55 protein-coding genes (2 of these 55 cut by a window edge) are annotated in these 57,671 nt (G+C 54.2%); 30 read left to right on the top strand and 25 right to left on the bottom strand.

What is annotated here, in order from left to right; all coding sequences use genetic code 11:
• The 3 genes from HVE01_RS03545 to HVE01_RS03535 form a co-directional block, all read right to left on the bottom strand.
• On the bottom strand, positions 1 to 429 hold the 5' end (the start) of the coding sequence (locus HVE01_RS03545; protein WP_186808797.1) for a PepSY-associated TM helix domain-containing protein. Its footprint begins 1,086 nt before the window's first position; only the first 429 of its 1,515 coding nucleotides appear in the window; the start codon lies at positions 427 to 429; its stop codon lies off the left edge, out of view.
• A 19-nt stretch (positions 430 to 448) separates the two neighbouring features.
• Positions 449 to 730 (bottom strand): DUF3649 domain-containing protein, encoded by a 282-nt coding sequence (locus HVE01_RS03540; protein WP_146942404.1) that lies wholly within the window; start codon positions 728 to 730, stop codon positions 449 to 451.
• 97 nt (positions 731 to 827) lie between these two features.
• Positions 828 to 1,712 carry an urease accessory protein UreD gene (locus HVE01_RS03535; protein ID WP_146942402.1) on the bottom strand — a complete coding sequence of 295 codons (885 nt, stop codon included), beginning with the start codon at positions 1,710 to 1,712 and terminating at the stop codon, positions 828 to 830.
• Positions 1,713 to 2,030: 318 nt separating this feature from the next.
• On the opposite strand from HVE01_RS03535, the gene HVE01_RS03530 reads away from it, so the two are divergent.
• The 13 genes from HVE01_RS03530 (at position 2,031) to HVE01_RS03470 (ending at position 14,513) form a co-directional block, all read left to right on the top strand.
• Positions 2,031 to 2,417: a winged helix-turn-helix domain-containing protein gene (locus HVE01_RS03530; protein ID WP_146942400.1), complete on the top strand. Its 387-nt coding sequence runs from the start codon at positions 2,031 to 2,033 to the stop codon at positions 2,415 to 2,417.
• Positions 2,418 to 2,509: 92 nt separating this feature from the next.
• The gene (modA, locus tag HVE01_RS03525) at positions 2,510 to 3,298 is read left to right on the top strand and encodes a molybdate ABC transporter substrate-binding protein (protein ID WP_146942398.1); all 789 of its coding nucleotides are present in this window, start codon (positions 2,510 to 2,512) and stop codon (positions 3,296 to 3,298) included.
• Entirely contained in the window at positions 3,295 to 3,996 is a 702-nt protein-coding gene (gene modB / locus HVE01_RS03520) for a molybdate ABC transporter permease subunit (RefSeq protein ID WP_146942396.1), read from the top strand. Before modA ends, modB begins: the two co-directional genes overlap by 4 nt.
• Positions 3,986 to 5,101: a molybdenum ABC transporter ATP-binding protein gene (gene modC, locus HVE01_RS03515; RefSeq protein WP_125752726.1), complete on the top strand. Its 1,116-nt coding sequence runs from the start codon at positions 3,986 to 3,988 to the stop codon at positions 5,099 to 5,101. The genes modB and modC overlap by 11 nt, the downstream gene beginning before the upstream one ends.
• Positions 5,102 to 5,273: 172 nt before the next feature.
• The gene (locus HVE01_RS03510; protein ID WP_146942394.1) at positions 5,274 to 5,729 is read left to right on the top strand and encodes a DUF2946 domain-containing protein; all 456 of its coding nucleotides are present in this window, start codon (positions 5,274 to 5,276) and stop codon (positions 5,727 to 5,729) included.
• Positions 5,730 to 5,804: 75 nt separating this feature from the next.
• Positions 5,805 to 7,958, top strand: a complete 2,154-nt coding sequence (locus HVE01_RS03505) for a TonB-dependent receptor domain-containing protein (RefSeq protein WP_146942392.1) — start codon at positions 5,805 to 5,807, stop codon at positions 7,956 to 7,958.
• 84 nt (positions 7,959 to 8,042) lie between these two features.
• A complete protein-coding gene (locus HVE01_RS03500; protein ID WP_146942390.1) occupies positions 8,043 to 9,413 on the top strand; it encodes a PepSY-associated TM helix domain-containing protein in 1,371 nt (456 codons plus the stop codon).
• 292 nt (positions 9,414 to 9,705) lie between these two features.
• A complete protein-coding gene (locus HVE01_RS03495; protein WP_146942389.1) occupies positions 9,706 to 10,674 on the top strand; it encodes a metal ABC transporter solute-binding protein, Zn/Mn family in 969 nt (322 codons plus the stop codon).
• A gap of 23 nt (positions 10,675 to 10,697) precedes the next feature.
• A complete protein-coding gene (locus HVE01_RS03490) occupies positions 10,698 to 11,480 on the top strand; it encodes a metal ABC transporter ATP-binding protein (RefSeq protein WP_125752743.1) in 783 nt (260 codons plus the stop codon).
• 3 nt (positions 11,481 to 11,483) lie between these two features.
• Positions 11,484 to 12,578, top strand: coding sequence for a metal ABC transporter permease (locus tag HVE01_RS03485; protein ID WP_146942387.1), 1,095 nt, complete (start codon positions 11,484 to 11,486; stop codon positions 12,576 to 12,578).
• Positions 12,575 to 13,495 carry a metal ABC transporter permease gene (locus HVE01_RS03480; protein WP_146942385.1) on the top strand — a complete coding sequence of 307 codons (921 nt, stop codon included), beginning with the start codon at positions 12,575 to 12,577 and terminating at the stop codon, positions 13,493 to 13,495. Before HVE01_RS03485 ends, HVE01_RS03480 begins: the two co-directional genes overlap by 4 nt.
• Positions 13,496 to 13,602: 107 nt before the next feature.
• Positions 13,603 to 14,052, top strand: coding sequence for a type II RES/Xre toxin-antitoxin system antitoxin (gene parS, locus HVE01_RS03475; RefSeq protein WP_146942383.1), 450 nt, complete (start codon positions 13,603 to 13,605; stop codon positions 14,050 to 14,052).
• On the top strand, positions 14,049 to 14,513 hold the full coding sequence (locus HVE01_RS03470) for an RES family NAD+ phosphorylase (protein WP_146942381.1): 465 nt from the start codon (positions 14,049 to 14,051) through the stop codon (positions 14,511 to 14,513). Before parS ends, HVE01_RS03470 begins: the two co-directional genes overlap by 4 nt.
• 16 nt (positions 14,514 to 14,529) lie before the next feature.
• Here the strand turns inward: HVE01_RS03470 and urtE are convergent, their stop codons facing one another.
• From urtE to HVE01_RS03420, 10 genes are all read right to left on the bottom strand, one after another.
• Positions 14,530 to 15,237, bottom strand: a complete 708-nt coding sequence (gene urtE / locus HVE01_RS03465; RefSeq protein ID WP_125752753.1) for an urea ABC transporter ATP-binding subunit UrtE — start codon at positions 15,235 to 15,237, stop codon at positions 14,530 to 14,532.
• Positions 15,237 to 16,073 (bottom strand): urea ABC transporter ATP-binding protein UrtD, encoded by an 837-nt coding sequence (gene urtD, locus HVE01_RS03460; RefSeq protein ID WP_146942379.1) that lies wholly within the window; start codon positions 16,071 to 16,073, stop codon positions 15,237 to 15,239. Before urtD ends, urtE begins: the two co-directional genes overlap by 1 nt.
• Entirely contained in the window at positions 16,070 to 17,233 is a 1,164-nt protein-coding gene (gene urtC, locus HVE01_RS03455; protein WP_171880209.1) for an urea ABC transporter permease subunit UrtC, read from the bottom strand. The genes urtD and urtC overlap by 4 nt, the downstream gene beginning before the upstream one ends.
• A 3-nt stretch (positions 17,234 to 17,236) precedes the next feature.
• The gene (gene urtB / locus HVE01_RS03450; protein WP_146942377.1) at positions 17,237 to 18,850 is read right to left on the bottom strand and encodes an urea ABC transporter permease subunit UrtB; all 1,614 of its coding nucleotides are present in this window, start codon (positions 18,848 to 18,850) and stop codon (positions 17,237 to 17,239) included.
• A gap of 241 nt (positions 18,851 to 19,091) precedes the next feature.
• Positions 19,092 to 20,444 (bottom strand): urea ABC transporter substrate-binding protein, encoded by a 1,353-nt coding sequence (gene urtA, locus HVE01_RS03445; protein WP_146942375.1) that lies wholly within the window; start codon positions 20,442 to 20,444, stop codon positions 19,092 to 19,094.
• 386 nt (positions 20,445 to 20,830) lie between these two features.
• A complete protein-coding gene (locus HVE01_RS03440) occupies positions 20,831 to 22,330 on the bottom strand; it encodes a tripartite tricarboxylate transporter permease (RefSeq protein WP_146942373.1) in 1,500 nt (499 codons plus the stop codon).
• 49 nt (positions 22,331 to 22,379) lie between these two features.
• Positions 22,380 to 22,862 carry a tripartite tricarboxylate transporter TctB family protein gene (locus HVE01_RS03435; protein WP_125752768.1) on the bottom strand — a complete coding sequence of 161 codons (483 nt, stop codon included), beginning with the start codon at positions 22,860 to 22,862 and terminating at the stop codon, positions 22,380 to 22,382.
• Positions 22,863 to 22,968: 106 nt separating this feature from the next.
• The gene (locus tag HVE01_RS03430; RefSeq protein ID WP_146942371.1) at positions 22,969 to 23,964 is read right to left on the bottom strand and encodes a Bug family tripartite tricarboxylate transporter substrate binding protein; all 996 of its coding nucleotides are present in this window, start codon (positions 23,962 to 23,964) and stop codon (positions 22,969 to 22,971) included.
• A 193-nt stretch (positions 23,965 to 24,157) separates the two neighbouring features.
• A complete protein-coding gene (locus HVE01_RS03425; protein ID WP_146942369.1) occupies positions 24,158 to 24,889 on the bottom strand; it encodes a response regulator in 732 nt (243 codons plus the stop codon).
• A gap of 33 nt (positions 24,890 to 24,922) precedes the next feature.
• A complete protein-coding gene (locus HVE01_RS03420) occupies positions 24,923 to 26,608 on the bottom strand; it encodes an ATP-binding protein (RefSeq protein ID WP_125752778.1) in 1,686 nt (561 codons plus the stop codon).
• A gap of 207 nt (positions 26,609 to 26,815) precedes the next feature.
• On the opposite strand from HVE01_RS03420, the gene HVE01_RS03415 reads away from it, so the two are divergent.
• Together HVE01_RS03415 and HVE01_RS03410 are read left to right on the top strand one after the other, a co-directional pair.
• Positions 26,816 to 27,559, top strand: a complete 744-nt coding sequence (locus HVE01_RS03415; protein WP_146942367.1) for a DUF481 domain-containing protein — start codon at positions 26,816 to 26,818, stop codon at positions 27,557 to 27,559.
• A gap of 349 nt (positions 27,560 to 27,908) precedes the next feature.
• Complete coding sequence (locus tag HVE01_RS03410) at positions 27,909 to 29,462, top strand: BCCT family transporter (protein WP_146942365.1); 1,554 nt, start codon at positions 27,909 to 27,911, stop codon at positions 29,460 to 29,462.
• A gap of 17 nt (positions 29,463 to 29,479) precedes the next feature.
• On the opposite strand, the gene HVE01_RS03405 is transcribed toward HVE01_RS03410, so the two are convergent.
• Entirely contained in the window at positions 29,480 to 30,301 is an 822-nt protein-coding gene (locus HVE01_RS03405; RefSeq protein ID WP_146942363.1) for a flagellin N-terminal helical domain-containing protein, read from the bottom strand.
• Between the two features lie 74 nt (positions 30,302 to 30,375).
• Positions 30,376 to 30,822 (bottom strand): 2-amino-4-hydroxy-6-hydroxymethyldihydropteridine diphosphokinase, encoded by a 447-nt coding sequence (gene folK / locus HVE01_RS03400; RefSeq protein ID WP_125752787.1) that lies wholly within the window; start codon positions 30,820 to 30,822, stop codon positions 30,376 to 30,378.
• A 207-nt stretch (positions 30,823 to 31,029) separates the two neighbouring features.
• On the opposite strand from folK, the gene HVE01_RS03395 reads away from it, so the two are divergent.
• Together HVE01_RS03395 and HVE01_RS03390 are read left to right on the top strand one after the other, a co-directional pair.
• Positions 31,030 to 31,776, top strand: coding sequence for an SDR family oxidoreductase (locus tag HVE01_RS03395; protein WP_146942361.1), 747 nt, complete (start codon positions 31,030 to 31,032; stop codon positions 31,774 to 31,776).
• 311 nt (positions 31,777 to 32,087) lie between these two features.
• Positions 32,088 to 33,698 carry a BCCT family transporter gene (locus tag HVE01_RS03390; RefSeq protein ID WP_146942359.1) on the top strand — a complete coding sequence of 537 codons (1,611 nt, stop codon included), beginning with the start codon at positions 32,088 to 32,090 and terminating at the stop codon, positions 33,696 to 33,698.
• Between the two features lie 110 nt (positions 33,699 to 33,808).
• On the opposite strand, the gene ybiO is transcribed toward HVE01_RS03390, so the two are convergent.
• The 5 genes from ybiO to trhO all read right to left on the bottom strand — a co-directional run bounded on the left by ybiO (position 33,809) and on the right by trhO (position 39,707).
• Positions 33,809 to 36,190, bottom strand: a complete 2,382-nt coding sequence (gene ybiO / locus HVE01_RS03385) for a mechanosensitive channel protein (RefSeq protein ID WP_146942357.1) — start codon at positions 36,188 to 36,190, stop codon at positions 33,809 to 33,811.
• Positions 36,191 to 36,417: 227 nt separating this feature from the next.
• Complete coding sequence (locus HVE01_RS03380; protein WP_125752799.1) at positions 36,418 to 36,849, bottom strand: YqaA family protein; 432 nt, start codon at positions 36,847 to 36,849, stop codon at positions 36,418 to 36,420.
• Positions 36,850 to 36,895: 46 nt separating this feature from the next.
• Positions 36,896 to 37,717 carry an IclR family transcriptional regulator gene (locus HVE01_RS03375; RefSeq protein WP_146942355.1) on the bottom strand — a complete coding sequence of 274 codons (822 nt, stop codon included), beginning with the start codon at positions 37,715 to 37,717 and terminating at the stop codon, positions 36,896 to 36,898.
• 117 nt (positions 37,718 to 37,834) lie between these two features.
• Positions 37,835 to 38,641 (bottom strand): enoyl-CoA hydratase, encoded by an 807-nt coding sequence (locus HVE01_RS03370; RefSeq protein WP_146942353.1) that lies wholly within the window; start codon positions 38,639 to 38,641, stop codon positions 37,835 to 37,837.
• A 106-nt stretch (positions 38,642 to 38,747) separates the two neighbouring features.
• On the bottom strand, positions 38,748 to 39,707 hold the full coding sequence (gene trhO / locus HVE01_RS03365) for an oxygen-dependent tRNA uridine(34) hydroxylase TrhO (protein ID WP_146942351.1): 960 nt from the start codon (positions 39,705 to 39,707) through the stop codon (positions 38,748 to 38,750).
• A gap of 223 nt (positions 39,708 to 39,930) precedes the next feature.
• Here trhO and HVE01_RS03360 point away from each other — a divergent pair, with 223 nt between their 5' ends.
• Complete coding sequence (locus HVE01_RS03360; RefSeq protein ID WP_146942349.1) at positions 39,931 to 40,620, top strand: pirin family protein; 690 nt, start codon at positions 39,931 to 39,933, stop codon at positions 40,618 to 40,620.
• Between the two features lie 73 nt (positions 40,621 to 40,693).
• On the opposite strand, the gene serA is transcribed toward HVE01_RS03360, so the two are convergent.
• Positions 40,694 to 41,938 (bottom strand): phosphoglycerate dehydrogenase, encoded by a 1,245-nt coding sequence (serA, locus tag HVE01_RS03355; RefSeq protein WP_125752810.1) that lies wholly within the window; start codon positions 41,936 to 41,938, stop codon positions 40,694 to 40,696.
• A gap of 283 nt (positions 41,939 to 42,221) precedes the next feature.
• On the opposite strand from serA, the gene HVE01_RS03350 reads away from it, so the two are divergent.
• The 5 genes from HVE01_RS03350 (at position 42,222) to HVE01_RS03330 (ending at position 46,837) form a co-directional block, all read left to right on the top strand.
• The gene (locus HVE01_RS03350) at positions 42,222 to 42,518 is read left to right on the top strand and encodes an exodeoxyribonuclease VII small subunit (protein ID WP_146942347.1); all 297 of its coding nucleotides are present in this window, start codon (positions 42,222 to 42,224) and stop codon (positions 42,516 to 42,518) included.
• On the top strand, positions 42,512 to 43,408 hold the full coding sequence (ispA, locus tag HVE01_RS03345) for a (2E,6E)-farnesyl diphosphate synthase (protein WP_146942345.1): 897 nt from the start codon (positions 42,512 to 42,514) through the stop codon (positions 43,406 to 43,408). The genes HVE01_RS03350 and ispA overlap by 7 nt, the downstream gene beginning before the upstream one ends.
• 29 nt (positions 43,409 to 43,437) lie before the next feature.
• The gene (gene dxs / locus HVE01_RS03340) at positions 43,438 to 45,363 is read left to right on the top strand and encodes a 1-deoxy-D-xylulose-5-phosphate synthase (protein ID WP_125752820.1); all 1,926 of its coding nucleotides are present in this window, start codon (positions 43,438 to 43,440) and stop codon (positions 45,361 to 45,363) included.
• Between the two features lie 29 nt (positions 45,364 to 45,392).
• Entirely contained in the window at positions 45,393 to 46,154 is a 762-nt protein-coding gene (gene djlA / locus HVE01_RS03335) for a co-chaperone DjlA (protein ID WP_146942343.1), read from the top strand.
• 62 nt (positions 46,155 to 46,216) lie between these two features.
• Complete coding sequence (locus tag HVE01_RS03330) at positions 46,217 to 46,837, top strand: glutathione S-transferase family protein (RefSeq protein WP_146942341.1); 621 nt, start codon at positions 46,217 to 46,219, stop codon at positions 46,835 to 46,837.
• 83 nt (positions 46,838 to 46,920) lie between these two features.
• Here HVE01_RS03330 and HVE01_RS03325 read toward each other — a convergent pair whose 3' ends face one another.
• From HVE01_RS03325 to ribA, 3 genes are all read right to left on the bottom strand, one after another.
• Entirely contained in the window at positions 46,921 to 47,253 is a 333-nt protein-coding gene (locus tag HVE01_RS03325; protein ID WP_146942339.1) for an FmdB family zinc ribbon protein, read from the bottom strand.
• A 90-nt stretch (positions 47,254 to 47,343) separates the two neighbouring features.
• Positions 47,344 to 48,573, bottom strand: coding sequence for a formamidase (gene fmdA, locus HVE01_RS03320; RefSeq protein WP_089040306.1), 1,230 nt, complete (start codon positions 48,571 to 48,573; stop codon positions 47,344 to 47,346).
• A 226-nt stretch (positions 48,574 to 48,799) separates the two neighbouring features.
• A complete protein-coding gene (gene ribA, locus HVE01_RS03315; RefSeq protein ID WP_030071109.1) occupies positions 48,800 to 49,435 on the bottom strand; it encodes a GTP cyclohydrolase II in 636 nt (211 codons plus the stop codon).
• Between the two features lie 230 nt (positions 49,436 to 49,665).
• Between ribA and hemE the strand changes: the two genes are divergently transcribed.
• From hemE to HVE01_RS03280, 7 genes are all read left to right on the top strand, one after another.
• Positions 49,666 to 50,778, top strand: coding sequence for a uroporphyrinogen decarboxylase (gene hemE, locus HVE01_RS03310; RefSeq protein ID WP_146942337.1), 1,113 nt, complete (start codon positions 49,666 to 49,668; stop codon positions 50,776 to 50,778).
• A complete protein-coding gene (gene speE / locus HVE01_RS03305; protein ID WP_125752837.1) occupies positions 50,778 to 51,638 on the top strand; it encodes a polyamine aminopropyltransferase in 861 nt (286 codons plus the stop codon). The genes hemE and speE overlap by 1 nt, the downstream gene beginning before the upstream one ends.
• A gap of 90 nt (positions 51,639 to 51,728) precedes the next feature.
• Positions 51,729 to 52,739, top strand: coding sequence for an amino acid ABC transporter substrate-binding protein (locus HVE01_RS03300; protein ID WP_125752840.1), 1,011 nt, complete (start codon positions 51,729 to 51,731; stop codon positions 52,737 to 52,739).
• A gap of 265 nt (positions 52,740 to 53,004) precedes the next feature.
• Complete coding sequence (locus HVE01_RS03295) at positions 53,005 to 54,030, top strand: amino acid ABC transporter substrate-binding protein (protein WP_125752843.1); 1,026 nt, start codon at positions 53,005 to 53,007, stop codon at positions 54,028 to 54,030.
• A 91-nt stretch (positions 54,031 to 54,121) separates the two neighbouring features.
• Positions 54,122 to 55,312, top strand: coding sequence for an amino acid ABC transporter permease (locus HVE01_RS03290; RefSeq protein ID WP_125752846.1), 1,191 nt, complete (start codon positions 54,122 to 54,124; stop codon positions 55,310 to 55,312).
• Positions 55,313 to 55,333: 21 nt separating this feature from the next.
• On the top strand, positions 55,334 to 56,434 hold the full coding sequence (locus HVE01_RS03285) for an amino acid ABC transporter permease (RefSeq protein WP_125752849.1): 1,101 nt from the start codon (positions 55,334 to 55,336) through the stop codon (positions 56,432 to 56,434).
• Positions 56,435 to 56,520: 86 nt separating this feature from the next.
• On the top strand, positions 56,521 to 57,249 hold the full coding sequence (locus tag HVE01_RS03280) for an amino acid ABC transporter ATP-binding protein (protein ID WP_009723183.1): 729 nt from the start codon (positions 56,521 to 56,523) through the stop codon (positions 57,247 to 57,249).
• A gap of 124 nt (positions 57,250 to 57,373) precedes the next feature.
• Here HVE01_RS03280 and HVE01_RS03275 read toward each other — a convergent pair whose 3' ends face one another.
• On the bottom strand, positions 57,374 to 57,671 hold the 3' portion of the coding sequence (locus HVE01_RS03275; RefSeq protein WP_146942335.1) for a histidine phosphatase family protein. 296 nt of this gene lie beyond the right edge of the window; only the last 298 of its 594 coding nucleotides appear in the window; the start codon falls outside the window, past its right edge — the gene reads right to left on this strand; its stop codon occupies positions 57,374 to 57,376.

The following is a 57,671-nucleotide window of genomic DNA, read 5'->3' as shown; positions in this document are numbered from 1 at the left end:
CATCATGGTGGCGATACCAACGATCCAGCGGCCATAGATGGCGGGCAGATGATGTAATTGGAAATGGAATCGATAGAAAAAATCCCCCCCACGCGTTTCTCGCGGGGTAACCAACGTCAGAGTGGTTGGGTCAAGTATTGATCGCTCTCTCCCATCCTGCCCAAACCAGACAGCTGTCGAAACAGCCTCGCGCTCATTAGGGAAGGTGATCTGCCAGCTTCTCGCTGAGGAAGCATGTTCAGTAAGATAGTGCTGCCAGTAATCCGCCAGGCGTCGATTGTCCCACTCAGCATTCGCGGCGGCACTCGGAAGTTCGGGCTGCATCCACAACGAGATACTCTCTTTGAAGTAACTCAGAGTGCCCGTCAGAAAAACGGCGAATAGCAGCCAAGCAGCCAACAAGCCGCACCATGTGTGCAGCTGAGCCATATTACGCCTCACGCTGCGCTTAGTGGACGCCATAGTTAGCCACCACTAGAAGGCCGCCAATGGCTAGACCGATAGCCCCCCAAAGACGTATCAAACTCGGCGTGATAAACGACCAGATCGCCACGCCCGCCCAAATAATGAAGCTTCCCATCATGCCGATACGCAGAGACATCATTGTATCTAGCGGTAAGCCAAGCGCTGCCACCGAGAACAGTGCAGCAACGATATAGCCGCCAAGCGTCGCGGCCAGGATGCGTAAGATCAGCAGCCAATAGGAAGAGGATAAGACGTTGAGCAGCATGGTGCATCTCGGTGCAGGTCACAGACCACCACTTTAATGCAAAAGGTTTTCATTTGCATTAGTGCAAATAACTTATTTAGCACCTGCTGCACAACGTTTAGGTTAACCAAATGCGCGGTGTGTGGGCGACACGCGCGATCCAGTGCGGGCGCAGTACATGCCACGCCTGCTCACACAGCGCCCAGGCTTCATTGCGTGAGTTTCCGAGATAACGTAATAACAGCACGCCCTGGCGAAGGGTAACCGCCCAGCGCGGGTTATCCGGCAGCGCTTCGCGTAGCTCATCAATCGCCACACCGGCATTTTCTAAGCCCACCGCCCATAGCGTGGCTTGCACCGTGGCGCCCCCCTGCCCCCAGCGCCCGTTAAAACGCGGATGTGCAGGATCCAACGGTTGGCGTTCAAGCCACAGCGGCTTGCCATCTAGGGTTAAACGAAAGTGCTGCTCAATACGGCCTGTTACATAGGGAAGTTCACTGGCGGGGCGACCCAGCGCCATGATTTCCCAGCCCAGGCAACGGGCACTGCCATGCAACGCAATATGCGTTCGCTGAGCGCCTTTGGAGCCATCAAAGGCGATCGTTTCTTGAGGAAGCCACTCAAGGATGCCGCCATCTTCCACGTTAAGCTCAGTCTGTTGGTTCCAGGCAACGCCCTGACTGTCAGCTTTATAAAGCTTGTTAGCCGCAGGCGTGGTGAGCAGCGCATGGGCATCACGCTCGATGTGGGCGCGAATCGTCAGGGCATCGCCACTGACTAAACCACCGGGTGGATGCAGCACGTACACATGGCAAGCTTCCGTGCTGCCTTCTGGGTAAAACGGCCGCTGTACTCGTAGCGGCCCTTGGTGACGAGCCTGCACCAATCGGGTTGTGCCCTCACGGTTAGCAAAACGTAGCGCCAGCGATGCCGCCCAGTGGCGTTCGCCATCAAAGCGATGGCCTGAGCTAACGGCAGGTGTCGCAAGTTCACACAGAGTCATGGCGCTATCGCTTCCAGTTGGTCAATATTTCAACTTGAAATGCAAGGAGTGCGCCAAAATGGTGAAAAACCACGTTTCTTTGTCGACACAATAACTTAAGCCTTGAGATTGTTAGCCAATAACGGTCTTGAGCACCAAAAAAGAGCGTCAAAATGGATAAGCGCACCACGTTGGAGCAACCTTCAACGCTGTTAGAAGAAGGCCAAAGCCTTGTTAACCTTGGCTGGGACCGCTTCTTCGCCAACCACTAAATGGTAAGCGCTGGGGACTGTATCGTTGCTAAACTGATACGCACATAGTCATCAGCAGAGTTCAATAATGACACGCACCCATCACCCTTCCCCTACCTTCCAGTTGCGCTTAGCGTTAAACCACGACGTGGTAATTGGCCCTGGTAAGGCTGACCTGTTGGAAATGATTGATCAAACCGGCTCAATTTCTGCGGCGGGCCGCGCGCTGAACATGAGTTATAAAAAAGCCTGGCAACTGCTCGAAACTATGAACGGCTACTTTTTATCACCGCTGGTAGTCACAAGTTCCGGTGGAAATGCACGAGGTGGAGCACACCTAACAGAGATTGGAAAACAAGTACTTACCCACTATCGAGCACTGGAAAAGCAATTTGTGATGGCAACGCCTGACGATGCCAAAGCACTGCTAGCGCTTCTGTCACCTTTTGATGATGCCGAGCGCGACAATGATTGATCGCCATCCAGCCACGCGTTATTTGTCATTGAACACGCGCTAAGTATTCGCTAATCTCCGCTATATCCATGTGGAAATAGCGGAATAAAACGATGCTTAACTTCGGTGTGAACAATCGCCTGCTTGCCAGCGTTATTCTATTTAGCCTTCCGACGGCATCAGCGCTCGCGAGCGACAATGTGCACGTTGCAGCCGCTGCGTCGCTGACCGATGCGCTAAACGATGCCATTGCGGTTTATGAAACACATAATGACGTTGATGTGACCGCGATTTATGCTTCGTCGTCTACCCTTGCTCGACAAATCGCCAGCGGCAGTCCCGCGCAGCTATTTCTTTCCGCAAATGTGACGTGGATGGATTGGCTTGAAGATCAGCATATCAATGTGCAGCAACGTAGGGATTTACTGCAAAATCGATTGGCGCTTGTTAGTGCCAGCGATAGCGTGCCAATGCAGTTCACCCCGGGGGAAGGCATCGCTATTGAAACGCTATTAGGCGAGCGCGACCGACTGTCCGTGGGAGACCCAGACCATGTACCGGCCGGTATCTATACCCAGCAAGCACTGGAGACACTGGGCGAATGGGAAGCTCTAGCGCCGCGCCTAGCCCGTGGCAGTGATGTGCGCGCTGCATTAGCGCTGGTAGAGCGTGAAGAAACACCCATCGGTGTGGTGTATCAAACGGATGCTTTTGCCAGCAAGGCCGTCAGGGTACTTGGGTTATTCCCAGCCGCCAGCCACGACCCCATTACGTACCCCATCGCCCTGATTGATGCCGAGCAAAACGCTGCTGCCGTGGCGCTACGAGAGTGGCTAGCCAGTGAAGAAGCCCTCGCTATCTTTGCCGAGCACGGCTTTGACACAAGCATCAGTGCACCGTGACGCTTTCTCCAGCGGAGTGGGAGGCTATTCGCCTAAGCTTACTGATCGGCTTAGCGGCGGTTGCATGGATATTGCCCCCAGGCATTGCCGTCGCTTGGTGGCTAGCCCGCTATCATTTTCGCGGGAAAGCATTGGTCAATGGTTTGATACACTTGCCACTGGTTCTGCCGCCCGTGGTTGTGGGATATCTACTGTTAATTGGCTTGGGCAGGCAAGGGATGTTTGGTCAATGGCTTTACAGCAACTTAGGCGTATCATTGCCATTTACTTGGCAAGGGGCAGCCGTTGCTAGCGGCGTAATGGCGTTTCCGTTACTGGTGAGGGCTCTGCGTTTATCCCTTGAGGCTGTTGACCCCAAACTCGAAGCGGCTGCCAGCACGCTAGGCGCTAGTCGCTGGCGGGTATTCACTACCATCACATTGCCGCTGGCGATCCCCGGCCTGCTAACAGGTACCGTGCTGGCTTTTGCTCGCGCGCTTTCCGAGTTCGGTGCCACTATCACTTTCGCCTCTAATATCCCTGGTGAAACGCGCACCTTACCCCTAGCACTCTATACGCTAATTCAGACACCCGGTCAGGAAGCCGCTGCGGCACGGCTATGTTTTCTCGCCATCATTATTGCCCTGCTCTCGTTAATTGCCTCTGAATGGCTAGCGCGCCGCACCCAACAGCGTTTACAGGAACGTGATGCCTACTAACCCAACGTCCCCCGACGCCTCTTCCCATTCATCGCTATCGCTCTCTGTTGAACAGCGTCTTGGTAACTTCCAGCTGCAAGCATCGCTCACGCTGCCCGCTAGCGGTGTGACCGGTATTTTTGGCAGATCAGGAAGCGGCAAAACCAGCCTACTGCGCATTATTGCAGGCTTGGACAAACCCGACGTAGGCAAACTGCAGCTCGGCGACCAGGTGCTACTAGACACCCAACAGCGCCAGAATGTACCCGCCCATCAACGGCGCATTGGCGTTGTGTTCCAGGAGGCGCGTCTTTTTCCTCATTACCGAGTGCGAGGCAACCTCACCTACGGCATGCCTAAACGAGCAACTCACCGCTTCGATGAGATTGTCGAATTGCTTGGCATCGGGCATTTACTTGAGCGGATACCAGGCACGCTTTCGGGCGGCGAAGCTCGCCGAGTCGCCATAGGCAGGGCACTACTGAGCGATCCTCAGCTACTGCTAATGGATGAACCACTCTCCGGATTGGATGGGCCACGTAAGCAAGAGCTGTTGCGCTTCATTGCGCGACTGACTCGCCAAGTTCAAATCCCGGTGATTTACGTCAGCCACGACCCCGAAGAGATCTCTGCAATTGCTGATCATCTCGTACTGATGAAAGCTGGGCGCGTTATCGCTAGCGATCCATTGCATGATCTTTTGCAGCGCTTTGATTTAACCGAGGAGCTGGGAGGGTTCGATGCCGCCTCGATTATCGAAGGTCGAGTTGTCGAACATGACGATGTATACCAGCTAACCCATCTTGCGCTTGATAAGTGTCACCAATTAATAATACCGGGTATATCAGCGCCTATCGGCAGCCGTTTGCGCGTACGTATCTTTGCACGGGATATTGCCTTGGCACTCTCACCGACAAAGGACACCAGCTACCGTAATCAACTCGCGGCTACTATTAAAAAAATGGAAACGTTGCCCACCAGCCCACACTCGGTGGAGCTGCTGTTGAGCCTTGGTTCTATTCACCTTAGATCACGCTTAACTCGCAAGTCCTCAGATGAAATGAAACTCGCTGTAGGTAAGCAGGTGACAGCGCTAGTGCGCAGTGTATCGATCTTGCATTACTAATACACAACGTCGGAGCTATGAATTGATTTAGCACTCGTTTTATCCGACGCCAATAGCCCCTACGTGTCAATTGACCGCACCGCCCTCACATTTTCATAAGGAAATTTCAGCTAAAATTGCCAAGCACTCTATATGAAACAACATAACACGGCCCAAATAGCGTATCGAGTAAATGCACTTATCACGTTCAGTAGGGACTCTTTGGTATCGCATAGCGCTTTATATGGCGTTTGTGGCGATGCATTTCCTACTGGGCGGGCCGCTAATTTCGCAGTATCAAGCAGGTGGGCAACATCACGCTAACCACGGCACTGACCACTCCTCTAGCCATTCATCAAGTCATCAGAACGGAAACCATCATCAGCACGCGGCCCCGCAAGCAAGTCAACATCACCACTCTTCAGGCCATGCTGAAGCGGTAGAGCCGATATTCAACTGGTTTCACCAATGTGGCTACTGCACCGTCTGGCAACAGTTTCCAACGACACCAACCGTTCTTCCCGCGATCAGCCAGCAAGCGTTTATCACGCATGGGCAACTGCTGACGCAACCGACACAGGCGATGCGCTCCTGTGATAACTACCCCCACGCGCTAACGCGAGCTCCGCCCTTTTTGCGACGTGTATAACGCCACATCGTCAGCCCTTTCAGCCTGAAGCTCGCTTCAGGCGAGTGGCTGTCTACATCAAAAAAAGGGATCATCATGTCGCATCTAGCTACTGGGCATGGCGTCGTTACGCCTGCCCGTTTAAAAAACCGTTTTCAACGACACGCACTAACATTAAGCATCGCCGCGGCATCGAGCGTGGCTGTTCAAAGCACATGGGCACAGTCGCCTGCCGCTCACCACGACCATCATCATGCGCTCAACACCATGGTCGTCACCGCTGTACCGCTAAGCTCGCCACTTACGGTGGAAACTGACCCACGCATACCGCGCCAACCGGCCCCTGCCAGCGACGGTGCCGACTACCTTCAGACCATTCCGGGGTTCTCTGCCATTCGTAACGGCGGCACCAACGGTGACCCGGTTTTCCGTGGCATGTTTGGCTCGCGTCTACGGGTGCTGACCAATGGCAGCCAAATGCTAGGCGCCTGCCCGGCGCGCATGGATGCGCCGACGTCTTATATTTCACCTGAAAATTACGACAGCCTCACCGTCACCAAAGGGCCACAGTCGGTGCTATGGGGGCCAGGTGCCTCAGCGGCAACGGTGCGCTTTGACCGCGGCCCAGAAGAGTTCCATGAACCGGGCGCACGTGTAGATGGCAGCGTCATGCTGGGCACCTATGGTCGCTTTGATCGCCGCATTGATGCCGCAGTGGGTAATCAAACAGGCTATCTGCGCATTACTGGCAACCAATCAGAGGCCAACGACTATAAAGATGGCGACGGCAACGCTGTGCCCTCTCAGTGGGATAAATGGAACGGCGACGTGGCCATAGGCTGGACACCCGACGACGACACTTGGCTTGAAGTCACCGCTGGCCGAGGAGACGGCGAAGCGCGCTATGCCGGACGGGGCATGGATGGCAGTAAGTTTCTGCGCGAAACCGTGGGCATACGTTTTCAGCGCGAGAATTTAGGCGAGCACTGGAAACGTCTTGAAATGCAGGCCAACTATGCCTACGCCGACCATATTATGGATAACTTTACCCTTCGTTCACCGGGCAGCATGAGCATGGGTGGCGGTATGGATATGGGCGGCGGCATGGACATGGGCGGCGGCATGGACATGGACGATGGCATGGACATGGGCGGCGGCATGGATATGAGTAACGGCATGGCCATGCGGGTTGATCGCCGTACTCGAAGTGCGCGCGCTGCGTCCACCTGGGAGTGGGAAAACACCACCTGGATCGCTGGCGTCGACGTTGAACATCAGGTACACCGCAACCTGGATGGAGAGCGCTGGCAACCCGATTACGAGCAGACCCAGTTCGGCGCCTTCAGCGAGGTCACCCGGTATATAGGTGAACGTGACCGCCTGATTGGTGGTGCCCGGGTAGACCGCTATCGCGTCAGTGACGAGAGCCTGGATACGGCTACCGCAGGCCTTACCCGCCGTGACACTCTGCCCAGTGCCTTTGTCCGCTACGAGCAAGATTTAGCCTCAGCACCAATCACTTGGTATGCCGGTGTTGGGCATGTGGAACGCTTTCCTGACTATTGGGAGCTAAGCTCCAACAAAGCAGGCCCGGCCGGCAGCTTGAATGCCTTCGATGGCGTTCAAGCCGAAAAAACCACCCAGTTGGATATCGGTGCTCAGTACAACGACCAGCGCTTGAGCGCGTGGGTGTCCGGATATGCAGGATATGTAAACGATTTTATTCTGTTTGATTACAACACAGCGGGCATGGGCACTACTCAAATCGATAACATTGATGCCCAGATTGCAGGTGCCGAAGTGGGCGCCAGCTATCAAATAACCGACAACTGGGTGGGCAATGCATCCCTGGCCTATGCCTGGGGACGTAATGCCGACGACAATGAAGCCTTACCTCAAATCCCACCGCTGGAAGCTAATGTTGGCTTGACCTATGCACGCGACGCTTACTCCGTGGGCGGCCTATGGCGTGGCGTCGCGGCACAAAACCGCACTGCGCTCGAAAAAGGCAATGTCGTCGGCCAAGACCTGGAATCATCCTCAGGTTTCGGGGTGTTCTCGCTTAATGGCGCGTATCACGCAAGCAACCACCTAACCTTGAGTGTGGGTGTGGATAACGTTTTCGACACCACTTACACCGAGCACCTGAACCTAGCGGGTAACGCCGCTTTTGGCTACCCCGCTGATCTGGATCGCGGTATTAACGAGCCTGGCCGGATGGTGTGGGCACGGGCCGACTTCAGCTTCTGATTCACTCAGGTGCTCAGTAGAGCACCTGTTTCCCCTGACTCATTAAACCAGCAGGCTCGTTGCCTGGTGGTCTGGAGACACTACATGACGACCGCGTCCCCCTCACAAGAAGGTAAGCGCAAAACCTTCGATCTTTATCGCGCCGTTTGGCGCTGGCATTTTTACGCTGGCCTTTTGGTGCTGCCGTTTATGATTAGTCTGGCGATCACTGGCGGGCTGTATTTATTCAAAGACGAACTGGACGCGCTGATATACGCTGATGTTAAGCGCGTGGCCGTTCAAGAGGCCACGCTGCCTCCCTCTGCACTGGTAAGTGCAGCGCTGACGGCTCATCCCGGCACCGCCGTAAAATTCACCGACCCCGCGACGCCGGATAGCTCCGCGGAGATCACGGTTAACACAGCGGAGGGCGAGCGATTAGCGGTTTACGTTAACCCTTACACGGCTAATGTACTGGGAGCACTGGATGACCGCGGTACAGTCATGTGGACCGTTCGCTATTTACACAGTTTGAAATACTTTGGCCCAACGGCGCGCAAACTGATTGAAATAGCTGGCGGCTGGTCAATTCTACTGGTGCTCACCGGCATCTACCTGTGGTGGCCACGGCGTAAAGGCGCAGGCGGCGTGGTTAGCGTACGTGGCAAGCCGAAAAGCCGGGTATTCTGGCGCGATTTGCATGCGGTTACCGGGCTATTTGTCGGCGCCTTTATCGTCTTTCTAGCGATCACGGGCATGCCCTGGTCAGGCGTGTGGGGCGGGCAGGTTAACCAGTGGGCCAACGGTAACAATTTTGGCTACCCCGCCGGTGTGCGCGTTGAAGTGCCCATGTCGGAGGCACGTTTAAACGAGCAAAGCCCAACCAATTGGTCACTCGAACAGGCACAGCTCCCAGAATCCTCACAGCAGCCAGGTCAGGCAGAGAGCATCGGCCTTGACGGTGCTGTCGCCATTTTCAATGAACTGGGATTACATCATGGCTATGCCGTCAGCCTGCCGACTACGGCAACCGGTGTGTACACCGGCTCGGTCTATCCCAATGACCTTAGCCAACAGCGCGTGGTCCACCTTGATCAGTACACTGGCGAGCGCTTGATCGACATGAGCTATGCCGACTATGGACCCTTGGGCCGCTGGTTGGAATTTGGTATTAACGTGCATATGGGTCAGCAGTTTGGATTATTCAATCAACTCTTGTTCTTGGCGGTCTGCCTAGCCATTATTCTGCTGGCAGTGTCAGCAGCGGTGATGTGGTGGAAGCGACGCCCCTCAGGCGCGATGGGAGTCCCACCACTACCGAGCGATAAACGGGTGTTTCGTGGCCTAACTGTCATGCTGGTGATCGGGGGAGTTATTTTTCCGCTCGTCGGCGCTTCCTTGATCTTTATGCTTATCGTTGACTGGTTTGTCGTTCAACGCTTACAGGAACGCCGTTTAGCGAGTCAAACTGCCTAAGCCTTGCTCAACAAATCGTTCCTTATCATCAATCCTATGCGCTAATTTATGAGGAGCTAGGAAAATGGTGCCTTTCCACCAATGCACCATTTTCCCATGCGCCTGATGTTTATTCCCGCCATCACCCAGGCTCACCTCTCAGCTCATTTCAACGCCGTTTATCCGCTTGACATTGGGTTAATTGCGCCACAAACTTAGCCAAGGCTATACTTTTTTCCAAAAAGAAATAAACTTGCACGAAGCAACGCTGCTTTAATCATCCTCTATCCCATGTAGAGTCTGGAGCTTAATAATGGCAACAAAGCATGCAGTGATCCTATTAACAACGCTGCCTTTAAGTGCGTTGGCAACTGCCGATGAGACGCCCTTAAACGTGGTGGCAACGATTGGGATGATTGCCGATGTGGCGCAGGAAGTCGGCGGCGAATGCGTTAATGTGGAAGCCATGATGGGCCCAGGCGTAGATCCCCATTTGTATCAGGCAAGCGCTAGCGATGTGGCAACACTGCGAAACGCAGAACAGATTTTCTACTCAGGCTATTCGCTGGAAGGCCAGCTAGGCGACGTACTGGAAAGGTTCTCCGAGCGCACACCTACGCTTGCCGTCGCCCCTGCCTCGATTGACCCCGCATCATTGATTACCTCACAGGATGTGTACGGCATCGATCCTCATCTGTGGATGGACGTTTCTTTATGGGCACAAACACTGCCCACGCTCAATACTGCGCTGAGTGAAGCGCGCCCCGACTGCGCCGCGACGTTTGATGCCAATACCGAGCGTTATCAGACTCAACTGCTTGCCCTACACGAATGGGTAACAGACAGTATCGCCAGCATTCCCGATGAGCAACGCATTTTGGTCACCGCTCACGATGCCTTTGGTTACTTTGGCCGCGCCTACGATATCGACGTGGAAGGCATACAGGGCATTAGCACAGAAACGGAAACGGGTATTGCTGATATTCGCAACATGACAGATATTGTGGTGGATCGCGCGGTTCCGGCCCTTTTCATCGAGAGCACCATTAACCCGCGCACGGTTCAAGCCGTCATTGATGCCGCCCAACAGCGGGGCCAGGTTGTCGAAATTGGCGGTGAACTCTACTCCGATGCCATGGGCGACCCGGACACGGTCGATGGCACTTATATGGGCATGATCTACCGCAACACCCAGCATATTGTCGAAGCGCTTGGCGGTACCCTGGCACCGCTTCCCGAAGAAATGAACGATTGGGCTACCGAGTGGAAGCTCGCTCACTAATCATTCAATAAGGCACTGCAACAATGGCGACACCCGCAACAACCGACACGGCGCTCAGCATTCAGAACCTGACCGTCAGCTATCATAATCAGCCCGTTCTCTGGGATATTAACCTGGAGATTCCTACCGGCGTGATGGCAGGCATTGTCGGCCCTAACGGGGCGGGTAAGAGCACGCTAATCAAGAGCCTGCTGGAGCTTGTACCATCGCTTTCCGGCGAGGTCATGGTGCATGGCCGCCCCTACGCCTCACAGCGCAGGCGCGTTGGCTATGTGCCGCAGCGCTCCAGCGTCGATTGGGACTTCCCGACCACCGCGCTGGATGTGGTCACCATGGGGCTTTACGGTCGCCTGGGTTGGCTCCGGCGCCCAGGGCGTAAAGAGCGTAACGAGTCACTGGAAGCCCTGGAAATGGTGGGAATGAGCGCCTACGCTGACCGCCAGATCAGCCAGCTTTCCGGCGGCCAGCAGCAGCGAGTGTTTCTGGCCCGCGCACTGGTGCAACAGGCCGATGTGTACTTTCTCGACGAACCCATGGCCGGGGTTGATGCCACCACCGAGCGAGCCATTATCGACATTCTGCGCCGCCTACGTGATGCGGGTAAAACGCTGATTGTTGTCCACCATGACCTGCAAACCGTACGTAATTACTTCGACTGGCTGTTGCTGCTTAACGTCCGCGTGATTGCCAGCGGCAAGGCTGAAGAGGTGTTTAATATTGACTATCTGCGTCAGGCGTACGGTGGCCAGATTGCCCTGTTGAACGATAGCGACGCCCTGATGTTCACTGCTTCGAAGGTGAAATAACTCATGCAGTGGCTTGACCTTCTTTCTGATTACACCTTTCAAAACGTGGTGATTGGTGCCTCGCTACTGGGGCTGATCAGCGGCCCACTGGGCTGCTTTGCGGTGTTACGCCGCCAGAGCCTGCTCGGTGACGCCATCTCCCACGCGGCGCTGCCCGGCGTGTGTTTAAGCTTTATCATCACCGGCAGTCGGGATATGGGCGGCGTTATCATTGGCTCATTGGCCACTGGCTCGTTAGCCGCGCTAACGATGCTGCTGCTGACCCGCAAAAGCCGCTTGAAAACCGATGCCGCCCTCGGCATTTGCCTAAGCATTTTCTTTGCTATTGGCATCGTGTTACTGACCTATATCCAGGGTACCAACAACGCCTCCCAAGGGGGGCTAGAAGCCTTTTTGTTCGGCCAGGCCGCCGCTACGCTACGCTCGGATCTGTGGGTAATGGGCAGCATCACCCTTGTCACTCTCACTCTGCTCGCCATCTTCTGGAAACAAGCCAAGCTGGTCACTTTTGATGGGCAGTACGCCCGCTCGCTCGGCATGCCTGTCAACGCCATCGAAGCCGCGCTTACCGCTATGGTGGCGCTCGCCGTGGTGGTCGGCTTACAAATGGTTGGCGTGATACTAATGGCCGCCATGATCGTGGCGCCAGCCGCTGCGGCCCGGCAGTGGAGTCGTCACTTGGGGGGGATGCTGGTTATTGCCGCTGGCATCGGTGTTGTCAGTGGGGTCTCGGGAGCAACCATCAGTACCTTGTCCCGTGGTCTGGCAACCGGTCCGCTGGTGATTCTCACCGCAACGGTTATTGTCATCATCTCGCTGGCGCTTGCTCCCGGACGTGGCCTGCTGTGGGGCTTCATCAAGCATTATCGCCAAAAAGAAGCGTTGCAGAAGCAGCAGTTACTCTACACGCTTTACAAGCACCCCGACGCCTCCCGACACTACCGTGCAACATTTGGTGCACGCATGGTGCTGAGTAAACTTAAGCGCCAAGGCTACCTTATACGCTCCTCTGACGGCGGCGCCGGATGGGCGCTAACATCGCTGGGAGAAAAGGCAGCGAAACAGGTGGTCGCCACCTTTGAAGAGGTCGTGACATGATTGCTGAATTACTAACCAACACGGCGCTGCCCATTATTCTGGTAGGTGCCATGGTTGGCATTGCCTCCTCAGCGGTGGGTACCTTCCTGGTGCTGCGCGGCAACAGCATGCTCACTGATGCGATTAGCCACTCGATTGTGTTTGGCATAGTGATTGTCTGGCTGCTGACCAAACAGCAAAGCGGGCCGGTGCAGCTAATAGGCGCCGCATTAACCGGGCTATTAACCGTGTTACTTACCGAGGCCCTGGCCAACACCAAGCGGGTAAAGCAGGATGCCGCCATCGGCCTGGTTTTCCCCGCGCTGTTCTCCATCGGCGTGCTGTTACTTAATGTCTACGCCAACGATGTGCATATCGACACGCATACTGTGCTGCTCGGTGAAATCGGCTTTGTCTGGTTGGATACTCTCGACATTTTCGGTCTACCCATCCCCAAGGCGCTGGTATCGATGAGCGTAATGACACTGATCAATTACGCGTTTATCGGGCTCTTTTATAAGGAGCTGAAACTAGCCACCTTCGATCCAGCGCTGGCCAAAACGTTCGGCTTTATGCCTTCGATTCTTTTCTATGTGCTGCTAATGCTAACTAGCTCCACCGCCGTAGCGGCCTTTGATGCGGTGGGGGCAGTACTGTTTATCGCCTTTGCCATTGTGCCCGCTTCCGCCGCCTATTTATTGACCGACCGGCTGTGGATGATGTTTATCATCGGTGCGCTAATTTCGATCGCTTCAAGTATTTCTGGCTACTACCTCGCCGTGTATTTCAATGTCTCCATTGGCGGCATGATGGCGATAATGACCGGCGTTTTCCTAATCCTCGCCTTTTTAGCAGGCCCACGCTACGGCGTGATTACTCAGTCCATGAAACGCCGCCGCGCCCGCGAAACACCAGAAGCGCCAAGTTCGTTGCGCTAGTAGAGATTAGAGGCGATGTCTTCCTTATTGCCCCTCTCACTTGACGCCTGACCAGGCGAGGCGTATACCATTTGATAGCTCACTGAAATATCAAATGAGAAAACATCATGGATATCCACTTCACTCAGTACCAGCCACCTAAAGCCCTGGCATCGAGCTTCTGGCAGCAGATCGGCCTGCCCGCCAGAGGCCGTAAGCTGCATGAACTGTTGCATGAAGGCGTGGCGTACCGGGTTTACCCGCAGCTTGCCAAGGTGTCGGGCATCGAGCAGAAGGCACTGGCGCGCTACGTGGATATTCCCTCTGCCACGCTGAGCCGTCGCGCTAAATCGGGGCGCTTCAAAATGGCGGAGAGCGACCGATTGTATCGCTTTGCCGAGCTCTTCAAGGCTGCGCTGGATCTGTTCGAGGGTGACGCGGAGGGCGCGCGTGCCTGGCTGCTCAAGCCCAATGCTGGGCTAGGCGGGCGAAAGCCTGTTGAAATGAGCGTCACATCGGCCGAGTATCAAACGGTGCTGAACCTGATCGGGCGGCTGGAGCATGGGGTCTCGGTATGAGCGAGGTCTCCGCTTATCGGCTGGTTAAGCGTAAATTTCAGGAAACAGCGTTTGACGGCGAAGGTGCACGCCTTTATGGCGGGCGTTGGAACAGCCCTGGCAACGCCTGTGTGTATGTGGCAAGCACCGAGTCGCTGGCGCTGCTTGAAATCATGGTGCACCTGGAAAGCTATCAGCTGCTCAATGCCTATGCGCTACTGCGCCTGACGTTGCCAGCCGATAGCATTCTAGGTGTTGGGGAAGCCGATCTACCGGACAACTGGCGGGAAGCGCCTGCGCCAGCAGAAACGGCCGATCTGGGCGACGGCTGGTTGGACTCCGGCCAGAGTCTGGCCTTGGCAATTCCCAGCGTGGTTGTGCCAAGAGAGTTCAACTACATGCTCAACCCTGAGCATCCCCTGTTTGATCAAGTCATCACGACGGCAGAGGCGCTGCCCTTTCAGCCCGACCCACGACTTTGAACCGGGTGTGGATAACTTAAACGGTCAAGTGCTGTTTGATCAGTTCGTTGGAAAGCTCGGCGATCTCGCCTTTGGCCACCGGACGGCCGCGATCCATAATCACAAAGCGGTCGGCGTATTTGCGGGCAAAGGGTAGCTTCTGCTCGACCAGCAGTACCGTTAAGCCATCTTCCTTGATCAGCTGACGAATCACCTGACCGATTTGCGCCACGATATTGGGCTGAATGCCCTCCCCTGGCTCATCCAAAATCAGTAGCTTGGGCTCTATTACCAGCGCACGGCCAATGGCGAGCTGCTGTTGTTGACCACCAGATAAGTCACCGCCACGGCGGTGCTTCATCTCTTTTAAAACCGGGAACAACTCATAGATACGCTCGGGGATTTTTTTCAGCCCATCACGGCGCGCTGCCAAGCCGGTGCGTAGATTTTCTTCCACGCTGAGCAGCGGAAAAATCTGTCGCCCCTGGGGGACAAAACCAATGCCCAAGCGAGAGCGCGCTTCCACGGCTTTTTGGGTCAGCTCAATGTCGCTGCCCTCCCCCTGATAGCGTAGCTGGCCACTCTTTACGGCCACTTCGCCCATAATGGCTTTCATTAAGGTGGTTTTACCCACCCCGTTGCGGCCCATCACGCAAGTGCACTGGCCTTCAGGCACATCAAGGTCTAAATCCCACAAGGTATGGCTTTCGCCGTAGAACTGGTTAAGCTTTTCAATCGTCAGCATTAGGCAGCCTCCTCATCGTCCGCACCCAGATACACCTCAACCACCTTGGGGTCGTTTGACACCTGGTCCATACTGCCTTCCGCCAGCACGCTGCCTTGGTGCAACACGGTCACTTTACGGGCAATGGAGCGTACAAAGCCCATGTCGTGCTCTACCACGACCACCGACTGCTTACCGGCGAGGCCCGTCAGCAGCTCTGCGGTACGCTCCATCTCCTGCTCCGTCATCCCGGCGACGGGTTCATCTACCAGTAGCAGGCGCGGGCGCTGCATTAACAGCATGCCAATTTCCAGCCACTGCTTTTGGCCGTGGGAAAGAATCCCTGCTGGCTGGTAGCGCAGCTCGGTCAGGCCAATCGTTTCAAGCACTTCATCGATGCGGTCTTTAATTTCACCGCTCATGCGGGCAGTCAGCGTGGGAAAAATGCGCTTATCAGCGGCCATCGCCAACTCCAGGTTTTCAAACACACTTAGCGCTTCAAAGACCGTGGGCTTTTGGAACTTACGACCAATTCCCAAGCTGGCGATATCCGGTTCATTCATTTGCAGTAGATTATGGCGGCTACCAAACCACACGCTGCCTGCGTTGGGGCGCGTTTTGCCAGTAATGATGTCCATCATGGTCGTTTTACCGGCCCCGTTGGGGCCGATAATGCAGCGCAGTTCACCATCATCAATGGTCAGGTTTAAGTTATTGATTGCCTTGAAGCCATCGAAGCTCACCGAGACATCTTCCATATACAGAATCGGGCCATGGCGCACATCCACCGGTGATGCCTGAGGGGCCATAAACTCAAACACCCGATCCCGCGTGGTTAGCGATTGCAACAAACTCATGCGGTAGCCTCCTTTGGCAAGGCAACGGATTTTTGGCGACGTTTTAGGTGGCGCAATAACCCTGCAACGCCTTTGGGTAGCAACACGGTGACCAAGACAAACAGCGCGCCTAAGGCAAACAGCCACGCATCGGGCATCACGCCGGTGAAGATGGTTTTGGCATAGTTGACTAAGATTGCCCCGATAACCGCTCCATATAGCGTGGCGCGGCCACCCAGTGCCACCCATAGCACAATTTCAATCGAGAAAATTGGCGAGAACTCACTGGGGTTGATAATCCCTACCTGAGGGACATAAAGCGCGCCAGCCAAGCCTGCCAGCATGGCGGAAACCACGAATACAAACAGCTGGAAGCGTTCGACCCGATAGCCAATAAACCGCGTGCGAGCCTCGGCGTCCCGGGTTGCCACACACACCCGGCCTAGCTTGCTGGTAACAATCGCTCGGCACAGGATGTAGCCCAGCGCCAGCGCAACCCCGGTGGCAATAAACAGCCCTAAGCGGGTGTCGTTGCTGCGTAGGTTGTAGCCCAGCAGCTCACGAAAATCGGTCAGCCCGTTGTTGCCACCAAAGCCCATCTCATTGCGGAAGAATGCCAGCATCAGGGCGAAAGTCAGCGCCTGGGTAATAATCGACAGATACACCCCAGTGACCCGCGAGCGAAACGCTAAAAAGCCGAAGACCAGGGCCAATAGCCCAGGGGCTAACAGCACCATGGCAAACGCAAACCAGGCCATATCAAAACCGAGCCAGTACCAGGGCAAGCTGTCCCAGTTGAGAAACACCATAAAATCCGGCAGTACCGGGTCACCATAAGTACCGCGATCACCGATTTGGCGCATCAGGTACATGCCCATGGCGTAACCGCCAATGGCAAAAAACGCCCCGTGGCCCAGGCTCAGAATGCCCAAATAGCCCCATACCAAATCCACCGCCACTGCCAGCAGCGCGTAGCTTAAGTACTTACCGAACAGATTCACGGTATAAGCATTAACGTGCAGCGGGTGGCCTTGGGGCAGCGCTAAATGGAGCACCGTAACCAGCAACAGGGCGGCAAACAGCACGCCAAGAAAAATCTGCGTGGCCCGTTCGCTAAACGGGCGGGTTAGCCAAAACTGGCGTGAAGATGATTGCGTCATTAATGAGATCGTTGATGACATCGCTTAGCCCTCCGCAGCCCGGCCCTTCTGCGGGAAGAGTCCACGCGGGCGTTTTTGAATAAACAGAATGATGAACACCAGGACAATAATCTTGGCCAGCACGGCGCCCGCCCAGGGTTCCAACACCTGGTTGATAATGCCCAGGGAAAGCCCAGCCACCAGAGTGCCCCATAGATTTCCCACGCCGCCGAAAACGACGACCATAAAGGAATCAATAATGTAGTTCTGGCCCAGATTGGGGCCAACGTTGGTCAGCTGTGATAACGCAACGCCTGCCAAACCAGCGACGCCAGACCCTAATGCGAAGGTCATAATATCGACCCGCGTGGCACGGATACCCATGGAGCGTGCCATGGCGCGGTTTTGGGTCACTGCACGCACTTCAAGCCCTAGTCGCGTGCGGCGCATAATCAGCATCAGCGCGGCAAACACCACCAGTGCAAAACCGAGTACAAACATACGATTAAGAGTCAGCGACAGCGCATCGTTAATCACTAATGAACCGCTCATCCATTCGGGCGTTATGACCGTACGGTTTAGCGGTGAAATCACCGTTCTCACCAGCTGCTGTAAAATCAGGCTGATACCGAACGTCGCCAGCAACGTTTCCAGCGGACGCCCCTTCAGGAACTGAATAACGCCCCGCTCAATGGCAATGCCCACCAGCGCGGCCACCATAAAGCCCGCAGGGATCGACAGAATTAGCGCCAATCCTGGCTGGCCGGGCAACAGCTGCTGCATCATCCAGGTGGTATAAGCGCCAAGCATGATTAGCTCACCATGAGCCATATTGATAACGCCCATCACGCCAAAGGTAATGGCCAGGCCAATCGCCGCCAACACCAGTACCGAGCCAAGCGAAAGCCCGAAGTAGAGTGTTTCCAGGCCACGGTTAATTTTGAGATTCTGCTCGATGCTGCTCAGCGCTTCATTGGCGGCATCGGCAATCATGGGGTCATCGCTATTCGCCGCGCGACTAAGCGCTACTCGAACACGTGGATGCAAACTGCCTCGCAGCGTTTCAACGCCTTCAAGCTCGCCGCTTTCAACTTGGTAAATCGCCAGCGCCTGGGTCAGCCTGCGCACTACCTCAGCGTCTTCTTCGTCAGCAATCAGTTGACTGAGCGGTTCGGCCAGCTCCTCATCGACCTCGCCCAGTAAGCGGCTGGCGGAAGTACGCCGGCGCTCAACGTTTGGCGAATACAAGTCCACTACGGCAATAGCGCTGCGTAGCTGATTGCGTAGATTGTTATTAATGCCTATACGATCCAGGTCGCGGCGGGACATCTCCCCCAGCGGTTCATTGGTCAGCGCATCTGCAACTGGCCAATCGCGACCTTGATTGTCGAGCACCACCACAAAACGACCGTCGTCAGTGCGCTGCAAGCGACCGTCCAACAAGGACTGCAGCCAATCACGCGCGCGCTCATCATCGCTTTGCAAAATAGCGTTGATCGCTTCGCCTTTGGCGGAATAGGAACGCACGTCCAGCGCGTTTAGTAGCTCAAGCGCCGCTGCGTCATCAGCCTCAACGGTGGCGCTTGTTTGTGCCTGGGCGGTGACTGTGACGCTTAACAACAGCAGACACAGCAACCCTAAGGAAAAGAAACGCCTCATGGGGTTCTTCCTTTGGTTAACAAAAAGGGGGGAACTGAAGATAACGGTGCCAAGAACAAGTTTCCGCGAGGGCGCTGTGAACCCATCCATGGGCGCTACTTTCGCCATCTGACCGCCATGGATGGCGGAAATGCCGGAATAGCCAGGAGCATTTTCCGGCCATGGCGAAAGCCCCTCGCTTCAACCTGTCCTTACACCACAGCGTTAACAGCGGTCATTTCCCTGCTATATATCGCTTTACTTACTCAGCGAGAGCCGCTTCGGCTTCTTCTGCTGCGGTGCTGCCACCACACGAGCCGTTCACCACGTTGAAGTTGCCGCACTCCATGGGCTTGCGCCAATCGGCAATCAAATCACGTGAGCCAGGCAGGTAGTCAGACCAGGCATCGCCCGCTACGGTAGAAGGCGTTTGCCAGACAATATCGAACTGGCCATTGTCTTGAACTTCACCAATCAGTACCGGTTTAGTGATGTGATGGTTGGGCATCATCGCCGCATAGCCACCGGAAAGGTTAGGCACGGCAACACCGATAATCGCGTCTTTCACCGCATCCACGTCGGTAGTGCCTGCTTTACGCACCGCTTCGGCCCACATGTTGAAGCCAATGTAGTGCGCTTCCATGGGGTCGTTAGTGACGGCCTCTTCGTCGCCGGTGTAGTCGATCCAGGCGTCGATAAAGTCGTAGTTGTCATCAGTATCGACGCTCATAAAGTAGTTCCAGGCCGCCAAGTGGCCGACTAGCGGCCCCGTATCGATGCCGGTGAGCTCTTGCTCGCCCACAGAGAAGGCGATGACCGGAATATCGGCAGCATCGATGCCTTGGTTAGAAAGTTCGGTGTAAAACGGCACATTGGCATCGCCGTTAATCGTCGAGATAACCGCCGTGGGTTTACCCTCTTCACCAAAGCGGCGTATTTCTGACACGATATTCTGCCAGTCTGAATGGCCGAACGGCGTGTAGTTGATCATGATGTCCTCATCAGCGATGCCATGCTCATCTTTGAGGAACGCTTCGAGAATACGGTTGGTGGTGCGCGGATAGACGTAGTCGGTGCCGACCAGCGCAAAGCGTTCGATGCCGACTTCGTTAATCAGATACTCAACCGCAGGAATCGCCTGCTGATTGGGGGCGGCACCGGTATAAAAGACGTTTTCCGAGGACTCCTCACCTTCATACTGCACCGGGTAGAACAACAGGCCGTTAAGCTCTTCCACTACCGGTAGTACTGCCTTACGGGAAACGGAGGTCCAGTTGCCGAAGATCACGTCGACCTCTTCTTGCGCCAATAGCTCTCTTGCACGCTCAGCAAATAGCGGCCAGTTAGAGGCAGGGTCGACAACCACTGCTTCAAGCTGGCGACCCAGCAAGCCACCCGCGTCGTTTTGCTGTTCAATAAGCATCTCAACGGTATCTTTAAGCACCGTCTCACTGATCGCCATGGTGCCGGAGAGTGAGTGAAGGATACCGACCTTGATTGGATCATCATCCTGGGCAATGGCCTGTGTACTGGCCCCCATAACGGCGGCGGCCATTAAGGCAGTAGCGAAACGGCCAGCAGTACGAGGGTGTGTCTTGCGCTGCAATGTGGTCACTTGAACCTCCTTGCGCCCCTTATGACGGGGCTCGTTATTTGAGCTTCGCGGCCAAGGACTCCCGTTATGTAACGCGGGAACAATTATTACGGGGCTTGGTGCATCCACTAGCTCCTAGCTTTTGCAAGGTTTGCGCCACACGACAAAAAGAAACACTAAAAATATTAAAATCAAAAAGTTAGTTATAGAAAAAGTAGTCCCGTTTTCACCGACCGCACTACCGTGGCGCGCCAACATCCAAAAAATGCACGCTGTTTATGCACCACAACGACACCTCGCACCAATAGTGCGCTTTGCGTTGCATACGGCGATTAATCCCGCCCCATTGCTTGCATAAAAAAAGCGCCCTAGGAAACCCTAGGACGCTTTACACGCCTGCCGGTGCTCTATTCAGCAGTGTTCAAACGCTTAGTGCGGCGCTTTTTCAGCAGCGGTAAACCAAGCGATAGCACAGCGATGACCAGTAACGACAGTGAAATCGGCTTGTCGATAAAGGTCGTCCAATCCCCACCGGAGATCTGCAGCGCGCGACGCATGGACTCTTCCATGATGTTGCCAAGAATGAGCGCCAGAATCAGTGGCGCGGCAGGGAAGCCGAACAAGCGCATTCCCAAACCAACCAAGCCAAAACCAAGCAGCAGTAATAAGTCGAACACGCTGAAGCTCATACCGTACACACCGATCATGCAGAAGATCAAAATCAGTGACAGCAACAATGGCTTGGGCAGATCGAGAATCTTGGCGATCAGCGGAATCAGCGGCAGGTTAAGCACCAGTAGGAAGATATTGCCGATATACATACTGGCGACCACGCCCCAGAACACATCAGGACGCTGTTCAAGCATCATCGGGCCAGGATTAACGCCCATCACCAACAGTGCGCCAAGCAGTACGGCGGTGGTGCCAGACCCCGGCACCCCCAAGGTTAACAGCGGTACAAACGAACCGGTGCACGCCGCATTATTTGCCGCTTCTGGCGCAGCAACGCCTTTGATGTTGCCTTTACCAAAGGTATCGCCGTCTTTGGCAATGCGTTTTTCCATGCTATAGCCAAGAAACGAGCCGATGGTCGCGCCGGCGCCCGGCAGTACACCGGTAAAGAAGCCCAATACTGAACTGCGGCTAACAGGGCCTGCTATCTGCTTGACTTCACTGCGGGACAATTTCAACGACCCGATCGCGTTACGTGGCGCTTCTTTACCACCACCTCCGCGCAGCAACATGTAGAACACTTCGGCTAACGCGAAGATACCCAGCGCGACGACCAGAAAGTCGATACCGTCGAGCAGGTGAATAGAGCCAAAGGTAAAGCGCTCGGTGCCGGTTTGCATATCAATCCCGACAATCGAGATCATCACCCCGATAACAGCGGCAATTAAGCCTTTAACCAGCGACTTATCGGATAGCGACACAACCGCGGTTAAGCCCAGCACCATCAACGCGAAGTATTCAGCCGGGCCAAAGCTCACCGCGACTTTGGAGAGCAGCGGCGCAATTAACATCAAGAAAACAACGGAGATGGTACCGCCAACAAAGGAGGAGTAAGCGGCAATCGCCAGCGCCTTACCTGCCAACCCTTGCTTGGCCATCGGATAGCCGTCAAAAGAGGTCGCAACCGTTCCCGCCACACCGGGGGCGTTCAGCAAAATAGACGAGGTGGAGCCGCCAAAAATAGCGCCGTAATACACCCCAGCCATCAAGATCAGCCCTGAAGAGGGCTCCATAGCGAAGGTAATCGGGATCATCAGCGCCAACGCGCTGATCGGCCCAAGGCCGGGCAACATGCCGATAATGGTGCCAGCAAAGACACCGGCAAAGACGTAAGCGATATTGATAGGCTCAAGCGCGATGCCAAAGCCGTACATTAGATTGTTAAAGGCATCCATGGGAGTGTCTCTCTTTTAAACCCGCTAACAGTGGGCAAGCGCGGCCTGGTTAAAACGGCAGCACGCCAGTGGGTAGGTAAACATCCATTACCCGCGTCATGGTCAAATACAGCGCTAACACCACCCCAAGCGATGTTGCCAGATTGACCCCATGGCGGCGGTAGCCGTAGTAAGCGGTTAGGCCAACACACAGCAGCGTTGAAGCCAGCACAAAGCCTAACGGCACAAGCAGGAACGCGTAGGCCGCAATGGCGATGGCGGTGACGATCACCCGCGCCCAAGGCGTTAGCAGTAGCGGCCCCTGGGTTTCGGCTTGATCAATCTGATCGGCACCCGCAATAGGCCCCGGACGCTCAAAAAACAAGCACGCCGACAGGAATAGCAGAGAAACACCTAACACTTTTGGAAATAGGTCAGAATCCACTGGGCGGGGCAGCGGAAAGTTGGGGATTTGCCAGGCCATTGCCAGATAGGCAGCCGCCACTAACGCCAACACAAGCGCTAGCCATTGGTTGGTATTGAATCGAGTCATGGGAAAGCTCTCCGAAGACGTCATTGCAGAACAGCAAGACCCTTGCGGTATCAGACGGAAGATCCCGGTGGCACGCTGCCACCGGGGGAGCCTTTGGGACGAGCGCTTACTGGCGCATCAGCCCCAGGTCGGTCAACACGCTGCTAAACTGCTCTTGTTGCTCATCCAGGAAGGTAGCGAAGGCGTCGCTATCCTGGTAGGCATCAATCCAGCCCAGCTGGTCGCTTGCTTCGCGCCATGCATCCGTTTCGAGCATTTCGGCGAAGAGCGTCTCGTAGTATTCAACCGCCTCTTTAGGCATTTCCGGCGCACCCATTACGCCACGCCAAATATCGAAGGTGTAGTCGTAACCCTGCTCTTGGTAAGTGGGTACATCGGCCAGTCCACCGCCCAGACGCTCTGCGGAAGACACGCCCAGCGCGCGCAGCTGGCTACCTTCACCCAGCTGACCTACCGCTTCACCGGCACCGCCAATAACTGCCTCGATATGGCCACCCATCAGGTTAGTCATGGCATCGCCACCACCTGAGAAGGGAATGTAGTTGACCGAGGAGGCTTCCATACCCGCCGCGGAAGCAAGACCGGCAACCGAGATGTGGTCCATCGAGCCCGGCGCACTACCGCCACCCACGCTTAAGCTAGGGTTCTCTTTGAGCGCTGCGAAAAGATCATCCAGGTTTTGATACTCGGAGTCTGCCGCCACCAAAATAATCGAATAGTCGGTATTGATGCGCGCAATCGGGGTGAAATCAGTGTGGTCGTAACGCGATGCGCCTGCCAGGGGAACTAAAATCATCGGCGGGCTGGTAGCGAAAAGTTTATGCGGATTGCCGCTATCACGGGCTACCTGAGCCCAGGCAACTGCACCGCCGCCGCCAGGTACGTTAATGGCTGCGAAGCTTTCGTCGGCCAGCTCTTCTTGCTGAATAACGCGGGACATGGTGCGCACTAGCGTATCCCAGCCGCCACCGGGGTTGGCCGGTGCAACAAACTCAATCGAACGGTTCGGTGTCCACTCTTGGGCGCTGGCGGACGTTGTCATGGCAAAGGCTGCCATCGGTAAAGCAAGCACGGCAAAGCGCTTTAGGGGAAGCATGGTCATGGGCGTTCTCCACATTAGCTATGTTGTTATATTGGCTGTGTTATAGATAGTTGTTATCTACGTATCTTTGTGTGGTGACGCCCTGCACATTAGAAGACCGCTACTCCTCGCGACAAGCTTATGACCATTAATGGCAAAAAGTGCTTTTTGTGCGTTTTGTTCATTTTGTTCACGGCCGGTTAGAACGGCTTATTTACAGTGATTCCAGCCATGTTGAGGAAGACTCAAGTAGCCGATAGCGCCGCTCAGGGCGACCGACATCGCCATAGCCAATTTCTGCATTAACCGCTTGTTCAGCCACTAAAAACTCCAAATAACGCCGCGCTGTTGAACGGCTTGCGCCCATTGCCTGCGCTACCTGCATCGCCGTTTGGGAATCATGTTCGGCTGCCAGCGACTCCACCACACGACGCAGGGTCAAACGGTCAATGCCTTTCGGCAGCGTGCGCGTAGCTTGCCGCGCAGATTCACTTGGCTGTAAGCGAGCAAGCACTTGGTCCAGCTCGTCTTGACTCATTTCAGCCCGGTTCGCCAATGCCTCTCGCTCGCGACGAAAACGTGTCAGCATTTGTGTCATACGCGCCGCTTCAATCGGTTTAATCAGATAATCAAAGACGCCACCACGCAACGCTTCGCTGATGGTTTCTACTTCGCGGGCGGCTGTCACCATGACGATATCCACATGCACATAGTCGCGGCGAATCGCCCATAGCAGCTCCAGACCCTCTACATCAGGCAAGTAAGCATCTAATAAGATGAGCTGAACAGCATCAGCATGCTGGGCCATCAGGGCTTTTGCTTCACTGCCGTTACGTGCCAGCCCCACCACATAAAAGCCGTCGCTCTGCTCAATAAAAGCCTTATGGATATCAGCAATGCGAAAATCGTCTTCGACGACCAAAATACCGTACTGCGCCGCAGACATAGTGTTTCCTCTTCCTGGCGTCGTTATTATGATTTAAGGCGTTGTGGCGACTTGGTCGCAAAGCGAACGATCCAGCACGGCAATAAAGCACGCGCCGCCTAGCTCGCTCTCTTCTAATGTCACCTCGCCGCCATGCTGACGGCACAACCGCGCGACCAGTGCTAATCCAATGCCACGATGTTTACCGGTTTTGGTAGAAAACCCATCTTGAAAGATCGACTCCGCATGCTCGCCGGGCACACCTGAGCCGTTATCCTCTACCTCAATCAACAGCTGCTCGCCCAGATCCGTAAAGAACAGGCGAACTTTCGGTGTGTCACTGTTTGGACCATTAAGCGCTGCATGACAGGCGTTATCTAATAAGTTGCCCACAACGCTAATCATGACCTCCTGCCCAGTGACCGTCAGTGGGCAAGAGAGCGAGCTCTGCTCATCAATTTCCAGCGCAACTCCCAACTCCCCTGCTCGCGTCAATTTACCCAACAAGATGCCGCTGAGTACCGCGTCAGCTACGTGACGCATTAAAAAGCTCATTTGCGCCTGGGCACGTTCGGTTTCATGATGAATCAACGCTAGCGCCTCATCAACGCGATTAAGCTGCAAGAGACCAGAAATGGTGTATAGCTTGTTGGAAAACTCGTGGGCCTGGGCACGCAGCATATCCACATCACGGCTTGCCCGGGTAAGTGCCTGAGAAAGATCAATAATTTCCCGGCGACTGCGAAATGTCGCAACGGCGCCTTCGATCTCTCCTTCGTGCAGAATGGGCACTCGATTAGCCACCACAGGATGGTCGCCCAGCCACATTTCCTGGTCAAACTCTTGCTCGCCGTGCTTTAACACCTCGATCAAGCGCGAGTTGGGCACCACCTCACGAATTGGTTGCCCCAGCAAGACCTGTTCATCCGATAGCCCTAGAAAACGGCGGGCCTGCTGATTCACTAAGGTGATCTGGCCATCGCGGTTAACCGCCAGAATACCTTCGTGGATAGATTGCAAGATGGCCTCTTTTTCCATGGCCAAGCGGGCTATTTCATAAGGTTCTAAACCAAGGATGACTTTTTTAAGGTGCTGCGACAGCCAATAGGCCCCGGCAAATCCTAGCAAAATCATCAGCGCCACTAACGCCCACCCCAGGCTGGTATAGCGAGCCACATCCATATCGACTCGTTCTAGCATAAAGCCCACCGAAACTACCCCGATGATATTACCCTCTTCATCCCAGATAGGCGTTTTGCCGCGCATGGCGGTGCCTAACGTTCCGGTAGCTTCCGATACGTATGACTGACCGTAAATCAGCGCCTGATCGTTATCCCCGCCCACCATTGGCTGACCAATACGCTCAGGCACGGGGTGCGAGTAGCGAATCGACTGGGCATTCCCCACCACCACATAACGGGCACCGGTTTCATGGCGAACGCGTTCAGCAAGCGGCTGGATAATCAGCGAAGGGTCGGGGGTCGAGAAAGCATTAACAATTTGCGGCATGCCCGCGACGGTTTTGGCCACTGCCAATGCCCGTTCGCCCATTTGGTGGGTGATAATTTCTGCTTTACGGTGGTTCAAGTAGGTGCCTTGCGCTAGCAACATCCCCGCCAGCAGAAAGCCGACCAGCAGCATGACTTGCAGGCGAAAGCTTCGCGTGTACCAGCGTCGTTTGGCGCGCGTACGGCGCCAACGCTGTAATTCGGCTAGCGTACGGGGGCGTGGGGCGGTCATAAAGGAACTCACTAGGCGCGACAGCGTCATTATGGCATGCAGCGCCAAGTGGCGTTAGCCATGGCGCTTTTTCGACTGTTTGCTTATTTAGCAGCCACTGATTTTTTTTATCGATATACTCAGCGCTTTTAAAGCGTGCATGACGAACTCTCATCCTGCAACATCGCAGCCGCTCACAAAGACTGACACTCACGGAGGAGTTACGTGTTGAGGTTATTAAAAAATGTCTTATTAGCTAGCTTGTCGCTGTGGGCAACTTCCGCCGCTGCTTATCCGTTTTACGCCCCACCACCGCCACAAGATGATACGCCGGTGTTTAGCGGCGATGCCGAACTTGGTTTTACCCACCTTTCCGGCAACACCAATAGCCAAACATTGATCGGCAAGACACGGCTGACTTGGCTGACGGGGGATTTCACTCATTCGCTGCGCGGTGAAGTCCGCAATGTGAGTAAAAACGGAGAAACCAGCGCTGAGCAATATTTAGTAGCAGGCAGGGAGCGTTTTGATTTTAGCGGCCCCCACTATCTGTTTGGCTTTGCCCGCTGGGAAAAAGACCGCTTTGCCGGCTACGACCAGCAGCTTTCTGCCATTGGTGGCTATGGGAGGCAATTGCTAGCGGGTAAACAACATTCACTATCGTTAGAAGCAGGCCCTGGCTATCGTAATGACCGATTACGCGGCGCTGATAATGAGCAATTGGCAGTTGCTTATACAGCACTCGACTATCAATTTGGCTTCTCAGATTATGCGGATATCGTTCAAGAAATGTCGGTGGAATATACCCGTCAGAACACTACAGCGCGTTCATTAACGGCACTAACGGCTCGACTAAATTCACGACTTTCGCTACGCCTTTCCCATGAAATCAAACACAACTCGCAGCCGCCTGAGGATACTAGCGAACGTACTGACAGCACCACCAGCGCATCACTGCTCTATCACTGGTAGCGCGCCGCTGCTTTCCTGCCACACAAAGAAATATTTTTTATTATCAGTGAGTTACAAAAAATGCCAACCAATTGCGGCTGCCATTAACCTATTCATCATGGTGCATCTCGCTTATTTTTCGCACTATTTTTATGCAATCCTCCCCGGGCATTAGACTTTGGTCTATACACCAGGTATACTGTCCACAGTTTCCTGTCCTCGCGCCATTCATTGAATGGCGCTTTTTTTTGTTTCGAAAATCGGATGCTTTCAGGCATTACGCCTACTCACGCACGGTTTAGTTAAGCTCAATGCTCTGCTTACCCATCCCCTGATTAAACATACCCCTGATTAAACATAGGTGTTCTTAATGAACCACCCTGCCAAGACAAGCGAGGGCACTGCGCGGTTTTCCCTCGGCGATCCCATCGTACTGGTGCTTAGCATCGGTTTCATCGTGGCGTTTCTTGCCCTCTCCTTTTATGACATTGATCTTGTCGCCAACTCAATCAGCGCCGGCTTTGCTTGGACAGCCCTGGTGCTAGGCAGCTACTTTCAATTGTTACTGTTACTGACTTTTTTTATTGCCATTGGCCTAGCAGTTACACCAGCGGCAAAAGCCAAGATTGGCAATCTTGATGCACCAGAAATGAGTACCTTTAAGTGGCTATCGATTATTCTGTGCACATTGCTGGCAGGAGGTGGGGTCTTCTTCGCCGCCGGAGAGCCGGTCTATCATTTTGTGGTAACGCCTCCTGCCTTTGACACCGAAGCTGGCACCGCCGAAGCCGTCTCAAGCGCCCTTGCCCAATCGTTCATGCACTGGGGCTTTTTGGCCTGGGCGGTACTTGGCTCGCTAACCGCGGTGGTGCTTGCCCACGCTCACTATGTGAAAGGCCAGCCACTGCAACCACGCACACTGCTTTACCCGGTTTTTGGCGAGCGGCTTATGCGTGGCCCGCTAGGTAGCGTGCTAGACGCTTGCTGCGTGATTGCGTTGGTAGCAGGTACTGTCGGCCCCATCGGATTTCTAGCGACTCAGGTAAGTTTTGGCTTGCATGAGCTGTTCGGTCTTCCCGACGGCTACCTCGGGCAGCTTATTATCCTTGCGGTACTAGGTTGCATTTACGTGCTCTCTTCGATGAGCGGTGTTCATAGAGGCATTCAACTACTTAGCCGCTTTAACGTACTGCTGGCACTTGCCATTGGCGCGGTGATCATCGTGTTTGGCCCTACGCTGTTTTTGGTCAACACTTATCTGTCGAGCATGGGCGCTTACATTAGTAAGTTTTTCACCATGGCAACCATGACCGCCGACACCGCTCCCGCTTGGTGGATGCAGTGGTGGACCGTCTTTTTCTTTGCCTGGTTTATTGGCTATGCACCGCTGATGGCGATTTTCGTGGCGCGTATTTCACGCGGACGCAGTATTCGCGAAATGATTCTTGCCGTGGCGGTACTCGCCCCTATTGCGACGACCGTATGGTTCACTCTGCTGGGCGGCTCAGGCATTTATTATCAGCTCATGGGCGTCATTGATCTGACAGAAGCACTGAATAATTTCCAGTTTGATGTCGCGACGCTTACCGTGGCCCAAGCGCTCCCCGGCGGCACCTGGATGGCACTGGCAATTTTGTTATTGACGACAATTTTTGTGGCTACCACAGGTGATTCGATGAGTTATGCCATTGCCGTAGTAGGCGCTGGCCATGATGACCCAAGCCCATACGTGCGTGCTTTCTGGGGGATTGCCATGGCGCTAATGGCGGCGGTGCTGCTGTATATGGGAGCAGGACAAATTGGTGCCTTACAGCAATTTATCGTGATTACCGCGATTCCCGTTTCACTGATTTTACTGCCATCGCTGTGGAATGGCCCCCAGGCAGCCTATGCCATGGCGCGCGAACAGGGCATTATCGAGTAACGGTTAAAGCCCTAATGTTATAGACCTTTCAGCAGACGCAGAATCATCTGCGGCTGCTGGTTGGCTTGAGCCAAAATAGCGATACCGACCTGCTGCAGAATTTGCGCGTGAATTAGATTAGAAATTTCACGTGCATAATCCGCGTCTTGGATGCGCGACTGAGCAGCAGACGTATTAATAATGTTGGTATTGAGTCCATCGATCACACTTTCGAAGCGATTTTGTACCGCGCCTAAATAACTCCGCTGGCGATCCACCTGTTTAATGGCGCCATCTAGCGCCTTTAGCGGGTTATCCGTTGCGCTACCATCATCTAAAACACTAAAGCTGTCCAGTCCCAATGCCTGCCTATTCATGGCTGCTAAGCGCACCGCAATGCTATCGCCATCGTTAGCACCCACCTGAATATTTACCTCTTTGCTACTATCAAACAAGCCAATGCCGTTGAAGTTACTCTGTTCGGCAAGACGATCAATCTCATCTAAGCGCTGATTGATCTCATTTTGAATTGAGTCAAGATCATCGGGAGCGTTAGTGCCGTTAGCCGCTTGAACACTCAATTCACGAATACGCTGCAAGTTATCATTAATTTGGTTGAGCGAACCCTCTGCTGTTTGCACCATGGAAATGCCGTCATTGGTATTGCGAATGGCTTGCTCCATACCACGCAGCTGAGCCCCCATGCGATTGGCAATCGCCTGACCTGCCGGGTCATCCTTGGCACTATTGATACGTAGCCCAGAAGAAAGACGCTCCATAGCGGTCTGCATCGATTGCTGACTGCTACGCAGATTATTCTGCACGATAAGAGACATCAGATTGGTGTTTAGGCTTAGCAACGCTCGTCCCCGAGGCAGGTCAGCCTGCCCAACAGTAGGAGGCTACACTGCTATTATCGGCCGCAACGCAAAAATCATGAGCATGCTCGTTGTTTAAGTGTCCGGCGGCTGGCAGCCAGCACTTCATCTACCGGGCGACGCACGTAGCTATGCTGGTAGTACCCCTCATCGATGACTTCGCCATCCCACGCCACAATATCCAAGTCCATGGTTCTCGGCCCTGATTTAATCGGGCCTCGCACACGTCCGAGACGATTTTCCACCTCTTTTAAGTAAGCGCGAAAAGCGTCGTGATCAAGAGATGTACGCACAAGTAAGGCTGCATTCAGGAAATCCGGCTGGTGTTGGTAGCCAACCGGCGTTGTGCGAATCGCTTCTGAGCTGGCAATCAATTCACACTCGCTGCGTAAAATAGTCAGTGCTTCGTGAAAGTGGTGTTCCGGCTCAATGTTGGTACCGAGAGAGATTAAGCATTCATGGAGGGCCGTATCTGGCGTAGTGTTTAACGATGAGAGTGGCATAGCTGCATCCTAATCCTGTAGACCCTGCTCTAGAAACTCTGCGCTTAGCGTCAAAGCGCGAAGGTGGTAGTCAGGTCATATCGATGATACGTAAGACTAGCTTGCCTGTTATTTTGTTCAAGCTATGTACAAGATATTGACAAACGCTACGCTCACGCAGAAAGTCATGCTCAACGCTAACGTTAATCCACTGTGGGAGAGCTTTGCATGAGTTCATCAGCTGCACTGATCACTGGCGGCGCAACACGTTTGGGACGCTATTTTGCCGAAGCTCTAGCGGCTAAGGGCTATGATATTGCCTTACATGTGAATAGCTCACGGGGTGAAGCCGAGGACGTTGCCAAGACGATTCGCGCCAAAGGCCAGCGCTGCGAAATACTGCCATGCAATTTCCTGAGCGACTCTCTTGAAGAACTTGTGACAGCCGCCAAGCAGCACTTCCCAAACTTAAATGTGCTTCTTAACAGTGCCTCTGCATACGAACCTGCTCCCATTTCAGGCACCGACATGGCCATGCTGGAAGCGCAATTCAGGGTCAATATGTTTACACCGTTGCTGCTAACTCGTTACTTTGCAGACGCCGTTGATAAAGGACAGATCATTAATATTATTGATAATAAAGTGGCTTATCATCAGTACCCGTATGCCGCGTATCTACTCTCGAAAAAGAGCCTTGCGGATATGACGCGGATGGCCGCACTAGAGTTTGCACCACGCCTGCGTATTAATGGTATTGCCCCCGGCGTGGTACTGCCCGCTTCTCAACGCACCAGCGACTATATTCAATGGCGAATTGAAGGTATACCCGTTAAACACCAGGGAGATCCCAGCCATCTTGTACAAGCGTTGCACTATTTATTAGACAATGAGTTTGTTACTGGGCAAATTCTATTTGTTGACGGGGGTGAGTCGATCAATCTTGAAGGGCAACACTCCGAAAACTATCCAGGCTGAAAGTATTCCAAACTAGCTTTAAGCCTATCTTTAAAACCTGGCTTTCAAACCTAGCTTTCAAACTTGGCTTGCAAACCTAGCTTCCAAATCTGTCTTCAACGTCCTTTTATGCCATACGCTGCCGATGCTAATTAAGTGCATTCGGCAGTTTTTCGTTGATGCTACGTTAAGCCCTTGACGATTTAATTAAAGGTCACACTTCCCACCTTCCATGGACAGAATAGTTGTCTGTAGACTCGTGAAAGTCGCCTTATTTCAGCTGGCATGCAACCCATCTAGGCGACTATTCCAACAATAAAAAGGAAATTCTCATGGAAAAACTCGCGCAACGACTGGGGCTGCGCACGGACCCAACTATTTTCTTTGTCTCTGCAGGATTGATGTTGCTGTTCCTAGTGGCATTAATCATTGCCCCTGAAACGATAGGAAGCATTTTCGCCACCGGCCGCAGCTGGGTGGTTACCAATCTTGGCTGGTTCTTTATCTTTGGGGTTAGTTTCTGGCTGGTTTTCCTACTGTGGATAGCACTCAGCCGCTACGGCAATATTCGCTTGGGCAGCGAAGACGATCGCCCGGAGTACGGCAATATTTCTTGGTTCACGATGCTGTTTGCTGGCGGTATCGGCACGGTATTAATGTTCTGGGGAGTCGCCGAGCCTATTTTCCACTTTTCCAACCCTCCCCACGGCGATATTGAGCCATATACGGTAGAAGCTGCCCGTGAAGCGATGGGCTTTTCACTTTACCACTTGGGCTTGCACACCTGGACCATTTTCACTCTGCCAGGACTAGCCTTTGCCTACTTTATTTACCGCTACGACCTCCCTGTACGCGTCAGCTCAGTGTTCTATCCGCTGCTCAAGGAGCGTATCTACGGCCCAATTGGTAAAACAATCGATATTTTTGCGGTACTCGGAACGCTATTTGGGGTGGCCGTCTCTATCGGGCTAGGCACCTCGCAAATTAATGCAGGGCTAAGCGAACTTTTTGGCATTGCTGATAGCGTGACCACTAAAGTCATTATCATCATTATGTTAACGGCAGTCGCCGTAGCCTCCATTGCAGGTGGGCTAGATAAAGGCGTGAAGCTGCTTTCCAACGTCAACATCGGCATGGCCGTAGGGTTAATGCTGTTTGTCTTGTTTACCGGTTCAACCGTCTTTCTGCTACGCGGCATTATCGAAACCCTCGGCATTTATATTTCCAATATCGTGCCTTTGTCGTTCTGGAACGACACGCTAGCGCAATACACTCGTGAAGAAGGCAGTTGGGGCTGGCAGGGTAACTGGACGGTCTTTTACTGGGCCTGGACAGTGACGTGGTCTCCCTTTATCGGCTTGTTTGTCGCACGCATCTCCAGGGGTCGCACTATTCGTGAGTTTGTCCTTGGTGTGCTGTTTGCGCCTTCGCTGTTTACGCTGGTGTGGTTTGCTATTTTTGGCTGGTCGGCCATGGAGATAGACGGCATCGGTGAGGCTGCACGCGCACAGCTAGGCGACCAAGCCGGCATGATGACAGCCGCTGTCATGGAGAGCGTGCCCTTAGCAATGTTTGCATTCTTTGAGAATTTCCCCGCTGCTACACTGATTCAAGGACTTGCCGTCGTTATCGTGGCGATTTTCTTTGCTACTTCATCGGACTCCGCTTCGCTGGTCATCGACTTACTATGCACCGGTGATACGGACCCCGGCCCAATTCATCAGCGGGTATTCTGGGGCGTCTCGGAAGGTGCCGTTGCAGCCATGCTGATCGTACTCGCAGGGGATGCGGGACTAGTAGCGCTACAGCAAGTGATTACCGTCATCGGCCTGCCTATCTTCATTATGGTATTCGCGATGGTGTTTGCACTGATGAAGGCGCTGATGAAGGAGAAGATCAAAATCGTGCGCCCCAAAGAAGCGCCCGAACTGGATAACCTATAAAGGGTTCTAATATTCTGACGAACATGAATTACAACGGATGTTTCAACAACAGTGCCGCCCTCTTGGGCGGCACTGTTGTTTAGTTAGCCGTGTCAATAACCGGCACTCTATTACACACTGTCTACATCACCATGATCAGGTTTTAGGTGATCCGACTCATCGGTGTCCTGAATTGACTGATCCGGTGGCTGTTCGCTTTCCTGATGGATTGGCGATGTTTCTACCTGTTTACGTTCAGCGGTGGAGTTCAACACGCGCACATTGGCGGGTGGTGTTTTGCCGCCTTTCGTTTCGCCAAAATAGAGCGTGGTATGCGGGAATGGAATCTCGATACCTGCTGCATCAAAGCGCAACTTCACTAAACGGTTATAGGCACGTCCAACACCCCACTGGTCGCCCGGTGTCGTTTTGATCACCACACGAATATTGACAGAGCTGTCGGCCAACGCCGTAACGCCTGCAACGGTCAGGTCAGCCAGCAGTTTATGGCTATGCTCTTCGCTTGCTTTCAGGTCTTCGAACGCCAACTGCAGCTGCTCAATTGCTTCATCAATGCTTTCGTTATAGCCGATACCGTACTCACCGACGTGGTTACCGTACTCGCGCATATAGTTCGACACAGTATCAACGCTGGAGAACGGCACGATATGATAAGTACCTGACAAATCGCGTATGCCTACCGAACGAATACTCAATCGCTCGGCAGTACCAGTGATACCGCCTACCGTCACCACATCACCGGTATTCATGGCATTTTCTACCTGAATAAAGATACCGGTAATAACGTCCTGAACCAGTTTTTGAGCACCAAAACCAATCGCTAAACCTAGCACACCAGCACCAGCGATAAGCGGCCCGATATTAATGCCTATTTCCGACAACACGATCATGCCGGTAATTGTCACCATGGCAATCACTAAGGCATTCCGGAACAGGCTCAGCAGTGTTTTAGCACGCGCAGAAGGTTCGCCATGTCCCGTTTCGGGGTTGAGCTTATGCTCGATCAAACTCGCTAACCCCAGCCACACAGCGAACGCAACGACCAAGATTATGGTGACGCTGGTAAGTTTCCCGACAAGGTTTGCGCCACGATCGGAGGCGTACCATGCCGCTAAGTTAAACACTCCCCAGGCATCCAAGACGACCATAACGACCGCTACTAATATCACGGTGCGCAGCACACGTAGGGCATTGGGCACATAGCTATTTAAGCGCACTTCCAGCATCGGCAGTTTACGGCGCAGATCATCGGATAGCCGAATACGACGGCCAATCGTCTGAGTAAGGAACGCCGAGCACAAAAGCCCGATAACTACGGCTGCCAATGTTTTCAAGGTGGCAAACAGCACAAACGGTAATGCATCCCCTGGACGTAACAAGGTAAGCACAAACACCATTAGGAAGTAGAGCAACGCAAACAAGTGCCAAGTCCGAGCAAACAAGCTCAGCGACACACGGCTGGCGGTCATCGTCGCTCGCGCTGCCATCTGGTTAAGGTTATCACGCAGGCGCACACGGTTTTTAAGCACAACGCCAACCGCGTAGATGAAGGCCAGCAACATAATAAAGGTGCCTACGGCTTGGCCTAGGGTTGCCGCAATATAGAAATTGACCAGCGGCACGACCACCATCAAGCCATAACCAACCATGCCAATTAAACGTGCTAACCAGCGATTCCAGTAGGAAGCTTCTTGCGCAGAAATAGGCAATAGGCGCAGCCCTTCATAGCGTGAAGAGAACAGCATACGCATAGCCGCTTTCAGCAGTTCAATCACCAAGAAAGCGTTTAGGAATAACGAAGCACGAGTAGAGAGTTCGCCGGTTTCACCCACCGCAAACGTCGCAATCAAGTTGCCGCCAACATAGGCAAACGCCACCAGCAACACATCTACGACGGCCGCAATGGCCACGCACAACACCAAACGCAGCACAGGTGTTAAGCCACTGCCCTGCTGAGACCAACCGCTGATTTTAGTAAATAGCGGTTTAACCAAACGGCGGAAAAGTAAAAAAATCGCGAATGTAGCAACAATCACGGCGCCTAGATTAATGGCCGCACTAACAAACGCGGCCATGTCGAACGAGCTAGCGCCTTGGCCGGTAAACAGGTCGCCTACCACGGCCACTGCCTGTTCGATCTGCCCGCCGACATCGCCAACCACACGACTGGTTAGCTCTGCAAGCTGACGGGGCAGTGATACATCTTCAGGGGCAAGCTCACTCCCTTGGGCGGCAGCTTCCGGCGATAACTCGCTGGCCAGTTCATTGGGTAACGCTGACGCTTGATTGCGCAACAGCTCAATCAGTTCTTGGCGCGCCTGCTCATCCTCCAGCAGGTCGGCAAGTGCCGAATAAGAGGGCTGCTGCTCTGCGTTAGCGGTGTCTTCGCTTCCCGCACTCAACGTGGTTTGTGCGAGTGCAGGCGTTGTTAACAAGGCGAATAGCATCAATAACCAGACGCCTAGCCAGGGGAATAAACGTAATGGCGTCACACCTAAACCTCCCTTTGGGTGAATCTTTTACTCAATGTCATTGCTAACTCGTTTATGCACATCGTTCCATGCACATCATAGTGCACGCTATTCATATTGCACTCTAGGCGAGTGCAAGATTTGTATAACTGATAAACAGGGTAACATGAGAAAAAGAGCCTGGCTCGCCACTCGCCGCGTCAATATTTGTGACATCGACGCTAGTTAAGTTGGCATCATCTGTAGATTTATCCGCACAGCGGTGCCAGCCAGTGGTGGGCTAGCGCCAACAGCAGTGCATAGCGCGCCCCTTTGGCCACCACAATCCAAAGCAGTGCACGCCACCAGGGTAGTTTGAAGATGCCTGCGAGCACGGTGAGGGGATCACCCAGCACGGGCGCCCACGAAAGCAGCAAGCTAACTTCTCCAAAACGTTTATACCAACGCTCTGCACGTGCTAATCCAGTGGGCGACGCGGGGAACCAGCGGCGATGTTGAAACTGGCGAGCATAACGTCCCAGCGCCACATTGAGCATGCTGCCCACGCTGTTGCCAGCGGTTGCAACGAGCCAGAGGCCAAACGCGGGCTCACCTAAGCACCACAATCGTGCCAACCACACCTCTGAGCCGCCAGGCAGTAAGGTGGCGCTAGCCAGCGCCACCCAGAAGAGGCTAAACATAATGAGTGCCGTCTTTGTCAGTCACTGCAGGGGCGCAAAGCACCGCTCATCGCGGTAGTTGGCCACCCAGTTGAAGGGTGATTTCGTCGGCGATGGCACGCACTAACGCACCTAGTGCCAATAGGCGCTCTTCAGGAATACGCGCCATGGGTCCAGAGACTGAAATGGCTGCCAGCGGCGTGCCATGCTCATCGTGAATACAGGCGGCCACGCAGTGTAACCCCACGGCATGCTCTTCACGGTCGCAGGCAAACCCCTGAGCACGAATAGTCGCCATTTCGATCAACAGCTCATCGGATTGATGCAAAGTATTTTCAGTCACTCGCGCAAGGTCGTAACCTTTCAGCAACGCAGCGCGCTCGTCTTCGCTCATCCAAGCCAGTAGAGCTTTACCCACCCCAGAAGCATGCAGCGGCGCTCGCGAGCCTAGGCGAGTAATCATCCGCATCATCTGCGGCGACTCATGCTGGGCAAGAAATACCGCCGTCGCACCATCGCGAATCCCCAAATTCGCCGTTTCCCCCGTTTCTGCGGTTAAACGGCGTAAAAAGGGCCGACTTTGCGCGACGACATCACGTGCTTCTAAAAAGCTATTACCAATGCGGAAGGTTTTAACATCAATGCGCCAAAGTCCCTGCTCACTCTCTTGCGTCACGAACCCCTGACTTTGTAGCGCTTGCAGCAATCGATGAGTGGTGGATGGCGCAAGATCCGCCATTTCCGCCAACTCCGATAAAGCCAACCCTAATGGACTTGCCGACAAATGCTCTAACAGCGTGAGGCCACGTACTAATGATTGGCTGTGCCCACCGCTCGCCTTGGTGGCCCCCGCCGGACGTCCGACTGACCTACGCTTTACGTCACTCACCCTACTTTCTCCTGAAAGCGCCTCTCCTGAAGGCATAAAGTGAGGGAGGATAACGCGCCAGCGGGCCCGCTGTCGCGTTTACGGAAACAAATTCCACCAATGATATTTCAAGAGTTGCTAGCGATGGCGCCACTGAGGTGGGCGCTTGGCAATGAAGGCATCAATCCCCTCAGCTGCATCGTCTGCCAACATGTTGCACGCCATGGTTTCGCCAGCAAACGCATAGGCTTCCTCTAACGGCATCGCTAGCTGCCGTGCGAACATGGCTTTGCCAGTGCGCACCGCCACTGCGCTCTTGGCGCAGATGCTCGCAGTGAGTTCGCCCACAGCACTATCCAGCTCGCTCTCTTCGGCAACCCGGTTGATAAGCCCCCAGTCCGCGGCCTGGGAGGCGCTGATGAACTCGCCGGTCAGCAGCATTTCCATCGCTCGCTTTCGCGACACATTACGCGACAGTGCTACTGCAGGTGTCGAACAGAACAGCCCCACGTTGATTCCTGACACGGCAAATCGGGCATTGCTGGCGGCCACCGCCAAATCACAGCTAGCGACGAGCTGGCAGCCAGCGGCCGTCGCAATGCCCTGAACTTTAGCAATCACAGGGACAGGTAAGTTAACGATGCTCTGCATCACCGCGCCGCAACGAGCAAACAGTGCTTGGTAGTAGGCTTTATCAGGATTCGCACGCATCTGCTTTAAGTCATGCCCTGCGCAAAATGCCTTGCCGTTCGCAGCCAACACCACGCAGCGCACCTGTTCGTCCTGAGCAATGTCATCAAGCGCATCTTGCAACGCCGTCAACATGTCCTCAGACAACGCATTAAAGCGTTCAGGCTGGTTTAAAGTAAGGGTCGTAACCCCTTGATAGTCATTACGTTGCAGCAGATCTAAAGACGCCAGTGGCGCATCTGAAGAGGCAGACATAGAAAGCTCCTAGACAGTCGAGTGTTGCTCAGTCTAGCGCGTACAAAGGCTAATGTTGGCGAGATACGACCAAAGAGGCCTCCTGAAGAGCAGGAGGCCTCGTGGGTTATGTATTTGCGCGGTTGCCCTGGCGCTGGTTATAGCCTAGGGGGTGGGGTTCACCGCGCGCCTTTGCCAGCTCGATTTGGCGTTGGCGCTCTCGGGCGGCAGCACGGGTTTTTTCGGGGAGTGAGTCGATGCAGTGAGGGCAACTGATGCCCGGCTCGTAAGCCGACGACTGCATATCCTCAAGCGAAATAGGCATACGGCAAGCGTGGCACTGCTCATGCTCGCCTTCGCTAAGGTCGTGGCGCACGGTGACGCGGTTATCAAACACAAAACACTCACCACGCCATAAAGACTGCTCTTCCGGGACCTTTTCGAGGTAGTTCAGTACACCGCCTTTAAGATGATAGACCTCTTCAAAGCCCTCTTTTAGCATAAAGCTAGAGGCCTTTTCACAGCGGATACCGCCGGTACAAAACATCGCGACTTTTTTGTGCTTTTCTGGGTTGTAGTGCTCACGCACATACTCAGGAAACTCACGAAAGGTGGTCGTTTTCGGGTCAATCGCCCGCTCAAAGCTACCAATCGCCACTTCGTAATCATTGCGGGTATCAATCACCAACACGTCCGGATCGGAAATCACGGCATTCCAGTCTTCCGGCTCCACGTAGGTTCCAACGGTATCGTTGGGATCAATACCCGGCACGCCCAAGGTGACGATCTCTTTTTTCAGTTTCACCTTAGTACGGTAAAACGGCGTTTCGTCGCAGTAGGACTCTTTATGATCGATATCGCTTAAGCGAGGATCAGCGGTCAGCCAAGCCAGCAAGGCATCAATACCTTCGCGAGTACCCGCCACGGTGCCGTTAATGCCTTCTTTCGCCAACAGCAGCGTGCCTTTAACGCTGTTCTCGACCATTGTCTGACGCAGTGGCTCACGCAGGGCTTCAAAGTCGTTCAGAGTGACAAACTTATACAGTGCCGCAACCACAATGGGCGGCATTTGGGTGGTTTCCGTCATGGAATACTCCTGGTAGTCGCCCTCGCAAAGGGCGGACCGGGTCAATAAACGCGCATAGTTTAGCAAATAATTCCGGCAAAGTGCTGCTCTGCCTGACGATGGCTAGGGGGGCGTAGATCAATCGTCGATTTATTCGATCTAACCCTCTCAAAAGCTTCACCCCACGCGCCAGTCGAGCGAGCGTATATTGGCGTTATTCCTTACGACGCTTTCGGAGAACACCATGCACATCCGTCGTTCGAACCAGCGAGGCTATGCCAACCACGGCTGGTTGCGTTCTTTTCACACCTTTTCGTTCGCCAACTATATGGACCCTAATCATATGGGGTTTCGCGCGCTGCGGGTAATTAATGAAGATCGGGTAGCCCCAGGCAATGGCTTTGGCGCCCACCCTCACCAGGATATGGAGATCATCTCCTATGTGCTGGAAGGGGAAATGGAGCATCGCGATAATATGGGTAATGGGGAAGTCATGCGCCCAGGCGATGTACAGCGTATGTCCGCAGGTACTGGCGTATTGCACAGCGAATTTAATCATTCTAACGAGAACGGGCTGCATTTCCTGCAGATTTGGATTGAGCCTGCCAAACGCGGCATTGCCCCTAGTTATGAGCAGAAAGCCTTTCTAACCTCTGAACGCCAGGGACAGTGGCGCTTAGTCGCTTCTCAAGATGGTCGCGAAGGCTCGGTGAGCGTTAACCAAGACGTAAATCTTTACGCTGGCTTGTTCGACGCTGGCGACCAAGCGGCTGCCCCACCGTCACGCTATGCCTGGTTGCATGTGGTAAAAGGCACGATTGACGTTAACGGCGAAGCCCTTGGTTCTGGAGATGCCGCCGCCTTTCAACCGGGTGAGACGTTTAGCGTAACCGGCGGACAAGCAGCCGAAGTGCTGTTGTTTGACCTAGCCTAGCGCAATCTCAGCCCTGAAACGCAAAACGGCCCCAAGAAGGGGCCGTTTTAGATGATCACGCTGACAGCAGTGGTTAACCGTTATGCGCCGAGTACAGCACGCGAATTTTCAGCGTATGCTCAACTTTCTTCAGTGCTTCTAGGGCCTGTGGGCCGTAGGCTTTATCGACATCAATGACCACGTAGCCGACTTTGTCATTGGTTTGCAGGTACTGGCCTGAAATGTTGATGCCGTTTTCAGACAGTACGCGGTTAATTTGCGATAACACGCCCGGCACGTTGTCATGAATATGCAACAGACGATGCTTATCCGGGTGAGCGGGCAGCGCTACTTCGGGGAAGTTAACAGAGGTAACCGTGGTGCCATTATCCGAATAAGTAATCAGCTTTTCAGCCACCTCAATACCGATATTCTCCTGAGCTTCCAGGGTAGAACCACCGATATGAGGGGTTAAAATCACGTTATCCAGGCCGCGCAACGGGCTTTGGAACTCTTCATCGTTGCCCTTCGGTTCTACCGGGAAGACATCAATGGCGGCGCCGTTAAGCTTGCCCGCTTTAATCGCCTCGGCCAGAGGCTCAATCTCAACAACGCTACCACGGGCTGCGTTAATCAGAATGGCGCCCTGCTTCATGGTTGCGATCTCTTTCTCGCCAATCATCCAGCGCGTAGCAGGCAAGTCAGGAACGTGCAGGCTGACCACGTCAGAGCGTGCTAACAGTTGCTCCAGACTCGCTACCTGATTCGCGTTACCCATACCTAGCTTGGTGATCACATCGTAATAGATAACGTTGAAACCAAGCGATTCTGCCAGCACGGAAAGCTGCGCACCGATGCTACCGTAACCAACGATACCCAGGGTTTTGCCCCGCGCTTCGTGGGAGTTTTTCGCCGATTTCAGCCAGCCACCCTGGTGGGCGCGAGCATTCTTCTCGGGGATACCACGTAGCAGCATGATGGCTTCCGCCAGTACCAGTTCTGCAACCGAGCGGGTATTCGAGTATGGCGCGTTAAATACCGCGATACCGCGCTTAAGGGCTGCCGTTAAATCAACTTGGTTCGTGCCGATACAGAAACAGCCAACGCCCACCAGCTTTTCTGCCGCGTCAAATACGCGCTCATTGAGCTGCGTACGCGAACGAATGCCGATGAAGTGCACATCGCGAATCTTTTCGATCAGCGACGCCTCATCTAGCGATGTCGGCAGGTGCTCGATGTTCTCGTAACCTGCGTTGTGAAAATTGTCCACCGCGCTTTGGTGGACGCCCTCGAGCAGCAGGATCTTGATCTTGCTCTTGTCCAGGGACGTTTTGGCCATGGCTGAATCAACCTCTATGGTCGGCGGCATGCGCCGTGTATCGGTTCACGGGAGGCGCATATGGTAGCACAACCACAGCCGCTCTCGGCGTCTTGAGATGATGAAAAGTGTGCGTTTACAAGATGAACCAGACGCAAGTAGCAGAATTGACCCAGTATGAGGGCAGACGCCACCCCCTTAGCTCGGTGTATACTGGGCGTTTATTTTTTGATAACACGGCTATAGCCACATTCGCCGCCCTTAATCAGCGTCAGGGCGCCAGCAAAATAGTAGGCCTTACCCAATGAGCGATAATACTCCACCAGCGCAAGATTTCGCCGCAACGGTTTCGCAGCTTGAAACCATTGTGGAACGCCTTGAATCCGGCGAACTCTCATTGGAGAACGCTCTGACCGCGTTTGAGCAAGGCGTGCGACTCACACGTGAAGCCCAGCAGCGGCTCAACAACGCCGAACTAAAAGTTCGCGCACTAAGTGAAGACCGCGATGGTAAGCTTGACATTACCTCTTTCGCGACGGTTCCAGAAACGGACAATGCCACAGATCACGGCAACGACAGCGAGGAAACGCCGCCATGGTAACAACAGCTAATGCTTCTCAACTGGCGACGCTGCGCCATGCGAGTAACACACGGGTGGATGCCACCCTTTCAGCCTTGTTTGACTCCCAAACAGCCATCGCGCCACGCCTTGAAGCCGCTATGCGTCACGGTTTATTAGTAGGTGGCAAACGTTTGCGGCCACTGCTGGTCTACCTCGCAGGTAGCGCGCTAGGAGCGCCGGAAGACGCGCTGGATGCCCCTGCAGCAGCCATTGAGCTGATTCATGCGTACTCATTGATTCATGACGATCTGCCAGCTATGGACGATGACGACCTGCGTCGCGGCCAACCCACGGTGCATAAAGCGTTCGATGAAGCTACCGCGATTTTAGCCGGCGATGCGCTGCAAGCACTGGCCTTTGAAGTACTTGCCAGCCAGCCCCATCCACGGCTTGGCAGCATGGTCACCACGCTGGCTGTTGCCTCTGGCCGGGCCGGAATGGTCGCAGGTCAGGCGCTCGACTTAGCCGCCGTCGGTGGCCACCCGGACGTGGATGCCTTAGCACATATGCATGCCCACAAAACCGGCGCGCTGATTGTGGCCGCCGTGCGCTTAGGCGGCTTAGTCGCGGTGGATGAAAACGCCCCCCGGCTGACCGCGCTAATTCGCTACGCCCGCGCCATTGGTCTAGCCTTCCAGATTCATGATGATGTCCTTGATGTGACGGGCGATACCGTCACCCTAGGTAAAATCTCTGGCGCTGATGCTGCACGTGCCAAGCCGACCTACCCCAGCTTACTGGGACTTTCCGGCGCACAGCGCAAAGCAAATATGCTGATTGAAGAGGCCATTGCCGCCCTCGCCCCGCTTGGCGAACAAGGCGCGCCACTGGCCGATCTTGCCCACTATATGATCGAGCGCGACCACTAAACGATGTCCATGACCCTGTCCATGAAAACATGCCTATGAAGCTGTTCGACGAGATTCCCCGCGAGCGCCCGGCAACGCCGCTGCTCGACTCTTTTGATCATCCCGCTGCGCTGCGGGCCATGAATGCTAAGCAGCTTGCCCAGTTGGCTGACGAACTACGTGCCTATTTGCTATACAGCGTGGGTGTGACAGGCGGCCACTTCGGTGCAGGCCTGGGCGTTGTGGAACTGACCGTAGCGCTACACCACGCCTTTCATACGCCCAAAGACCGCTTGGTGTGGGACGTAGGCCACCAAGCCTACCCACATAAGATTTTAACTGGGCGACGCGAAGCGATGCTCAGCATTCGCCAGCATGGCGGACTAGCAGCCTTTCCCCGCCGCGCAGAGTCCGATTACGACACCTTTGGTGTAGGCCACTCTAGCACGTCGATCTCAGCCGCCCTGGGGATGGCCTTAGCCGCCCAGGCGCAAAACGACCCGCGTCGTGTGTGCGCCATTATCGGCGATGGCGCACTCACTGCGGGAATGGCGTTTGAAGCACTGGCCCATGCAGGCCACGTTAACGCCAATATGCTAGTGGTGCTGAACGATAATGAGATGTCGATCTCGGAAAATGTGGGCGGCATCGCGACCTATCTAGCCCGTGTGCTGTCTAGCCAGCCTTTCCTGAAGATGCGTGAAGAAGGCAAAAAAGTGCTCTCCCATCTGCCGGGCGCACTCGAACTTGCCAAGCGCACCGAAGAGCATATGAAGGGCATGGTGAGTCCTGCTACGCTATTTGAAGAAATGGGCTTTCACTACATCGGCCCGATCGATGGCCACGACCTTGAGGCGCTCACCGAAACGTTGCGCAACCTGCGCGACCTGGACGGCCCTCAATTTCTGCATATCAAAACCGTCAAGGGTAAAGGTTTTCTGCCCGCCGAAGCGGATCAGATTGGCTATCACGCCATCACTAAGCTAGAAAAGCCCAGTGCCACCGCTAATGCGCCACTGGTGAAGCCCACGGCAGCGCCCAAGGCCCCGGCTAAGAAAAAGTACTGCAACGTGTTCGGCGACTGGCTGTGCGATATGGCAGCCGCGGATTCACGGCTGATGGGAATAACCCCCGCGATGGGCGAAGGCTCGGATTTAATTCGCTTCTCCCAGCAGTATCCCGAGCGCTATTTTGATGTCGCGATCGCCGAACAGCATGCCGTGACGCTCGCTGCGGGCATGGCCTGCGAGGGCATGAAGCCTGTTGTGGCGATCTATTCCACGTTCTTACAGCGTGGCTACGACCAACTTATTCACGATGTTGCCGTCCAGAATCTAGACGTAACCTTTGCGATTGACCGCGCAGGCCTTGTGGGTGAAGACGGGCCAACGCACCACGGCAGCATGGATTTGTCTTTTTTACGCTGCATTCCGGGCATGGTGATTCTAGCCCCTGCTGATGAAGCAGAGTGCCGCGCCATGCTTAGCGCCGCTTATCATCACCCAGGCCCAGCAGCGGTTCGTTACCCGCGTGGTACAGGCCCTGGCGCAGCTATTCCTGAGCACTTAGAGCCACTACCTATTGGCCAAGCACAGCTACGCCGCGACGCTGGAACTGAAGGTGTGCGCATTGCATTGCTGGCGTTTGGTAGCGTCAACGGCGCGGCCGCAGAGGTTGCCGAAAAGCTCGACGCAACGCATATCAATATGCGCTCTATCAAGCCACTGGACCGGGACACCGTGCTGCATGCCGCCGATGAACATGAGCTGCTGGTCACTCTGGAAGAGAATGTGATCGCCGGTGGTGCAGGCAGCGCTGTGAACGAGCTACTGCACGCGGAAGGGGTACAAATCGAGGTGCTCAATTTAGGCCTACCTGACACCTTTGTTGAGCACGGCACCCCCGCAGAGTTGCTACGTGACTGCGGTCTGGATGCCGACGGTATCGAGCGCGCTATTCGCGCTCGTCTCCCGTAACTTTTCACTTTTCAACGGCTGAGAACACCATGCTATTTTTGATTATTTTGTTTGGCCTGATTGGCCTTGCTACCGGCGGCCCCATTGGCCTGCTGGTCGGTGGTGGGCTGGGCTGGTGGCTAGGGCGACGCATTAGCCGCCGCTTAAACGCTGCCCGCACACAAATCCAAGAAGGCTTTTTAGAGTCGATCTTCTCGGTAATGGGTTGCTTGTGCCAAGCCGACGGTAAAGTCACCGATGGCGAGCTGGGCGTGGCCGAAAAACTGTTCGACCAAATGCACCTTCAGGGCGAACAGCGTGCCAAGGCGCGAGCGGCCTTCGAGCGCGGACGCGCCGACGGCTTTGACCTCGATGCAGAGCTGGCGAACGTTAACCGATTGACCCAGCGCCAACCGGTTTTACGCCAAGTGTTTTTGCAGGTTCAGTTAACCGCCATTGCGGCCGACGGCGTGCTGCATCCTGCCGAGCACGAGATGGTTTTGCGCGTGGCCCGTGGGGTTGGCTGTAGTGAAGCGGAAGTTCAGCAGATTGAAGCCATGCTTCACGGTGCCGCCGCGAATTCGCAGGGCTCCAGCGAAGAGGCATTGAAAGACGCCTATCAAGTACTGGGCGTGAGTGAAGATGCCAGCGACGCCGAGATTAAGAAAGCGTACCGCCGCCTGATGAGCCAAAACCACCCCGATAAGCTCGCAGGCAAAGGGCTGCCTGAAAGCATGCGTGAAGTGGCCCAGGCGCGCACCAGCGAAATTGGCAACGCATACGAACGCATCCGTAGCGCCCGAGACCGGTAGCTCGACAGGTTTCTAAGCACTCGCTAGAGTAAAAACTCACCGCGCTGCTTAGGAGCCGCCTAATGATAACGAACTATAGTTTTCCGAACTCTCGCTCGCTGCGGGTTACCTGGACACTTGAAGAACTTGGCCTGGAGTACCGCTGCCAACATGTCGCATTGGATAGAGGCGAAGGACAAACTGCTGAGCACCTAGCCCGCCATCCAGATGGCAAGGTGCCAGTGATTGAAGATGGCGAGCTAACGCTGTTTGAATCGGCACCTATCTGCCGTTATCTAGCCGAGCAATACGGTGATGGCAGCCTTCTGCCAGAAAGCGTCGCTGAGCGAGCGCAGGTCGACCAGTGGCTAAGCTTTATCGTCACCGAAATCGAGCAACCGCTGTGGCTTCAGGCCAAGCATAAATTTGCCCTCCCCCAAGATAAGCGCGTGCCTTCAGTCTTGCCCACCGCCGCCTGGGAATTTCAGCGGGCACTGCTAGCACTAGAACGCCGTTACCAGGGCCAGGAGACGTTAGTCGGCGAGACATTTACCCTGGCGGATCTCTTCCTTACTCATACGCTAACGTGGGCAGCCAGCATGAAACACCGGCTGCCTGAACCCCTAGCGGTCTACCGTGCACGTCACGCTGAGCGCCCGGCGCTAGCCCGTGCCATGGAAAAAGAGCAAGCGGCAGCGGCTTAGTATTTTTAGCCACAAATGACGCTACCCAGGCACTCGCTGTCGACACCGCTGGCGTGGATAGCGCGGGCAAAGTGACCTAACGCTTAATGACTTATCATCCAAGGACGTGCGGAAGGGAACATTTTATTACCTTCCGCCGTATAAAATACTTGGGGCTTATGATGCGCTTGATGGCAACAGCCTTTTTCGCGCTCACTCTGCTGGTTGCCATGCCTGGGCTCGTGTGCGGCTTTTTCATTCCGCGCAAAGGCACTACGCCGTGTTGGGTCCATTGTTAATAACTGAGGGGCGACCAGCAGTACTCGTGGTGACAACGTGCCACAAGTTGGGCAAGCGCAAGCATCACCTACCTCGCTCAGTGGAACCAGTTCGTGGAATAAGCCATGGGTAGCACATTTATAGTCATAGAGAGGCATACCACTTTCTCCTTATTGTTAGCATCCCTTTTAACAGGCAGCGATACTGACGTGTCGCTGCCTTTCTCAATGCAGCTATAGCTAGGCGCTCTACTTATCCTTGGAGAGCGGCAGATCAGCCCCCTGGGCGACTTGCGCTCCAGGCCCATTGGCATTCGGCTTCACATCAATATCAAAAATATCCGTTGGCAGCCAAAGTGTTGCGCAAGCATTGGGAATATCGACAACGCCACTGATATGCCCTTGTACGGGGGCGCAGCCTAGCAGCGAGTAAGCTTGAGCACCGGTGTAACCAAACTTTTTGAGATATTCGATGGCATTGAGAACGGCCTGACGATAAGCCACATGCACATCCAGGTAGTGCTGTTTACCTTGTTCGTCGACCGATACCCCTTCAAAGATTAGGTAATCATCGTATTTCGGCGTGATAGGGCTTGGCTTGAAAATAGGGTTCTTGATGGCGTACTTCTCCATTCCACCTTTGATCAGGTTAACCCGCAAGTGGATCCAGCCCGCCATCTCAATAGCACCGCAAAAGGTGATTTCCCCATCACCTTGGCTAAAGTGCAGGTCGCCTACCGACAAACCACCATCTTTAACGTAAACAGGAAAATAAATTGTCGACCCACGCGATAAGTCTTTGATATCACAATTACCACCATGCTCACGGGGCGGTACTGTTCGCGCGCCTTCAGCGGCAGCTTGTTGCTTTGCAGTGCCTGACAATTTACCCATATGCGCCGTATCGGCGTAGGGAAGCGCGGCTAACTGGGGGATACGGTCAGGCTCGGTATCGTAAAGTGCCTTTTCCCGCTTATTCCATTCAGCCAACATCTCTTTTGACGGTAGGCAACCAATCAAGCCCGGGTGGATTAAACCAGCAAACTCGACACCAGGAATATGTCGGGATTTAGTGAACATGCCATTAAAGTCCCAGATCGACTTTTGTGCCTCTGGGAAGTGCTCGGTTAAAAAACCACCGCCATTCTGTTTAGAAAAAAAGCCATTGAACCCCCACTGACTCTCCTCAAAGGTACCAATATCAAGAATATCGACTACCAACAAATCGCCAGGCTCAGCACCTTCAACCCCTACGGGACCTGATAAAAAGTGAACCTGGGTTAAGTCAACATCGCGTACATCGTCGGCGCTGTCATTGTTATGAATTTGCCCGCCAGTCCAGTCATGACACTCAACGATAAAGTCGTCGCCAGGCTTTACCATGCAGGCCATGGGTATATCGGGATGCCAGCGATTATGGATCTGTTCGTTCTCGTAAGGTGATTGTTTAAGGTCAATTTTAATAATTGTTTCAGCCATAACAAACCTCTGTCACGTAACGTAGGATAGTCAGCGTAGAGAAGATCGTTTCCCCTACCCCACTATGCAAAATAGTCACTCAGGCAGTTATAAGCTAATTACATCTCGATTATTACGCAGCCTTAACTAAACTCAGCCGAGTATCTGCTCAACAAATACTCAGGAGAGCGGGCGTTAGAAGCATTCAGACAGAAGAGCGGTTCAATAGGGTGACAAAAGGGCTTAGTCACCCTTTACGTTCGATATCGACGTCGCTGGCTTGGGTAAAATCGTCCAGCGCCATCATATGACCAAGCTTGCCCGCTTTGGTGGAGAGATAGTGCTCATTATGGGGATTCAGGCCGGTGGTAATTGGCAGGCGCTCAACCACGTTCACACCATCCCGGGTTAAGGCATCTACCTTACGAGGGTTGTTGGTCATCAGTTTTAATGCCGTGATACCCAAGTGGTTAAGCATCGGCACACACAGGTCGTAGCGACGCATGTCCGCACCAAAACCGAGTTGCTCATTGGCTTCAACCGTGTCTGCACCTTGGTCTTGCAGATGATAAGCGCGGATTTTATTCAGCAGCCCAATACCTCGCCCCTCCTGGCGCAGGTAGAACAGCACGCCACGACCTTCTTCGGCAATTCGCTTGAGCGCTTCTTGTAGCTGATAGCCGCAGTCGCAGCGCATGGAAAACAGCGCATCGCCGGTTAAACATTCAGAATGCACGCGCCCCAGTACTGGCTCGCCGCCGCTCACATCACCTAGCGTTAAGGCGATATGGTCTTTACCCGTGGCTTCGTCTTCGAAGCCGTGCATGGTGAATGTGGCCCAAGGGGTGGGCAGCCGGGAAGCGGCAATGAAGCGAATGGTCACAGGTTACCTCGTCGATTAACCAAACCAGCTAACCACACCGGTGTTGGAAAAATAAGAAAACATTCTACCAGGAAGCAGCGGTAGCCTCACGGTCTCAACAGGGAGAGGCGTTTTTAAGTACGTTTTTCAGTACAATTGCCGCCTTCAGACACAGTTATCTTCAAGTACCGTTATCTTCAAGTACAATGACTCCCTTACAATGCGGGCAAACTTCTCAAGAGCAAGTGTTTATGACCACCACACCTTTGCAAAACGACCGTTTTCTTCGCGCGCTGGCTCGCCAGCCCGTCGACCGCACTCCGGTGTGGATGATGCGCCAAGCAGGCCGATACCTGCCAGAATATCGCGCCAGTCGCGCCGATGCGGGCAGTTTTATGGATCTGTGTCGCAACCATGACCTAGCTTGTGAAGTAACGCTACAGCCCCTTGAGCGTTACCCACTAGATGCCGCCATTCTATTCTCCGACATCCTCACCATCCCAGATGCGATGGGGCTAGGGCTTTATTTCGAAACCGGTGAAGGCCCGAAATTCAGAAAAACCGTGCGCACTCCAGAAGAGGTTGCAGCGTTAACGGTGCCCAACGCCGAGCGCGATCTCGATTATGTGATGCGCGCCGTATCGACCATTCGTCGTGAGCTGAACGGCCGCATGCCGTTGATCGGCTTTTCGGGCAGCCCCTGGACGCTAGCCACCTACATGGTGGAAGGCGGTTCTAGCAAAGATTTCCGCCACCTGAAAACCATGCTTTACGATACGCCAGACACCATGCACCAATTGCTGGATACCCTGGCGCAGTCGGTAACCGACTACCTAAACGCGCAGATTCGCGCCGGCGCTCAGGCAGTACAGATTTTTGATACCTGGGGCGGTGCACTTTCAACCCCCGCCTACCTGGAATTTTCACTGCGCTACATGGAGCAAATTGTCTCTGGCCTGATTCGTGAGCACGATGGTCGCCATGTGCCGGTTATTCTGTTTACCAAGAACGGCGGCCAATGGCTGGAGCACATCGCCTGTGCCGGAGCCGATGCGCTAGGTATCGATTGGTCCACCGAACTTTCCGACGCCCGCGCACGGGTAGGCCATAAAGTAGCGCTGCAAGGCAACCTCGACCCTAATGTGTTGTTCGCACGTCCTTCTGCCATCCGCGCGGAAGTCGCACGGGTGTTGGAAAGCTATGGGCACGGTCCTGGCCACGTCTTTAACTTGGGCCATGGCATCAGCCAGTTCACTAATCCGGATCACGTCACCGCCTTTATGGAGGCGCTGCACGATTTAAGCCCGCAGTATCATCAAAGCATTTCTACCCAAACAGACGCCCCGTGCCCAGGAGCAAAGTAATGAGCGATTTACGCGACGACCAGTGGTTTACCGAAGTATTTGATAGCCACGGCAGCGCTTTCTCGCTGAAAGTCACTGAGAAGCTGCTGGATGTGCAAAGCCCCTACCAGCACTTAGAAGTGTACGCCACCGAGACCTACGGCAACCTGATGGTGCTGGATGGCTGCGTGATGCTGACCGATCGCGACAACTTCCTCTACCACGAAATGATTGCCCACCCGGCGTTGTTCACTCATCAAGATCCCAAGCGGGTAGTGATTATTGGCGGTGGCGACTGCGGCACGCTGAAGGAAGTGCTGCGTCATCCGGGCGTTGAGAAAGTCACGCAAATCGACATCGATGAGGAAGTGACAAAGGCCGCCGAGCGCTTCTTCCCCGCGCTAGTAGAAGCTAACGGTGACCCACGTGCCGAGCTGCTGTTTGCGGATGGTGTGAAGTGGGTAGACGACGCAGCCGACGAGAGCATCGACGTGCTGATCATCGACTCTACCGACCCGGTCGGCCCTGCAGAAGGCCTGTTCAAAACCGACTTTTTGAAGCGCTGCCACCGCATTCTTAAAAGCGGCGGCGTGATGGTGCAGCAGAGCGAATCACCGCTTTACCACAGCGGCTCTATCATTCGTGAACTACGTAACGACATGCGTGAAGCGGGCTTTGATAGCGTAGCCACACTGCCCTTCCCCCAGCCGGTTTACCCTTCAGGCTGGTGGAGTGTCACGTTGGCCGGTAAAGCGACCAGCGTTGAAAGCTTCCGCGAACAGGCTGCCGCTGAGCATCAAATGCCGCTACAGTACTACACTAGTGATGCTCACCGTGGTGCACTATCGCTGCCGCCTTTTATGCGTAAAGCCTTCGCATAACAGTGCGTCTGCGAATAGCCAAAAAGCCGAGCATTGCTCGGCTTTTTATATGCTTACGTTTACTAGCCCTTTCACGTTAAGGAATAACAAATGAAAACCGTTCGTTGGTTGGGAGTAGGAATTGGTGTTTTAGTACCGGCGATGGCTATGGCCAGCACGCTGGAAACCGTTCAGGAGCGCGACAGCGTGCGCTGTGGCGTTAACGCTGCCCAGCCAGGCTTTTCGTCATTAGATGACGACGACCAATACCGAGGCCTGGATACCGATGTGTGCCGTGCTATTGCCGCCGCGGCGCTTGGCGACGCGACAAAAGTAGATTTCGTGCCACTCGACTCAGTAGAGCGTTTTACCGCGCTGCAGTCTGGCGAAGTCGATGTACTATCACGCACCACAACTTGGACCTCAAGCCGTGACACAACAATGGGGATGAATTTTACCGGCGTGAGTTACTACGATGGCCAAGCCTTTATGGTGGCCAGCGATCTAGGCGTGCAAAGCGCCAAAGAGCTTGATGGCGCAGCAGTTTGCACCCAGTCTGGCACCACCAGCGAACTCAATCTTTCTGATTACTTCCGCATCAACGGCATGACTTATGATGCTGTCGTTTTTGATGCGCCCGAGCAGTCGATTGCCGGCTTTGAAGCGGGCCGCTGCGATGTTTTAAGCTCTGACGCTTCCCAACTGTATGCCCAGCGGATGCAGCTTGCTGATCCCGACATGGCGGTCGTGCTCCCTGAAATTATTTCGAAAGAGCCGCTGGGCCCAGCCGTTCGTCAAAATGATGACCAATGGTTCAATCTTGTGAAGTGGTCGCTGTTTGCCATGCTAAATGCGGAAGAACTGGGCATTACACAAGCTAACGTAGATGAACAGCTTAATTCGGAAAACCCTGATGTCATGCGCTTGCTTGGCCAAGATGGTGACTTCGGCGAGCCAATGGGTATCAATTCTGACTGGGCATACCAAATCATCAAGCAGGTGGGTAACTATGCCGATATCTTTGATAGAAACGTTGGTGCCGACTCCGACTTCAAGATTGCCAGAGGCTTAAACGCCTTGTGGAAAGATGGTGGCATTCAATACGCACCGCCTATTCGTTAATCTTGTTCATCCTTTAAGCTCGTTAATTCATAACGCTGAGCTACCTTTTTTTAAGCTAGCAGTCACATTAGCGACTACGCATTAAAATAGAGCAATCACTAGTCGCTAATGTTTCTTTTTGCACCAATACTTTCGTATACAGCAGGGATTTTGCGTTGAAAAGCGCTGAATTTGACGACATATCCTTTCTGGCACCTTCCTTGCTAGCTTTTAGTGTCATGCATCTGCATGCATAACGACATTAAATCGAGTAAGGGGAAAGACCATGATGAATAAGAAACACTTGGTACTGCTGGCCTCCGCGGGTGCTATCACGCTGGCCGGTGTCGCCACTGCTCAGGCTGATACGTTAGCAGACACGAAGGAACGCGGCGCTGTTCAGTGCGGCGTCAGCGATGGCCTGCCAGGTTTTTCTGCCCCGGACGATGAAGGTAACTGGCAAGGACTCGACGTTGATGTATGTCGTGCCGTTGCCGCCGCCGTTCTCGGTGATGCTGATGCGGTGAACTATATTTCCCTGAACGCCGTAGAGCGCTTTACAGCCCTTCAGTCTGGCGAAGTCGATGTACTATCACGTAATACCACTTGGACCACCACTCGTGACACTACCCTGGGCCTTAACTTCACTGGCGTGACCTTTTACGACGGTATCGGCTTCCTAGTTAACCGCGATCTGGGGCTTAGTGGTGCCAGCGAATTGGATGGTGCCGCTATTTGTATTCAGTCTGGCACCACGACCGAACTCAACGTAGCCGACTACTTCCGCGCCAACGATATGCAGTTCGACCCCATTGTATTTGATACCTCTGAACAAACCGTGGGCGGCTTCCAGTCTGGGCGCTGTGATGTATTGACCTCGGATACCTCTCAGCTGGCGGCACTGCGTATTCAGCTAGATGACCCGGACAGCGCGGTCATTCTACCCGACATTATTTCCAAAGAGCCTCTGGGCCCTGTTGTACGTCAAGGCGACGATGTATGGTTTAACATCGTGAAGTGGTCGCTATTCGCCATGATTAACGGCGAAGAGTATGGCGTCACCAGTGAAAATGCCGAAGAGATGCTCAACTCTGAGAATCCTGATGTTGCCCGCCTACTTGGCCAAGATGGCAACTATGGTGAAGGCATGGGCTTAGAAGCCGACTGGGCCTACAACATCCTCAGCCAAGTCGGTAACTACGGCGAAAGCTTTGAGCGCAACGTCGGCATGGGCTCTCCACTTGAAATTGAACGTGGTGTTAACGCCCTCTGGAACCAAGGTGGCTTCCAGTACGCACCGCCGATTCGCTAAGCGTCTCGTTTGACCCCGGCCCGCCGCTCCATGCTTCCAAGGGCATCGGCGGGCCATTTGATTGACCGTCCGTATCGCGGAGACGCCTTCCATGTCCGTAAGTCCTAACACTCGTCCCGCTGGCCACAAGCCGCCGTTTTGGCGAGATCGCGCCAAACGTGCGCTTATTTTCCAGCTACTCCTCGTCGCCGCTGTGGCAGCCTTTTTGTTCTACATTGTCGGTAATGTCCAAGACAACTTATCCGCACGTGGTATCACCACCGGGTTTGGTTTCTTGGGCAACACCGCAGGTTTTGGGATTGTGCAGAGTCTGATCGACTACTCATCTCAAAGCACTTATGGCCGCACCTTCTTGGTCGGCTTACTGAATACGTTGCTGGTGGGTGGCCTAGGGGTATTGGCCGCGACCATCATTGGCTTTATTGTGGGCATCGCCCGCCTGTCGCCTAACTGGCTGCTAGCGCGCTTAGCCACTGCCTATATCGAAACTTTCCGCAATATCCCGCTGCTACTGCAAATATTCTTCTGGTACTTTGCGGTATTACGCACGATGCCAAGCGCCAGAGATAGCCTGGCATTTGGTGAAGTCATCTTTCTCAACGTACGCGGACTGTATTTACCCCAACCGCTGTTTGAGTCTGGCTTTGGCTTGATCCCGCTTACCTTCCTTATCGCCATTGTTGCCAGTATTGCCCTGGTGATATGGAACAAGCGTCGCCACGAAGCCACCGGTAAACGCCTGCCGGCTTACTGGATATCATTTGTGCTGATTTTTGGCTTACCGCTATTAGTGCTCGTTGCTACTGGCGTGCCGGTTACCTGGGAAATGCCGGAACTACGCGGCTTTAATTTCCGTGGCGGTATTACGGTGATCCCTGAGTTCCTCGCACTTTGGCTGGCACTGTCGATTTATACCGCCTCCTTTATTGCCGAAATTGTCCGCTCTGGTATTCAGGCAATTTCGCACGGGCAAACAGAAGCCGCCCAGGCGCTAAGCCTGCCACGCAACTTGGTACTTCGTCTGGTGGTTATTCCTCAGGCACTGCGCGTCATTATTCCACCGCTAACCAGCCAGTACTTGAACTTGATTAAGAACTCGTCGCTGGCAACCGCCATCGGTTATCCCGACCTTGTCTCGGTATTTGCAGGTACCACGCTGAACCAGACCGGCCAAGCCATTGAGGTTATTGCGATGACCATGGCGGTCTACCTAACCATCAGCCTGCTGGTGTCCATGTTTATGAACTGGTTCAACGCCCGAGTGGCACTGGTTGAACGCTAGGCCGACGGTGAGGATATTTCCATGATCCATAATCAAACAATCATTAAAGGGCGGCCAGCTCCCAGTAGCTCAGTTGGGGCAGTTGCTTGGCTGCGTGCCAATTTGTTCAATGGTCCGATCAATACCCTCCTTACTCTTATCGGGCTTTACATACTCTATTTGCTTGTCGTTCCCACCGTTCAGTGGGCGTTTTTGAACGCCGATTGGATCGGTACCACACGAGATGACTGTTCTCGGGAAGGGGCTTGCTGGGTCTTCATCAATGCACGCTTAACCCAGTTTATCTACGGTCTGTATCCCCGTGAGGAAATCTGGCGAGCCAACATCGTCTTTGCTGGTTTCTTTACGCTGATAGCCTGGCTAGCCATTCCACGCCTGCCCCTCAAACGTTGGGTGGCGATATTCGCTCTTATCGGCTTCCCCATCGTTGCCTATGTGCTGCTGCACGGCGGCTACTTTGACATGCCTCGCGTGCCTACGCATCGCTGGGGTGGCTTGCTGCTAACCCTGCTGCTGGCGACCGTCGGTATGGTGGGCGCACTGCCTATCGGTATTGTGCTGGCGTTGGGGCGACGCTCCAATATGCCCATCGTGAAAAGCTTCTGCGTCGTCTTTATCGAGTTCTGGCGTGGGGTACCGCTGATTACGGTGCTATTCATGGCCTCGGTAATGCTGCCGCTTTTTCTACCTTCTGAGATGAATGTAGACCGTTTAGTGCGGGCACTGATCGGCCTAACGCTATTCCAAAGCGCCTACATGGCCGAGGTTATTCGTGGTGGCCTGCAAGCCATTCCAAAGGGCCAGGAAGAAGCAGCTGCGGCGCTCGGTATGACCTACTGGAAGCGCATGGGGCTGATCGTGCTTCCCCAAGCGCTGAAAATGATGATTCCTGGCATCGTCAATACCTTCATTTCGCTGTTTAAAGACACCACCCTGGTCATGATCATCGGGCTATTTGACCTATTGGGGATCGTGCAAGCGGCACTAGCCGACTCACGCTGGCTGGGCTTCTCGCTGGAAGGCTATGTCTTTGCCGCCTTCATGTTCTGGGTCTTCTGTTTCAGCATGTCGCGCTATAGCCAGTATTTAGAGCGCAAGCTACACACCGGTCATAAGCGCTAACGCCGCTTTTATTAACGATTTTTTAGCAGGATAAAGACATGACTCAAGCAGCTACCGACATCTCTGGCACCCCGACTTCGGATCTGATGGTTGAAATGCGCGGCGTTAATAAATGGTACGGTGATTTCCACGTGCTGCGCGATATCGACCTGGAAGTAAAACGCGGCGAGCGTATCGTTATTTGCGGGCCTTCAGGCTCGGGAAAATCAACCTTGATTCGCTGTATTAACCACCTGGAAGAGCACCAGCAAGGCGATATCGTGGTAGGCGGTGTACCGCTTACCCAAGACGTTAAGCGTATCGAGCAAATCCGCCGTAGTGTGGGCATGGTATTCCAGCACTTCAACCTCTTTCCTCACTTAACCGTGCTAGAGAACTGCTGTATCGCGCCCATGTGGGTGCAAAAAAAGCCGCGCCGCGAGGCGGAAGAAATGGCCATGCAGTACTTGGAACGGGTGCGTATTGCCGAACAGGCGCTTAAGTACCCGGGTCAGCTTTCCGGCGGCCAGCAGCAGCGGGTCGCCATTGCCCGCTCACTGTGCATGCACCCTGACGTCATGCTCTTCGACGAACCAACGTCGGCCCTTGACCCAGAAATGATCAAGGAAGTGCTAGACGTCATGGTCGAGCTTGCCAATGAAGGCATGACCATGCTGTGTGTGACCCACGAAATGGGCTTTGCCAAAACCGTCGCCGACCGGGTGATTTTTATGGACCAAGGGCAAATCATCGAAGAAAACGCGCCTGAGCCGTTCTTCAATAACCCGCAGTCAGAACGTACCCAGCTATTCTTAAGCCAGATTCTGGGGCACTAAGTAACGCAATTGGTAAAGCAGTTAATAAAGCAATGGGCCTCAGCGAAGGCCCATTGTTATCTGCAACGATGCCGATTCATTGCCCGCTCTCCCGCAACCACTGCCAGTCCGCACCAGAAACTGACTAACTGCCCAGTGGAGTAATACTGGCAGGCTGCAGGGCAGGTTGCTCGCGATGTTGCATGAGCGGTTTATCGGCGAGAGCTGTGAGCAGTATCTGTAGTGGATCGCCATGGCTCACCACCAGTACCGTCTCGCCTTCACAGCGGCGCTCTAGCTCCTCAATCACTGCACACATCCGCTTGGCGACGTGACTAACCGCCTCCACCTGATGCTGTTGATGGTCAGCATCTTGGGCATCTAACGCCCAGACGTCAGGGTAATGCCGATCCGATTGGCCATCGAGTTCACCGAAGTAGCGC

The sequence above is a fragment of the Vreelandella venusta genome (genome assembly GCF_007989605.1).
In the GTDB taxonomy this organism is placed as follows: domain Bacteria; phylum Pseudomonadota; class Gammaproteobacteria; order Pseudomonadales; family Halomonadaceae; genus Vreelandella; species Vreelandella venusta.
This window is presented reverse-complemented; position numbering and strand designations above follow the sequence as displayed.

Excerpts from the sequence above, each read along its gene's own strand:
- dxs (WP_125752820.1), top strand. The coding sequence starts at position 43,438 with ATGCCTATGAAGCTGTTCGACGAGATTCCCCGCGAGCGCCCGGCAACG.
- HVE01_RS03480 (WP_146942385.1), top strand. The coding sequence starts at position 12,575 with ATGATTGCTGAATTACTAACCAACACGGCGCTGCCCATTATTCTGGTA.
- HVE01_RS03495 (WP_146942389.1), top strand. The coding sequence starts at position 9,706 with ATGGCAACAAAGCATGCAGTGATCCTATTAACAACGCTGCCTTTAAGT.
- HVE01_RS03535 (WP_146942402.1), bottom strand. The coding sequence starts at position 1,712 with ATGACTCTGTGTGAACTTGCGACACCTGCCGTTAGCTCAGGCCATCGC.
- HVE01_RS03350 (WP_146942347.1), top strand. The coding sequence starts at position 42,222 with ATGAGCGATAATACTCCACCAGCGCAAGATTTCGCCGCAACGGTTTCG.
- HVE01_RS03440 (WP_146942373.1), bottom strand. The coding sequence starts at position 22,330 with ATGGATGCCTTTAACAATCTAATGTACGGCTTTGGCATCGCGCTTGAG.
- HVE01_RS03280 (WP_009723183.1), top strand. The coding sequence starts at position 56,521 with ATGGTTGAAATGCGCGGCGTTAATAAATGGTACGGTGATTTCCACGTG.
- HVE01_RS03390 (WP_146942359.1), top strand. The coding sequence starts at position 32,088 with ATGGAAAAACTCGCGCAACGACTGGGGCTGCGCACGGACCCAACTATT.
- HVE01_RS03395 (WP_146942361.1), top strand. The coding sequence starts at position 31,030 with ATGAGTTCATCAGCTGCACTGATCACTGGCGGCGCAACACGTTTGGGA.
- fmdA (WP_089040306.1), bottom strand. The coding sequence starts at position 48,573 with ATGGCTGAAACAATTATTAAAATTGACCTTAAACAATCACCTTACGAG.
- hemE (WP_146942337.1), top strand. The coding sequence starts at position 49,666 with ATGACCACCACACCTTTGCAAAACGACCGTTTTCTTCGCGCGCTGGCT.
- urtB (WP_146942377.1), bottom strand. The coding sequence starts at position 18,850 with ATGAGGCGTTTCTTTTCCTTAGGGTTGCTGTGTCTGCTGTTGTTAAGC.
- HVE01_RS03425 (WP_146942369.1), bottom strand. The coding sequence starts at position 24,889 with ATGTCTGCGGCGCAGTACGGTATTTTGGTCGTCGAAGACGATTTTCGC.
- HVE01_RS03430 (WP_146942371.1), bottom strand. The coding sequence starts at position 23,964 with ATGACCATGCTTCCCCTAAAGCGCTTTGCCGTGCTTGCTTTACCGATG.
- HVE01_RS03505 (WP_146942392.1), top strand. The coding sequence starts at position 5,805 with ATGTCGCATCTAGCTACTGGGCATGGCGTCGTTACGCCTGCCCGTTTA.
- HVE01_RS03435 (WP_125752768.1), bottom strand. The coding sequence starts at position 22,862 with ATGACTCGATTCAATACCAACCAATGGCTAGCGCTTGTGTTGGCGTTA.
- HVE01_RS03510 (WP_146942394.1), top strand. The coding sequence starts at position 5,274 with ATGCACTTATCACGTTCAGTAGGGACTCTTTGGTATCGCATAGCGCTT.
- speE (WP_125752837.1), top strand. The coding sequence starts at position 50,778 with ATGAGCGATTTACGCGACGACCAGTGGTTTACCGAAGTATTTGATAGC.
- modA (WP_146942398.1), top strand. The coding sequence starts at position 2,510 with ATGCTTAACTTCGGTGTGAACAATCGCCTGCTTGCCAGCGTTATTCTA.
- modC (WP_125752726.1), top strand. The coding sequence starts at position 3,986 with ATGCCTACTAACCCAACGTCCCCCGACGCCTCTTCCCATTCATCGCTA.
- HVE01_RS03485 (WP_146942387.1), top strand. The coding sequence starts at position 11,484 with ATGCAGTGGCTTGACCTTCTTTCTGATTACACCTTTCAAAACGTGGTG.
- HVE01_RS03470 (WP_146942381.1), top strand. The coding sequence starts at position 14,049 with ATGAGCGAGGTCTCCGCTTATCGGCTGGTTAAGCGTAAATTTCAGGAA.
- HVE01_RS03380 (WP_125752799.1), bottom strand. The coding sequence starts at position 36,849 with ATGTTTAGCCTCTTCTGGGTGGCGCTGGCTAGCGCCACCTTACTGCCT.
- urtD (WP_146942379.1), bottom strand. The coding sequence starts at position 16,073 with ATGAGTTTGTTGCAATCGCTAACCACGCGGGATCGGGTGTTTGAGTTT.
- HVE01_RS03540 (WP_146942404.1), bottom strand. The coding sequence starts at position 730 with ATGCTGCTCAACGTCTTATCCTCTTCCTATTGGCTGCTGATCTTACGC.
- parS (WP_146942383.1), top strand. The coding sequence starts at position 13,603 with ATGGATATCCACTTCACTCAGTACCAGCCACCTAAAGCCCTGGCATCG.
- HVE01_RS03300 (WP_125752840.1), top strand. The coding sequence starts at position 51,729 with ATGAAAACCGTTCGTTGGTTGGGAGTAGGAATTGGTGTTTTAGTACCG.
- HVE01_RS03285 (WP_125752849.1), top strand. The coding sequence starts at position 55,334 with ATGATCCATAATCAAACAATCATTAAAGGGCGGCCAGCTCCCAGTAGC.
- HVE01_RS03530 (WP_146942400.1), top strand. The coding sequence starts at position 2,031 with ATGACACGCACCCATCACCCTTCCCCTACCTTCCAGTTGCGCTTAGCG.
- HVE01_RS03330 (WP_146942341.1), top strand. The coding sequence starts at position 46,217 with ATGATAACGAACTATAGTTTTCCGAACTCTCGCTCGCTGCGGGTTACC.
- urtC (WP_171880209.1), bottom strand. The coding sequence starts at position 17,233 with ATGTCATCAACGATCTCATTAATGACGCAATCATCTTCACGCCAGTTT.
- HVE01_RS03410 (WP_146942365.1), top strand. The coding sequence starts at position 27,909 with ATGAACCACCCTGCCAAGACAAGCGAGGGCACTGCGCGGTTTTCCCTC.
- HVE01_RS03500 (WP_146942390.1), top strand. The coding sequence starts at position 8,043 with ATGACGACCGCGTCCCCCTCACAAGAAGGTAAGCGCAAAACCTTCGAT.
- HVE01_RS03360 (WP_146942349.1), top strand. The coding sequence starts at position 39,931 with ATGCACATCCGTCGTTCGAACCAGCGAGGCTATGCCAACCACGGCTGG.
- HVE01_RS03290 (WP_125752846.1), top strand. The coding sequence starts at position 54,122 with ATGTCCGTAAGTCCTAACACTCGTCCCGCTGGCCACAAGCCGCCGTTT.
- ispA (WP_146942345.1), top strand. The coding sequence starts at position 42,512 with ATGGTAACAACAGCTAATGCTTCTCAACTGGCGACGCTGCGCCATGCG.
- djlA (WP_146942343.1), top strand. The coding sequence starts at position 45,393 with ATGCTATTTTTGATTATTTTGTTTGGCCTGATTGGCCTTGCTACCGGC.
- urtE (WP_125752753.1), bottom strand. The coding sequence starts at position 15,237 with ATGCTGACGATTGAAAAGCTTAACCAGTTCTACGGCGAAAGCCATACC.
- folK (WP_125752787.1), bottom strand. The coding sequence starts at position 30,822 with ATGCCACTCTCATCGTTAAACACTACGCCAGATACGGCCCTCCATGAA.
- HVE01_RS03420 (WP_125752778.1), bottom strand. The coding sequence starts at position 26,608 with ATGACCGCCCCACGCCCCCGTACGCTAGCCGAATTACAGCGTTGGCGC.
- serA (WP_125752810.1), bottom strand. The coding sequence starts at position 41,938 with ATGGCCAAAACGTCCCTGGACAAGAGCAAGATCAAGATCCTGCTGCTC.
- HVE01_RS03370 (WP_146942353.1), bottom strand. The coding sequence starts at position 38,641 with ATGTCTGCCTCTTCAGATGCGCCACTGGCGTCTTTAGATCTGCTGCAA.
- HVE01_RS03490 (WP_125752743.1), top strand. The coding sequence starts at position 10,698 with ATGGCGACACCCGCAACAACCGACACGGCGCTCAGCATTCAGAACCTG.
- HVE01_RS03295 (WP_125752843.1), top strand. The coding sequence starts at position 53,005 with ATGATGAATAAGAAACACTTGGTACTGCTGGCCTCCGCGGGTGCTATC.
- HVE01_RS03325 (WP_146942339.1), bottom strand. The coding sequence starts at position 47,253 with ATGCCTCTCTATGACTATAAATGTGCTACCCATGGCTTATTCCACGAA.
- trhO (WP_146942351.1), bottom strand. The coding sequence starts at position 39,707 with ATGACGGAAACCACCCAAATGCCGCCCATTGTGGTTGCGGCACTGTAT.